The organism is Nocardioides eburneiflavus (genome assembly GCF_004785795.1).
Lineage (GTDB): Bacteria > Actinomycetota > Actinomycetes > Propionibacteriales > Nocardioidaceae > Nocardioides > Nocardioides eburneiflavus.
The window spans coordinates 2,605,930-2,661,963 of sequence record NZ_SRRO01000001.1; the positions used below are offsets into that span (position 1 = coordinate 2,605,930).

The window sequence follows — 56,034 nt, forward strand, 5'->3', positions numbered from 1 at the left end:
AGCAGACATGTTCGGACTCGGCAACCGGTGGGCCGGCCGTCACGGAGCCGCCGGCGGCGACCTCGAGAAGCGGGTCGCCGCGCTCGAGGAGGCGGTCCAGGAGAACCGTGCCCTCAACGTCCGCCTCGCCGAGCTCACCGACGTGGTGACCGAGCTGTTGCTGCCGGTCGCTGCGCGCGACGAGGAGAGGCTGGAGGAGCTGCTCGGGAAGTACCGCGGGGACTTCTCTTGAGCCCAGGCTCGCGGCACACCGGCGGGCCCCGCCGCGTGTTCCTCCACATCGGTCTGCCCAAGACCGGGACGACCTACCTCCAGCAGGTGGTGTGGAGCAACCGCGACCGGCTGCGCAAGGCCGGCCTGTTCGTGCCCGGCTTCGGTCACCGCGAGCACCTCTGGGCGGCACTCGACCTCCAGGAGCGGCCCCGCCTCGCCAAGCGCCACGCGGACGCCCCGGGCGCCTGGCAGCGGCTTGTCGACGAGGCGTCGGCGCAGTCGGGGGACGTGCTGATCACCCACGAGTTCCTCTGCGGCGCGTCCGCGGCGCAGGCCTCGCGAGCGATCGCCAGCTTCCCCGATGCCGACGTGCACCTGGTCGTCACCGCCCGCGACGCCGCCAGCGTCGTGTCGGCGGGCTGGCAGGAGTCGGTCAAGAACGGCGGCACCGTGGACCTCGACGCCGTCATGGCGGGCCGGCCGGCCGGCGGCCCGGAGTTCAGCATGCGCACCTGGGACCTCGCCGGCGTCCTCGAGCGCTGGACCCACGACCTGCCCGGCGAGCGGGTGCACGTCCTCGTGATGCCGGGTGCCGGCCAGGCCCGGGACCTGCACTGGCGCCACTTCGCCGAGGTGCTCGGCCTCGACCCCGACGCGTACGCCGCTCCCGAGGACGCGGTCAACCCGGCGCTCGGGATCGTCCAGATCGAGACCCTGCGGCTGGTCAACCAGCACCTGCCCCGCTACTCGGCGCAGGAGCGGGGCGTGTGGATCCGCGGCTACCTCGCCGAGGACCTGCTCGCACGGCAGCCGCGCGAGCGCGGCGGGATGCCCGAGCAGTACCTCGCCCGGTTCGCCGAGATGGACCGCGCGGCCGTCGCCCTGGTCGCCGAGCGCGGCTTCCACGTCCTCGGGGACCTGTCGGGCCTGACGGGGGAGGCGGCCGTACGGGGTGGCGGGCGCGAGCCCGACACGGTCACCCACGCCGAGCTTCTCGAATCGGCTGCCCGACTGGTCGCTGATATCGTGGCGGACGTCCGCGCGAGCACAGGTGATGTGCCGCCACGCCGTCGGGGGAATCTCTGATCCGGGCGCCGCCGGGTGCCACGTAGGAGTTGTTGTGCGTTCCAAGTCCATTGCCCTTCTCGCCGCCCTCGGGCTGGCCGCCTCGCTGGCTGCTCCGGCCGCGACCGCCTCCGTGTCGGGTGCCGCACCCGCCGCAGGCACGGCCACGACCACGTCGGCGGCTCCCGCGGTCGCGCTGTCCGCGCGCAAGCCCGGCAAGCCCAACAAGAAGTGGAAGGTCCCCGTCGGGCCGAAGTTCAACAACCCGATGGTCCCCAAGGACCGCTTCGTCATCGAGCGCCACGTCCTCCGGGCGATCCGCAACACGCCCAAGGGCGAGAAGATCACCATCTCCGCCTACTCGCTCGACCGGCAGGTCTTCGCCGACGAGCTGATCCGCGCCAAGCGCCGGGGCGTCAAGGTGCAGGTCCTGCTCAACGACCACCTCGTGCCCAACGCCCAGGTGCGCATCCAGCGCGTGCTCGGCCGCAAGGTCACCAAGAAGAGCTTCCTGCGCCGCTGCGTGTCGGGCTGCCGTGCCGACAAGAACGAGTACAACAACTTGCACAGCAAGTTCTACCTGTTCAGCCGCACCGGCCGGAACCGCAACGTCGTCATGCTGGGCTCCTACAACATGACCCTCAACGCTGTGCGCTGGCAGTGGAACGACCTGTGGACCACCGTGGGCAAGAAGACGCTCTACAACGAGTTCCAGACGCTCTTCCGGGACATGAAGCCCGACTGGGACAAGCGGCGCGCCACCTACAACTTCTGCGAGAACGGTCGCGACTGCCCCAACGGGGACATGCAGAAGTACCACACCATCGTCTTCCCCAAGTACACGACGCCCACCGACGACGCCGTCCTCGACATCCTCAACAACATCTCGTGCGTCTACACCGATGCGGCCGGGGTGACGCGGCGCACGCAGCTCGCCCTGTCGATGCACACCATGCGCGGCCGGCGCGGCGACTACATCTCCGACAAGCTGCGCGAGCTGTACGCCGCCGGCTGCAACCTGCGCGTCAACTACGGCCTGATGGGCTTCCACACCAAGCAGCGCATCGGCGCGCCCACGGCTCGCGGCCGCGTGCCGCTGCGCTCGACCGGGTTCAACCTCAAGGACGACGTCCCGACCGGCGACCCCGAGATCGACAACATGCCGGAGAACATCGAGCGCTACACCCACCACAAGTACTTCGTGCTGCGCGGCCTCTACAAGGGCGTCGACAGCCGCATGGTGTGGACCGGCTCGACCAACTGGTCCAGCCTCGGCACCCCGCAGGACGAGATCCTGTTCGCCATGCACGGCCGGGGCGTGGTCCGCGACTACATGAAGAACTTCAACCTGATGTGGCGCAAGCCCTACAGCCGTGACGCCTACACCACGACGTACTCGGAGTGGAAGATGGTCAACGGCCGTCGCGTCGGCACGGACCCGGTCGTGACGATCGAGCCCGACGGGCTCCGCGGCGCCGGCCCCACCTGGGAGGACGACTGAGCGCTCGCGCTCAGCCCTCCTGCTCGCCGGCGTCGTCAGCCGGCAGGAGGGACTCGGCGAGGCCGCGGACGGTCTCGAGGTCGGGACCCTGGAGCACGACGGTGCTCCCCTTGAGGTCGTAGGCCAGGACGGTCGCTCCCAGGTGGTCCCACGCTGACCACGCGCCGGTGCCCCAGTCGGAGAGGTCCACGTCGTCGACCGCGGTGAGGTCGGGCTGCTCCGCGAGGGCCTCGTCGGCGGTGCCCGGCAGCTGGTCGAGCACCACGTCGCCGCTCGGCGCGGTGAACTCCATGCGCCACCACTGGGGGTCGGGCCGGTAGCCGCCGCCGATGGTCGTCCAGCCGTCGGGCAGGACGCTCGGCACCATCGTGATCAGGTGCTGGCTGGTGGCGCGCAGCGCCGAGCGCTCGTACGACTTCTTGACGGCAGGCTCGTCCCCGAAGTCGACCGGCGGCACCGGCGGCGCGTCCGGGGTCTCCGAGGGTGTCTCCGAGCTCGACTCCCCGGACGGGTCGACACCGGTGTCCGGCGTGTCGGCGTCGTCCCCGCAGGCCGCGGCGAGCAGGACGAGGGAGGCTCCGAGGGCTGGTCCGATCGCACGGGTGAGTCGCATGCACTCCAGTCTCTCACGCAGGCGGCGCCGACCGGCGGTGCCGGCGGTGCCGGCGGTGCGCGTGTGACATCAGTCTCGGACGACGGCCCTGCCCAGGTGAACGTCCGATAACTAGACTCCGAGCGATCCAGCCGCGAGCGCCCAGGAGCCACCACATGCCCCGCCTCTGCCAGACCGACGGCCTCTCCGAGGACCAGACCGAGATCCTCAAGGCCGTGCGCCAGTTCGTGGACGAGCAGATCATCCCGGTCGCGCAGGAGCTCGAGCACGCCGACGAGTACCCGACCGAGATCATCGAGGGGCTCAAGGAGCTCGGCGTGTTCGGCCTGACGATCCCCGAGGAGTTCGGCGGGCTGGGGGAGTCGCTGCTGACGTACGCCCTGGTGGTCGAGGAGATCGCGCGGGGGTGGATGAGCGTCTCGGGCGTGATCAACACCCACTTCATCGTCGCCTACATGCTGGTCCAGCACGGCACGCAGGAGCAGAAGGAGAAGTACCTCCCGCGGATGGCGACCGGCGAGGTCCGCGGCGCGTTCTCGATGTCCGAGCCCGGCCTGGGCTCCGACGTGTCGGCGGTGTCGACCAAGGCCACGAAGGCCGACGACGGCAGCTACTCGATCACGGGTCAGAAGATGTGGCTGACCAACGGCGCCACCTCGACCCTCGTGGCGGTGCTGACGAAGACCGACGAGGGCGCTGACTCGGTCTACAAGAACATGACGACCTTCCTGGTGGAGAAGAAGGCCGGGTTCGGTGAGACCGCGCAGGGCGTCACCGTCCCGGGCAAGATCGACAAGATGGGCTACAAGGGCGTCGAGACGACCGAGCTCGTCCTCGAGGGCCACCAGATCGCCGCCGACCAGGTGCTCGGCGGCGAGCCCGGCAAGGGCTTCTTCCAGATGATGGACGGCGTCGAGGTCGGCCGGGTCAACGTCGCCGCACGTGCGTGCGGCCTGGCGTGGCGCGGCTTCGAGCTCGGCATCGCCTACGCGCAGCAGCGCAAGACCTTCGGCAAGGCCATCGCGGAGCACCAGGCGGTGCTGTTCCGGCTCGCCGAGATGGCCACCAAGGTCGAGGTCGCGCACACGATGATGGTCAAGGCCGCGCGTCTCAAGGACACCGGCCAGCGCATGGACGTCGAGGCCGGCATGGCCAAGATGGTCGCGTCCGAGTACGCCAACGAGGTCGTCGAGGACTCCTTCCGGATCCACGGTGGCTACGGCTACTCCAAGGAGTACGAGATCGAGCGCCTCATGCGCGAGGTGAAGTTCATGCTCATCGGCGAGGGCACCTCCGACATCCAGAAGATGATCATCGGCCGCAGCCTGCTCAAGGACTACAAGCTGCGCTGAGACGCCGCCGCCTCCGCGGCGGCATCGGCGGCGGCCAGCGCCTCGCTGGCGGCCTCCACGACCTCGGGGGACAGGACGTGCTCGATCGCGAGGGCGGAGGCGCCGAGCACCGCTGCCTCGCCGCCCGCACGTGAGGTGACGATGCGCAGGTGCTCGGTTGCCAGCGGCAGGGAGCGCTGGTAGACCGACTCGCGGATCCCGGCGAGCAGGTGCTCGCCCGCCCCGGCCACCTGCCCGCCGATCACCACGACCGACGGGTTGATCAGGTTGACCATCGTGGCGACGACCTCGCCGATGTCGCGTCCGGCCTGGCGCACGACCGCCATCGCCGGCTGGCTGCCCGCGCGCACGAGCTCGACCACGTCGCCGCCGGTCTCGGCGCTCTCGCCCTGGGCGCGCACCGCGGCCGCCAGCGCCGGTCCGGCGGCGACGGCCTCGAGGCAGCCGGTGTTGCCGCACCGGCACAGGATGTCGTCGGCCCCCGGCACCCGTACGTGCCCGAGGTCGCCCGCCGTGCCCTGGGCGCCGCGCTGGAGCACGCCCCCGGACACGATGCCCGCGCCGATGCCGGTGGCGACCTTGATCAGCACGAGGTCGTCGACGTCGCGCAGGTGCCCGCGCCGCTCGCCGAGGGCCATGATGTTGACGTCGTTGTCGACCAGCACCGGGACCGGGTACTGCTCCTGCAGGTAGGCCGGCACGTCGAAGCGGTCCCAGCCGGGCATGATCGGCGGGTTGATGGGACGACCGGTGGAGTGCTCCACGGGACCGGGCAGGCCGATGCCGATCGCGGCGAGGTCCTCGATCGGCCGCTCGCTCGCGGCGACGAGGTCGCGCACGGAGTCGACCACCCAGGACAGCACCGCCTCGGGGCCGTCGGCCACCGCGATGCGGGCGTCGGTCTCGCCGAGGATCGACCCGTTGAGGTCGGTCAGGGCGGCGGTCGCGTGGGTGGCGCCGATGTCGACGCCGACGACGAGCTTGGCGGTCGGGTTGAGGGCGAAGAGGGCGGGCGGACGACCGCCGGTCGAGCGGGCGCCGCCGAACGGCGCGACGAGCCCGAGCCGCATCAGGGTGTCGATCCGGGCCGTGATCGTGGAGCGGGCCAGGCCCGTCGCCTCGGCCAGCTGGGCACGGGTCCAGGGCCTTCCGTCACGGAGGAGATCGAAAAGCTCGCCGGTTCGCACGGGCGGAGTCAAGCACATGCACGACTTTGCACGCTAGGCCTAAGACTTTTGCGAGGTGCTCGACAAAAGCCGGTGACGCATGCCACAGTGACGCCGTGCCCCCGAACCACTCCACTGAGAACGCACTCGTCGCGACCGCGATGTCCAAGAGCTTCTTCGGCAACACCGTGCTGGACGGTCTCGACCTCACCCTGCGTGCGGGCGAGGTCCACGGGCTCGTCGGTGAGAACGGTGCCGGCAAGTCGACGCTGATGAAGATGCTCGCCGGCGTCTACACCCCCGACAGCGGCACGATCGTCGTCGGCGGCGAGCAGGTCTCCTTCAGCCACCCGGTGCAGGCGCAGCGCGCGGGCGTGTCCACCGTCTTCCAGGAGTTCAACCTGCTCCTCGAGCGCACCATCGCCGAGAACATCTGGCTCGGGCGCGAGCCACGCCGCTTCGGTCGGGTCGGGCCGGTCGACACCGCCAGGATGCGCCGCGACACCGACGAGCTCCTCGCGGGTCTCGGCGTCGCCGGTCTCAAGGCCGGCACGCTCGTGCGGAGCCTGTCGGTCGCCGAGCAGCAGATCGTCGAGATCGCCAAGGCGGTCAGCTTCGACGCCAAGGTGATCCAGATGGACGAGCCCACCGCGGCGCTCGCCGACCACGAGGTCGAGCTGCTCTACGCCATCATCCGGCGCCTCACCGACCGCGGCGTCGCGATCGTCTACGTCTCCCACCGGCTCAAGGAGATCTTCGACCTCTGCCAGACGATCACCGTCCTCAAGGACGGCCAGCACGTCGCGACCCGGCCGGCCGCCGAGCTCTCCGAGGCCGAGCTCGTGCGCCTCATGGTGGGCCGCCCACTGACCACGTACTTCCCCGAGAAGCCCGCCGACGTGAGCGTCGGCGACGTGCGACTCGCGCTGTCGGGGGTCGGCAACGGCTACGTCGACGGCGTGTCGCTCGAGGTGCGGGCCGGCGAGATCGTCGGCATCGCGGGACTCCAGGGCTCCGGTCGCACCGAGCTGCTCGAGACCGTCTTCGGCGTCCACCCCGTCGCGCGCGGCAGCATCACCCTCGACGGTGCGCCGCTGAAGGTCGGCAGCCCGCGCCAGGGCGTACGTGCCCGCCTGGCCTTCATCACCGAGGACCGCAAGGCCAAGGGCCTCGCCCTCAACCAGTCGATCCTCGACAACGCCCTGGGCGTCGTCCGGTCGGTCTTCCCGCGGCGCACCACCACGGCCCGCCGGGAGATGCCGGGAGTGCTGTCCGGCCTCGACGTCGCGGCCGCCAGCCTCGGCCAGGAGGTGCAGTTCCTCTCCGGCGGCAACCAGCAGAAGGTCGTGCTCGCCCGCTGGCTGAGCATCGACCCGCTGGTGGTGCTGATGGACGAGCCCACCCGCGGCATCGACGTCGGTGCCAAGCACCGCGTCTACGAGCTGATGCGCGAGCTGACCCGTGCGGGAGTCGCCGTCCTGATGGTCTCCAGCGAGCTCCCGGAGGTCATCGGCATGTCCGACCGCATCCTCGTGATGCGCGACGGGACCCTTGCCGGCGAGCTGTCGGCCGGGGCTACGGAGGAGGCCGTGCTCGCCATGGCCACCGGAGCGACGAGCGAGGAGGACGCGGCGTGAGCGCCACCACCGACCAGACCCCCGGGCCGCAGGAGTCCCCCCACGAGGTGGCCGAGCCCACGGAGGTCGTACGCCGCCGCCGCGCCGCGCGGGCCAAGGGTGCCAAGCGCCTCGACTCGACCGCGCTGATCTACCTCGTGCTGGTCGGCGTCATCGCGGCCTCCGTCGTGCTGACCGCCGTGGAGGGCCGCAACTTCTTCAGCCAGGGCAACGTCTGGGCGATCCTCACTGCGATGAGCGTGCTGGGCCTGATCGCCATCGGCCAGACGCTGGTGATCCTGGTCGGCAGCCTCGACCTGTCGGTGCCCTACGTCGTCAGCCTCGCCACGGTCATCGCTGCCGGCGGGATGAAAGGGCTCGACGGCAACATCGCGGCCGCGACCTTCAACACGCTGGCGCTGTGCGCCGCGATCGGCCTCGTGATGGGGCTCCTGGTCAGCCTCCTGCACGTGCACGGCTTCATCGCCAGCCTCGGCATCGGCCTGGTCGTGAGCGGCTACCTCGGCACCAACTACCAGGGCAGCCACGGCGCCGCCGCCCCCGACCTGAGGCTGCTCGGTCGCAGCGGCATCGGGGGGTGGATCCCCACCGCGTTCGTCATCCTGCTCGTCTGTGCGGTCCTGGTGACGCTCCTGCTCCGCTACACCCGGCTGGGGCATCACGTCTACGCCATCGGCGGCAACCGAGACGTGGCCCGCATGTCCGGCGTGCGCACCGCCCTACCGGTGGTCTCCGCGCACGTCCTCTGCTCGGTGCTGGCCGGCCTCGCCGCGCTGCTGCTGCTCTCCCGCACCGGCGTCGGGTCGCCGACGATCGGGTCGCAGGGACGCTACGACCTGCTCTCCATCGCGGCAGTCGTCCTCGGCGGCACCCTGCTCGCCGGCGGCAAGGGCAGCGTCGTGGGCACCATCGGCGGCGTCGCGATCTTCGCGGTCCTCGACAACGTCATGGGCGTGATGCAGGTCAACCCGTTCCTCAAGGACTTCGTCCGAGGCCTGGTGATCGTGCTCGCCGTCGCCGTCTACGCGCGGCGCAGCGTCGTACGCCGCCCTCCGCGCTTCGGCGCCTCCAGACCGGTCCTCCACGTCCCGTCCCCGACGGGCCCGTCCACGAAGGGGGAGTCGGCATGAGCGCCACCACCTCCGTCACCGGCTCCGGGGGCACGGCCGGCCGTACGCTCCCGCTCACCGAGGGCTCGGTGGTCCAGCGGCTGCTGCGCGGCGCCGTGACCCCGGGCGGCGCGGTGTTCATCCTCGCCGCGATCCTCTTCGTCGCCGTGGTCTCGGCGAACCCGTCCTTCGGCGAGCCGCCGCAGCTGATCCGATTCATCGGTCGCACGGCCCCGATCGCGATCGCCGCGATGGGCCAGTACTACGTGATCGTCTCCGGCGAGTTCGACCTCTCCATGGGCGCGGTGATCGCGACCCAGGTCGTCATCGCCGGCAACTACATCGGCGACGACGAGAGCCGGGTCCTCCCGGCACTCGCGCTGATGTTCGCGGTCGGCGCCGTGGTCGGCCTGGTCAACGGCCTCGGCACGACGCTGCTGCGGGTGCCGAGCTTCATCGTCACCCTGGGCACCATGCTGGCCCTGGGGGGTCTCGTCCGGTTCCTGACCGGCGGCGCCGCCACCGGCAACCCGGTCGACACCTTCCGCGAGATCGGTCGCGGCGGCATCCAGGACGTGCCCGTCCTCGAGGTGCTGCCCTACCCCGTGATCATCCTGGTGGTGATCATGGTCGGCGGCGTGTGGCTGATGCGCTCCCCGTTCGGCCGCACGATCATCGCCACCGGCGACAACCCGGACGCCGCCGGCCTGGCCGGGGCGCACGTGTGGTGGGTCAAGACCCGGGCCTTCATGCTCTCCTCGCTCTCGGCCACCGTCGCCGGCATCCTGCTGGTCGGCTACGCCGGCGTGCACCCCTCCGTGGGGGCCGGCTACGAGTTCCAGGCGATCACCGCCGTCGTGCTCGGCGGCGTGGTCCTCGGCGGCGGTCGGGGCTGGCTCCTGTCCGCCGCGGCGGGTGCCTTCGCGCTCGAGCTGCTCTTCTCGTTCCTCAACTTCCAGGAGATCGAGTCGACCTGGAGGCCGACGGTCCAGGGCGTGATCATCATCCTCGCCGTCGCCGCTGCCGGTCGCGCCTGGTCGCTGGGCCGGCGTCCCACGCGGACCTCACCACCCGCTCCACCTGCCGCACCACCTGCGTCACCCGCACCATCACCCACCACTGCCCGCTCGGGCACTGAAACAGGAGAAATCTGATGCGCCGAAAGATCCACCGCGCGCCGATGGCCGTGGCCTCGGCACTGCTGCTCGGGGTGTTCGCCACGTCCTGCAGCACCGAGGACCCGACGGACTCCGGTTCCGGGACCGACGACAGCTCGGAGACCTCGGAGTCGCCCGAGGCCTCGGAGAGCCCGGATGAAGGCGGTGAGCAGGAGTGGTTCGACCAGGCCGTCTACGACGAGCAGTTCGAGCAGCGCTCGGCCACGTTCGAGGGGGACCCCGAGACCCCGTGGCTGCAGTACATCGACGGTGAGATGACCGACACCGCCGACTACAAGTCCAACAAGGCGGGCAAGGCGTGCTTCGCCAACGCCTCGATCTCCAACCCGTGGCGCCAGACCGGCTGGATCACCATGAACCAGCAGCTCGAGGCCCTGCAGGAGAAGGGCGTCATCTCCGAGATGGAGACCCGTGACGCCGGCGACGACGACAACACGCAGATCGCCGACATCGACTACTTCATCTCCGAGGGCAACTGCGACGCCTTCATCATCTCGCCCAACTCCACCGCCGCCATGACCGACGCGGTCGAGCGGGCGTGCGAGACCGGCAAGCCCGTCGTGGTCTTCGACCGCGGCGTGGAGACCGACTGCGCCACCACCTTCATCCACCCGATCGGTGGCTTCGCGTGGGGCATCGACACCGCCGAGTTCCTCATCGACAACCTCGAGGAGGGCGACAAGGTCGTCGCGCTGCGCATCCTGCCCGGCGTCGACGTGCTCGAGCAGCGCTGGGCCGCGGCCCAGAAGCTCTTCGAGGAGAACGGCATCGAGGCGGTCGACTTCTTCACCGGCGCCGACCCGACCGAGATCAAGACCTTCATCACCGACGAGCTCAACAAGGGCGAGGTCCAGGGCGTCTGGATGGACGCCGGTGACGGTGCCGTCGCCGCCATCGAGGCCTTCGAGGACTTCGGCGCCGACCTCCCGGTCATGACCGGCGAGGACGAGATGAGCTTCCTGCGCAAGTGGGAGGAGACCGGCCTGAACGGCCTGGCGCCCGTCTACTCCAACTTCCAGTGGCGCACCCCGCTCCTCGCGCTCGAGAAGATCTGGGCCGGCGAGGAGGTCCCGAAGGAGTGGGTCCTGCCGCAGGTCCCGATCACCGAGGACGAGCGCGGCGACTACCTCGAGGCCAACGAGGGCATGCCCGACGGCCACTACGCCAAGTTCGGCGGCGAGGACCTGCCGGGCTACCCCGAGGTGTGGCAGGAGCGCCAGATCCCCTGATCCGGCACTGAACCACCGCTCGGTGGGCCGGGCTGCGCGAGCCCGGCCCACCGATCCCACCCCACCCTCCAGCGAGAAGGACACCGACAGCCATGCGAGAGATCGGCGTGAACACGTGGGTCTGGACCTCCCCGCTCACCGACGCGGGCGTGGCCGACCTGCTGCACCGGATCGCGGACATGGGCTTCGACGCCGTCGAGCTCCCCCTCGAGAACGCGGGCGACCTCGATGCCGCGGTCGTGACCGACGTGCTCGCCGAGACAGGGCTGACCCCGTGCGTCGTCGGGGCGATGGCGCCGGGACGAGACCTCGTGGACGCCGACTGCGTGGCCGCCACGCAGGACTACCTCCGTGCCTGCATCGACTTCGCCGCCGGCGTCGGGGCACGCTCGGTGTGCGGACCCTTCTACGCCGCCACCGGTCGCGTGTGGCGGATGGACGCCGCGCAGCGGCAGGCGGCGTACGACGACCTCCGCACCCACCTCGCGCCGGTCGTCGACCACGCGGTCGCGCAGGGCGTACGCCTCGGTGTCGAGCCGCTGAACCGCTACGAGACCTCGCTGGTCAACACCGTCGACCAGGCCCTTACCGCGCTCGAGCCGCTGCTCGGCGAGGGACTCGGCCTGGCGCTCGACAGCTATCACCTCAACATCGAGGAGCGCTCCAGCGCCGACGCGATCCGCGCCGCGGGGGAGCACCTGGCACACGTCCAGGTCTGCGGCAGCGACCGCGGTGCTCCCGGCGGCGACCAGACCGACTGGCCCGCCTTCGTGGCCGCGCTCGACGAGGTCGGCTACGACGGCCCGCTGGTCATCGAGAGCTTCACCGCCGACAACGCCTCCATCGCCACGGCCGCCTCCATCTGGCGACCGCTGGCACCCACCCAGGACGAGCTCGCCCGAGACGGCTTGTCCTTCCTCCGGTCGCTCGCCTGAGCCACCGCCACCGCACGTCAGGAGATCCACGTGACCAGCACACCCAGCGCCTCGGGCGCCGCCGGGTCCCCGGGAGTCGCCGTCATCGGCTACGCCTTCATGGGCAAGGCGCACTCCCACGCATGGCGCAACGTCGCCGCGCTCCGACCCGGTGCACCCGGCGTACGCCAGCAGGTCCTGGTCGGCCGCGACGCGGCCGCCGTCGGTGCCGCGGCCGAGCAGTACGGCTGGGCCGAGACCGCGACCGACTGGCACGAGGTGCTCGAGCGCGACGACATCGACATCGTCGACGTCTGCGTCCCCGGGCACCTGCACGCCGAGGTGGCGATCGCCGCCCTGGAGGCGGGCAAGCACGTGATCGCCGAGAAGCCGCTCGCCAACACCATGGCCGAGGCCGAGAAGATGGTCGCCACCGCCCGCGCCGCCCGCCAGCGCGGCGTCCACTCGATGGTCGGCTTCAACTACCGCCGCGTCCCCGCGCTGGCGCTCGCCCGCCGGCACCTGGCCGACGGTCGCATCGGCGAGGTGCGCCAGGTGCGCATCTCCTACCTGCAGGACTGGCTCGCCGACGAGGACGCGCCGATGACCTGGCGCCTGCGGCGCGAGCTCGCCGGGTCGGGCGCGCTGGGCGACCTCGCCTCGCACGCGGTCGACCAGGTCCGCTACCTGCTCGGCCAGGAGGTCACCGAGGTCAACGCCCTCACCCACACCTTCGTGCCACAGCGCACCGGCGACTCGGGCCTCGAGGACGTGACGGTCGACGACGCCGCCTGGAGCACCATGCGGACGAGTGGGGGCGCCGTGGTCAGCCTCGAGGTGACCCGCATGGCGACGGCCCGCAAGAACGCCCTCGGCATCGAGGTCTACGGCAGCGCCGGCGCCCTGCGCTTCGACCTCGAGTCGCTCAACCACCTCGACGAGTGCCTCGACGGGGGAGACAGCTTCGCCCGCCGGCTCGTGACCGAGCCGGGCGACCCCTACCTCGACGGCTGGTGGCCGCCGGGACACGTGCTGGGCTGGGACGCTACGTTCACCAACCAGGCCGCCGACTTCCTCACCGCGCTGGCCGCGGGGGAGGAGCCGACGCCGTCCTTCGAGGACGGGCTCGCCGTGCAGAGGGTGCTGGCCGCGATCGAGGCCAGCTCCGCGCAGGGCGGCAGCTGCACGCGCGTCGACACCGGACTCGGAATGGAGCACAGCTGATGGGCCGTCCGTTCACCCTGTTCACCGGCCAGTGGGTCGACCTGCCGCTCGAGGAGGTGGCGCGCCTCGCCGCCGAGTGGGGGTACGACGGCCTTGAGGTCGCCGTCTCCGGCGAGCACCTCGACGCCTGGCGCTGGGACGACGACGACTACGTCGCCGAGCGCCTCGGCATCCTCGACAAGCACGGCCTCCAGCTCCACGCCATCTCCAACCACCTCACCGGCCAGGCGATCTGCGACGACCCGATCGACTTCCGCCACCAGGCCATCGTGCGCGAGCGCGTGTGGGGCGACGGTGACGCCGAGGGCGTGCGCCAGCGCGCGGCCGAGGAGATGAAGCTGACCGCCAGGCTCGCGCAGAAGCTCGGCGTGAAGACGGTGGTCGGCTTCACCGGGTCCTCCATCTGGCAGTACGTCGCGATGTTCCCGCCGGTGCCCGCCGAGCGGATCGAGGCCGGCTACCAGGACTTCGCGGACCGCTGGAACCCGATCCTCGACGTCTTCGACGAGTGCGGCGTGCGCTTCGCCCACGAGGTCCACCCCTCCGAGATCGCCTACGACTACTGGACCACCCGGCGCGCGCTCGACGCCGTCGGCAACCGGCCCGCCTTCGGCATCAACTGGGACCCCAGCCACATGCTCTGGCAGGGCATCGACCCGGTCGCCTTCATCACCGACTTCGCCGACCGGATCTACCACGTCGACTGCAAGGACACCCGGATGAGGATGGGCGGCGGCCGCAACGGCATCCTCTCCTCGCACCTGCCCTGGGACGACCCCCGGCGCGGCTGGACCTTCGTGTCCACCGGGCACGGCGACATCCCCTGGGAGGACTGCTTCCGGACCCTCACCGCGATCGGCTACGACGGCCCGATCTCGGTCGAGTGGGAGGACGCCGGGATGGACCGGCTGCGCGGTGCCCCGGAGGCGCTGGCCCGGCTGCGGGCGCTGGACTTCGACCCGCCGGCCCAGTCGTTCGACGCGGCGTTCAGCAAGCAGTCCGAGGGCTGAGCCGCGGCGCCGGGAGCCCGCCCTGTGACTGAGCCCACGTGACAGCGGGGGTCCGGGCGGGGGCGGCTGCGGCACGATGTGCGGCATGAAGACGAACGCCGGCAACTTCTTCGAGGACTTCACGCTCGGGCAGGTCATCGAGCACGCCACCCCGCGCACGGTCACGGAGGGGGACCGGGCGCTCTACGGGGCGATCTACCCGACCCGCTTCGCGGTGCCGTCGTCGGCGGAGCTCGCCGCGTCCGTCGGCCTCGCGCCGCACCCGGTCGAGGAGCTCATCGGCTTCCACATCGCCTTCGGCAAGACCGTCCCCGACGTCTCGCTCAACGCCGTGGCCAACCTCGGCTACGCCGAGTGCCGCTTCCACGTGCCGGTCGCCCCGGGCGACACCCTGCGCACCCGGTCGGAGGTGATCGGCCTCAAGGAGAACTCCAACGGCCGGACGGGTGTCGTCTGGGTGCGCTCCACCGCGACCAACCAGCGCGGCGAGACCGCGATCGACTGGGCGCGCTGGGTGATGGTGCACAAGCGATCGGCCGACTCGCCCGCGCCCGACACCGTGGTGCCCGACCTCGCGCCGGCCGTCGAGGCCTCCGACCTCGTCGTGCCCGCGGGCCTCGACTTCTCGTCGTACGACGTGGTGGCGGCCGGCTCGCCGCACCTGCTCGGCGACTACGAGGTGGGGGAGCGGATCGACCATGTCGACGGCGTGACCCTCACCGACGCCGAGCACATGATGGCCACCCGGCTGTGGCAGAACACCGCCAAGGTGCACTTCAACACCGACGCCCGACCGGACGGCAGGCGGCTCGTCTACGGCGGGCACGTCATCTCGCTCGCCCGGGCGCTGTCGTTCAACGGCCTCGCGAACGCCCAGCTCGTCGCGGCGATCAACGCCGGGGCCCACGTCGCCCCGGCCTTCGCCGGCGACACCGTCCACGCGTGGTCCGAGGTGCTCGACACCGCCGAGCTCGACGCCCCGGCTGTCGGCGCGCTCCGCCTCCGGCTGGTCGCGACGAAGGGTCGGGACGAGTCGATGACCCTGCGCGGAGCGGACGGGAAGTACGCCGACGGGGTGCTGCTCGACCTCGACTACTGGGCGCTCGTGCCGCGCTGATCCCCCTGGGGGCCGGTCAGCGGTGGGTCAGGAGCTCGTCCGCGATCGCGGCGACCGCCCCGTCGAGGGTGGGTGTGTCCGCGAGGTCCAGCCTCGACAGCACCACCCGCGCCGCCGCGAGCAGCTCGTCGTCGGTGGCGTCGTCGGGCGTACGCCCCGTGCGCGGGTCGGCCGGCAGCAGGTCGTGGAGGTCGCCCACCACGTCGTACGCGCTGGCGCGGAGGTCGGCGACCGTCGCCTCGGAGCGGTCGCGGACCCAGTCGTGGTGCCGCTCCGGGAGCACGAAGGACTCCCGCTCCGCGGAGCCGGCCAGCGCCTCGGGGACGAACCTGCCCTTCACGTGGCGGGTCAGGGCAGGCGTACGCCGTGGGCGCGGCACCCGCTCGTTGATCCGCCGCAGCAGCTCGGCCTCGACCAGTCCGAGGGAGTCGTTGGGTGTGCGCGCGTCGGTGTCGAGGCCGGTCACGTCCAGGCCGAGCACGGCAGCGGTCCGCAGCCAGAGCTCGTCTCGCGGCGCCCCGGCGGGTGGGACGACGACGAGGTGGGCGCGGCCGGCCGGGAGGCCGTCGGACCAGAGGGCCAGGATGGCGGGCACGTCCTGGTAGCGCCAGAACTTCTGGTCGTCCTCCCCGCGCCGGACCGTCGCGAGGAAGCGGCGGTAGGGCTGGCGCGCCCCCATCTTGACCCGCTGCTGCCACGCCGAGGGCAGCACGCGGCCGAGGTCGCGGGCGGTCAGCACGACGTGCACCTCGTCGGCCGCGCCGGCCAGGTCGGCCAGCGCGGCGGCCGCGGCGGCGGGCGGGGAGTCGGAGAAGTGCTCGTTGGTGACGAGCGCGTCGCCGGACCACGCGCGGGTCTCCTCCACCAGTCGACCCCACGCGTCGCGCTCGCGGTTGCCGAGCGTCGCCACGACGTCGGTCATGCCCTTGACGACCGCCGCGGCCGCGAAGTGGTCACGCCGGCGGTCGCCGGGCAGCAGCAGGCCGCGCTCGCGCAGCTCGTCCCGCTGCTGCCACCACAGGTCCTGGAGGAAGGAGGTGCCGGACTTCGCCGTGCCGACGTGGAGGAACACCCGGCGAGCCATGGCGGTGACCCTACTGCGTGGCGGCAGACTCGTTCCGTGCCCTGGGACCCCGGCTTCTTCCACGACTCCTACCCGCGGCTCGAGGCCGCCTTCGGGGCGCGCCTCGACGAGAGCCTCGCCCCGCGCGACCCGTCCGTGCTGCTCCAGGTGGTGCGCGAGCTCGACCTGCGCCCCGACAGCCGGGCCGTCGACGTGGGGTGCGGGGAGGGGGCGTACGCCGTCCGGCTCGCGACGCACTTCGGGCTCCGCGTGCTCGGCATCGACCCGGTGCAGCGCCACCTCGACCTGGCCCGTGCGGCGCGGCGCGACCTGGTCCCGGACATCGCGTCACGCCTCGCCTTCGAGCGCGGCACCGCCACCCGGGTGCCGGTGGCCGACGCGTCGCTCGACCTGGTCTGGTGCCGGGACGTGATGCTGCACGTCGAGCACCCCCGCGAGGCGTACGCCGAGTTCGCCCGGGTGCTGCGTCGCGGCGGCCACGTCGTGGCCCACCAGGCGGTGACGACCGACCTGCTCGCCGAGGAGGAGGCGGACTGGCTCTTCGACGTGATGGGCGTGGTCCCCTCCTCGGCCGACCCTCGCGTGCTCGACGAGGGGATCGCCGGGTCCGGGCTCGAGGTGGTCGACACCCTCGACCTGGCCGGCGAGTGGGGCGAGTGGTCGCAGGAGCAGGAGGGCGCCGTCGGTCGCGCCCTGCTGCACCTCGCCCGTCTCCTGCGCGCGCCGGAGCGCTACCGCGCCGAGTTCGGCGACGCCGCGTACGACGTGATGCTGGGCGAGTGCCGGTGGCAGGTCTACGTGACGATGGGAAAGCTCGGCGGTCGCCTCGACGTGCTGCGCAGGCCCTGATATCCCCTCGACCCGACCGGCCGCGTTTGGCAGGGTGGGCCTCCGACCGTCATCGATCCAGGAGGACCTCATGGCTGATCAGGACCCCAACGCAGAGCTCAAGGCGAAGATGCGGGAGGCCCTCGATCGCAAGAAGGGCCACGACCACCCCGACGACCGGGCCGGTGCGCGCGAGAAGGCCCACGGCTCGGAGGTCAACGACAAGAACGTCGCCAAGCCGATGCACCGCCGCAAGGCCGGCGGCGGCGGCGTCTGAGCCGTCCGGCCCGACCGCACTACGCGTCGGCGGGCGCCCCCACGGCCGGGGCGTCGGCCGGCGCGAAGGCCCTCGCCAGCCAGAAGAGGGCCACCACCAGCACGAGCGGGACCGCGAAGCCGACCCGCAGCGAGCCCGACCCGACGGCACCCGTCATCACCGCGCCCAGCAGCGCGCCGACGTAGTTGAACTGGTTGAACCGGGCGACCACGGGATCGACCCGCGCCTGGCGGGTCGCCGGATCGGCGTCCCGCCCGGCGAGCGCGGCGGCCGCCGAGAAGCTCAGCGGCGCGACCACGGCCACGCCGCACCCGAGCAGGGTGAACCCGAGGACGGCGACGGGCCAGGTCGGCGCCGCGACGACGACCGTGAGGGCGACGAGCGCCACCGCCGCGCCCGCGCGCAGCAGGCGCACGGCTCCGACGTGCTCGGTGAGCCGGTCGCCGGCGAGGCGGACGACGCCGCTGGCGAGGAGGTAGGGGAGCGTGGCGAGCGCGACCAGCTCCTCCGGGGCGTCGAAGACGTCGTCGAGGTAGACCGGTCCCCACGTCGTCGCCGCCGTGTCGACGGTGTAGAAGACGACGAGCGCCAGGCCGACCACGACGATCGCCCGCCACGGGACGTCGGTCTCGGTCGAGGTCGCCGCCACGCCGTGGTCGCGGGGGAGGTACGGCGCGAGGGCCGCCGCCAGCGGGACCACCGCGACCAGCGCGATCGCCGACCAGGGCACGCCTCCGGTGGCCAGGGTGATGACGGCGCCGGCCACGCCGCCGAGGGTCCAGGCCCCGTGGCACGACGGCAGCACGACGCGACCCATCCGGTGCTCGAGCGCGACCGCCTGCATGTTGCCGGTGGCGTCGACGAGGCCGAGACCGGTCCCGTACGCCGCCAGGGCGAGCACGAAGACGCCGGTTGTCGGCGCCAGGACCGCCAGCGCGACGGACCCGGCGACGACGAGCAGGCCGGCGCGGAGGACGACCGCGCTGTCGAGGCGTGGGGCGAGCCGCTCGGCGACCAGCGAGCCGACACCGGCGAGCAGCACCATCATCAGCAGCAGGCCCGACAGCGCGAGCTCGCCGAGGTCCCAGCGGTCCTGGATCCGGGGCAGCCGGGTGGTCAGGCTGATGAAGACCAGCCCCTGGGTGAAGAAGGCAGCCGCGATGGCGAGCCGCGAGCTCCGCCACGCCCGCTCCCTGCCCGCACCCATGACGAGCATGGTGGCAGGACGCCCGACCGCTCGTGGGAGACTCGCTGCATGTCGTCGGTCCCGGGTCCCGAGCTGTGGGTCGTCCGTCACGGGGAGACCGAGTGGAGCCGCGACGGTCGGCACACCTCGATCACCGACCTCCCCCTCACCGAGGTCGGCGAGGCTGCGGCGCTCGAGCTCGCGCCCCGGCTGGCCGAGGTGGAGTTCGACCTCGTCCTCACCAGCCCGCGCCGGCGTGCGCGACGTACGGCCGAGCTGGCCGGCTTCGCCGACGCGGAGGTGGACGAGGACCTCGTCGAGTGGGCGTACGGGGACTACGAGGGCGTGACGACCGCCGAGATCCGCGAGAGCGTCCCGGGATGGACGGTCTGGACCCACCCGACCCCGGGTGGCGAGAGCGCCGACGAGGTCTCCACCCGGCTCGACCGCGTCGTCGCCCGCACCCGCGCGCACGGCCGCGCGCTGGTGTTCGCGCACGGGCACTCGCTGCGCGTCCTCACGGCGCGCTGGCTGGAGCAGACCGCCGCCGAGGGCCGCTTCTTCCGGCTCGACACCTCGACCGTCTCGGTGCTCGGCTTCGAGCGCGAGCACCCCGCGCTGCTCCGGTGGAACAGCTGACGTGCGCATCGACCTCCACACCCACTCCTCGGCCAGTGACGGCACGGACACCCCCGGCGACCTCGTGCGGGAGGCGGCCGCGGCCGGGCTCGACGTCGTCGCGCTGACCGACCACGACGCGATGTCGGGCTGGGACGAGGCGCAGCAGGCGGCGGACGAGGCCGGGATCACGCTGGTCCCGGGCCTCGAGATCAGCACGCGGTTCCACCACCGCGGCGTGCACCTGCTCGGCTACCTGCCCGACCCGACGCACCCGCCGCTGGTGCGGGAGCTGGATCGCATCCTCGAGGGCCGCACCGCACGCACGCCGGCCATCGTGGCCGCCCTGCGCGGGCACGGCATCGACATCAGCGAGGACGACGTACGCCGCGAGTCCGGCGGGTCGGTCGCCGCCGGACGCCCGCACGTGGCGGACGCCCTCGTGCGCCGTGGTGTCGTCGCCGACCGGACCGAGGCCTTCGCGACGCTCCTCAGCCCGGGGCAGCCGGGCTACGTCAACCGCTACGCGTCCGCGCTCGAGGAGATGATCCCCCTCGTCGCGGCGGCCGGTGGCGTCACCGTCCTCGCCCACCCCTGGGGGCGCGGCAGCCGGTCGGTCCTCGACGCAGGGGCGCTCGCGGCGCTCAAGGACCTCGGGCTCGCGGGCATCGAGGTGGACCACCAGGACCACTCACCGGTCGACCGCGCCGAGCTGCGCGCGCTCGCCCGCGACCTCGACCTCGTCGTCACGGGCAGCAGCGACCACCACGGTCTCGGCAAGGTCGACCACGACCTCGGGGTCAACACGACCGACCCCGAGCAGTACGAGCGGCTGTTGTCGCTGGTTCGTCCGTGACCCTGCCGGACCGCGTCCTCGTCTACGGCGTCACGGGGAGCGGCAAGAGCACGGCGGCGCTCGCGATCGGCGAGCGCACCGGCCACCCGGTGACCCTCGTCGACGAGCTGTCGTGGCTGCCGGGCTGGGTGCCGGTCGCGGAGGACCGCCAGCGCGAGCTGTTCGGCGAGATCGTCGCCGGGGAGCGGTGGCTGCTCGACTCCTCGTACGGCATCTGGCTCGACCTGGTGCTTCCGCGCACGCAGCTCGTCGTAGGGCTCGACTACCCGCGCTGGGTCTCCCTGGCCCGGCTGGTGCGACGGACCGTGTCCGGGGCGATCACCAAGGAACCGCGCTGCAACGGCAACGTCGAGACCTGGCGCAAGGTGTTCGACCGGTCGTCGATCATCCGCTGGCACTTCCAGTCCTTCTCCCGCAAGCGTGCCCGAATGCGCGCCTGGGCCGCCTCGCCCGACGGGCCGGAGGTGCTGCTGTTCCGGCGGCCGCGGGAGCTGGAGGCATGGATCGCGACGCTGGGGGAGTAGGTGACGCTGCCCTCCGGTGGTTGAGGTGCGAGCGCACCCTCATCGGTGGTCGAGGTGCGCCCTTCGATACATCCGCTCGTCCCTCGCGGCCACGCAGGAACCGCGGGGCGAGCCTCGAAACCGCGGTGCTCACGCGTGCGTAGGTCTGTTCGGAAATACTTCTCCACAGCCCCGTTCTCGCAGGTCCGGGTGTCGGTGGGCTCTGGGAGACTGGACCCATGTCCACCACCGCTCCGGCCCCCGCCACCAGCCCCGTGCTGGATCGTGCGGTGCTGGATCGTGCGGTGGCGGATCGGGTGCTGGATCGGGCGGCGGCGGCGATGACGGCGAAGCGTCGTGTCGAGGTCGAGGTGCTGGAGTCCGCGCTGGCGTGGGCGCACGCGCACACCGTGTCCGACGAGGAGGTCGCGGCGGGGTGGCGTTCGGAGACGATCCACACGCCGGGGTCGGCGGCGGCGTTGTTCGGGGAGCGTCCCCTGCCGATCGCCGGGGAGGGTGCCCCGCTGGTCGCGGAGTTCGCGGTGGTCGAGCTGTCGGGGGTGCTGGAGCAGTCCCACGAGGCCACGCTGGCGCTGCTCGGTGACGTGCTCGACCTGGCCCACCGCCTGCCACGACTGTGGACGCTCGTGCAGGACCTCACCGTGCCGGTGCGGCTGGGTCGGGAGGCCGCCCGGGTCTCGCGCGACCTCGACCCGGCCGCGGCCGGCCACGCGGACCGGCTGCTGGCGTGGCAGCCGCGCCGGCTCAACCCGCACCGCATCGGGGTCCTGGTCCACGAGGCCCGCCTGTACGCCGACCCGGACCGGGCGATCGCCGACCACGACCACGCGCTGGAGTCCCGGCGCGTCGAGGTGCACCACGAGCAGGGCGCACCGGGGGTGAGCGAGGTCTTCATGAGCCTCGACGTGGCTGATGCGGTCGCGTTCGACCACACCGTGTCGACCATGGCCACCACCATGCGAGCCCTGGGTCACCCCGGCGACCTCGGCGTCCGCCGCGCCCACGCGGTCGGGCTCCTCGCCGACCCGCAGCAGGCCCTCGACATCCTCGCCGCCGCGGACGTCGCGGACCCCGACCGTGACGTCGACCCCGACCGCGACGAGACCGTCTGCGTGGCCGAGGAAGCCGCCTACGCCACCCCGGACCCGTTCCGCCGACCCACCACCGACACCCCCACGGACCGGTCAGGCCGGGCGGGTCGGTCGGGTGAGGTGCGGCTGGTGCTCCACGTCACCGACCGCGACCTCCTCGCCGACCCCCACACCGTTGACCCGTACGGCGTCGACTCCCACACCGTCGACTCCCACACCGTCGACGCCCGTGGGGTGGCGCGCAGTGACGAGCTCGGGCCGATGCTGCTCGGCCGGCTCCAGACGTGGCTGCTCACCGCAGGCAAGGTCACCATCGCGCCGGTCCTCGATGTCGAGCACATGGCGCCTGTGGACGCGCACGACCCGCCCGCGCCGATGGCCGCCGCGGTCCGGCTCCGCGACGCCACCTGCGTGTTCCCCGGCTGCAGTCGTCCCTCCGGGCGGGCCGACCTCGACCACATCGTCGAGTACGTCCCCCTCGACGAGGGCGGACCACCCGGCCAGACCCACCCGGCCAACCTCGCGCCCCTGTGCCGCCGGCACCACCGCGCCAAGACCTTCGGCGCCTTCACCTACCACCGCCGACCCGACGGCGCGTACGAGTGGACCCTGCCCACCCGCAGGCGCATCCTCACCGACCCACCCCGCCCACGACCGAGACCAGGCCCAGGACCAGGCCCAGGACCCGAGCCACGGTCCAGACCCTGACCGCCCCGCCAGCCCGACACCACCGGTGATCGGGCCAGCGGCATGTCGTCCACCCGACCCGGTCGGCGTGTCGATGACCTGGTCGAGGAGGACGCGCACCCGCGGATCCTCGCAGGTGGTTGCGTCGCGGGCAGGTCATACTGGCGCGCGTGACGGACGAGCCCAGAGACCCTTGGACCTACGTGGTGACGGACGTCGAGCTGGACGGACCCTGGCCGGGCATCAACTCGATGCGGTCCTTCGCCTCGGTGGCGATCTCTGCCGACGGCACCGAGCAGGGGCGGTTCGAGGCCGTGCTCGAGCCGCTGCCCGGCACGGCGCCGGACGCGAAGACACTGGCCTGGTTCGCCGACCACCCTCAGGCATGGCACGCGGCCACCACGGACCCCGAGCCGGTGACGGCCGTGATGGAGCGGTACGTCGTCTGGCTGCGTGACCTGCCGTGGCCGCGGATGTTCGCGGCCTTCCCGCTCGCGCTGGACGGCATCTGGATCGACCACTACCTGCGTCGTTTCACCTCCTACGGCATCCGTCAGGGTCACCACGAGGAGGACCGGGTGTTCATCGGTCCCGGCTTGTGCATCCGCAGCTATGCAGCGGCGGTCACGGGCGAGTCGGCAGGAGTGGTCGACGTCGACACACTTCCCGCGGACTGGTTCGGCCACGTCGAGCACACCCACCGGGCCGTCGACGACACGGTGGGGTACGCGAACCTGCTCGTCGAGCTGTTCCGCAGGGCGAGGACGAGCCAGCCCGGCTAGCGCCGCACCATCCGCCGCTCCAGGCCGACGTCCTCGTGCTTGGTGACCCCGTCGAAGCCGAAGCCCTGCCGCTCGTAGAAGCGGATCGCCCGCTCGTTGCCGTCGAGGACCCAGACGTAGGCCGGCGCGGCGCCGAGGGCGGCCTCGCACAGGGCGTGCCCGACGCCGGTGCCATAGACGGACTCCCGGACGTAGAGCGCCATCAGCTCGAGCGGCGGCAGCCCCTCGGCGGGGTCGTCGCGACCGGGGCCGGTGCTCGAGAAGCCGAGCAGCCGCCCGTCGTCCGCCCACGCCAGGAGGTTGTCGCTCGGGCCCGCCGCGATGATGCCGTGCCAGCTCGCCACGCGCTCGGCGCGGCGCGCCCGGCGCTCGGCGAAGACCGACGCCGGCATGAGGCCGGCGTACGCCTCCTCCCACACGTCGAGGTGCAGGTCGGCGAGCGCCTCCGCATCGCCGACCCGGGCCGGTGCGATGCGCACCGTCAGCGACGCCCCACCGACTGCGTGAGCCGCAGCACCCGGTTGGGGATGGCGCGGGTGAGCGCGATGATCGTCTTGTACTGCGCACCGGGGATCGAGAAGGCCCGGCCCTTCTCGAAGTCCTCCAAGGACTTCCGCACGAGGAAGTCGACGTCGAGCCACATGAAGCCGTCTCCGCGCTTGACCTGCATCCGCTCGTGGAACTCGGTCTTGGTGAAGCCCGGGCAGAGCGCCATCACCGTCACGCCGCGAGACCTGTACTCCAGGTGGGCCCACTCGCTGAAGCTGTTGACCCACACCTTGGCGGCGGAGTAGGTGCCGCGGGGGAGGAAGGCGGCGACGCTGGAGACGTTGATGATGCCGCCGTGACCGCGCTCGGCCATCGGGCCGAGGGCGGCGTGGCTGAGCCGCAGCACCGCGGTCACCAGCACCTCCAGCATCGCGGTCTCGTCGTCGGCGGAGTTGTCGAGGAAGCGCTGCTTGAGCCCGAAGCCGGCGTTGTTGACGAGCAGGTCGACCGGCCGCGCGCGGTCGGCGAGGCGAGCCTCGACGGTGGCGAGCTGCTCGCGGTCGGTCAGGTCGGCGACGAGCACCTCGACCTCGACCTGGTGGGCGCGCCGCAGCTCCTCGGCGACCTCCTCGAGTCGGGCGGCGTCGCGCGCGACGAGGACGAGGTCGTCGCCGCGGGCGGCGAGCTGGACGGCGTACTCGTGGCCGATGCCGGCGGTCGCGCCGGTGATGAGCGAGGTGGTCTTCGGGGTGGGCATGCGCCCAGCATTTCAGGACACCTGCGGCGGATGCGACCCGGTCCGGCACAATGGCGGGCAATGAGCACCAAGAGCCGGGGAGCGGCCCCCGTCACGCTGGCCGTCGCCAACCAGAAGGGCGGGGTCGCCAAGACCACGTCCGTCGCCTCGATCGGTGCCGCGCTGGCCGAGCTCGGGCACCGGGTCCTGCTGGTCGACCTCGACCCGCAGGCCTGCCTGACCTTCTCGCTCGGGATCGACCCCGAGGACCTCGAGATCTCGGTGCACCACGTCCTCACCAAGGGCGTCGACGCCACCGAGGTCATCATCGAGACCGAGGACGGCGTCGACGTGCTGCCGGCCACGATCGAGCTGGCCCGGGCCGAGGCCGACCTGCTGACCCGCACCGGCCGCGAGCACGTCATCAAGGGCGCGCTCGAGCAGCTCGCCGAGGAGCTCGGCGACACCGAGGAGGGCCCGTACGACTGGGTGCTGCTCGACTGCCCGCCCTCGCTGGGCGTGCTGACGGTCGCCGCGCTGACCGCCGCGGACGGCGTGCTGGTGCCGCTGCAGTGCGAGACGCTGTCGCACCGCGGCGTCGGGCAGCTCCTCGACACCGTCCACGACGTACGCCGCTTCACCAATCGCGGACTGGAGTTGTGGGGCGTCCTGCCGACCCTCTACGACGGCCGCACCAACCACGCGCGCACGGTGCTGGAGACGATCAGCGAGACCTACGACCTCGAGGTCGTCGAGCCGCCGATCCCCAAGACCATCAAGTTCGCCGAGGCCCCGGCCGCCGGGCGGTCCATCCTCGCGACCAGCCGCAGCAGCAAGGGCGCGACGGCCTACCGAGAGGTCGCCGGCAACCTCGTCGAGCGCGCCTCCCGGCCGAAGGCGGCGAAGAAGAAGCCCGCGACCAGGAAGGCGTCGAAGAAGGGCTGATCAGCCCTTCGGCGTCTCGACCGACGCACCACCGCGCGTACGACGGCGGCTGCGGTTGCGGCGACGCGGGGCGTCACCGGACCTCTCCGACGAGCCCGACTCCGAGCGACCCGAGTCCGAGCGACCCGAGCCGGAGCGACCGCCGGACCGCTCGCGCGGCGCGCGCTCCTTCTTCTCGACCGGGGCGGGGTCGACGATGCGGCCCTTGGTGCCGGCCGGGATGCCCTGGTCGTGGAAGAGGTGCTCGGAGGTCGAGTAGGTCTCCTGCGGATCCGGGAAGGGCAGGTCGAGGGCCTTGTTGATCATCTTCCAGCGGTGCAGGTCGGCCCAGTCGACGAAGGTGATCGCGATGCCCGAGGCGCCCGCGCGACCGGTGCGGCCGATGCGGTGGACGTAGGTCTTGTCGTCCTCGGGGCAGGTGTAGTTGATGACGTGGGAGACGCCGCGCACGTCGATGCCGCGGGCGGCGACGTCGGTGGCGACGAGGACGCGGATCTTGTCCTCGCGGAACTTCGCCAGCGCCTTCTCGCGCGCGACCTGGGCCATGTCGCCGTGCAGCGGCGAGGCGCTGAACCCGCGCTCGGCGAGGTCGTCGGCCACCCGCTGCGCCTGGCGCTTGGTGCGGGTGAAGACGATGATCTTCTCGGCGTCCTCGGCCTGGAGGATCCGGCCGATGATCTCCGGCTTGTCGAGGTCGTGGGCCTGGTAGATGAACTGCGCGGTGGCCGGCACCATCGTGGTGTCGTAGGACGACTCGGCGCGGATGTTCATCGGGTGGCGCATGTGCGTGCGGGCCAGCGCGACGATCGCCGACGGCATGGTCGCCGAGAACAGCATCGTCTGGCGGGTCTCGGGCGTCTTCGACAGCAGCGTGATGACGTCGGGCAGGAAGCCGAGGTCGAGCATCTCGTCGGCCTCGTCGAGCACGAGCGCGTGGACGTGCGACAGGTCGAGGGCGCGACGGTTGGCCAGGTCGATGAGACGGCCGGGGGTGCCGACCACGATGTCGACACCCGACTCGAGGGCCTCGAGCTGGGCGTCGTAGCCGACGCCGCCGTAGACGGTGAGGACCCGCAGGCCCATGTCCTTGCTGGCGAGGTGCAGGTCGCTGGAGACCTGGAGCGCGAGCTCGCGGGTCGGGGCGACGATGAGCGCCTGCGGCTTGCCTTGCGGGAGGTCGGCGTACGCCGGGTTGCTCGGCGCGATCGAGCGCTGGATCACGGGGATGCCGAAAGCCAGCGTCTTGCCGGTGCCCGTGCGGGCCTGGCCGATGAGGTCGGTGCCGAGCAGGGCGACCGAGAGGGTCATCTCCTGGATGGCGAAGGGGGTGGTGATGCCGGCGCGGTCGAGCGCGTCGCAGATCTCGGGCAGCACGCCCAGTTCACGGAAGGTGGTCACGAATGGTGTCGCTCTCTGATGAGTCGGGTTGTCCCACGCGTATGCGGTCAGCCCACTCGCACGCCCTCAGAGGGGACAAGTGCCGACCGCGCACATACAGGCGGCCGCCGGTTGAGTCGGCGGCTCGGTCACCATCATGGTATCGCTACGCTGCGACCATGACGGAATCGCCCGATGAGGACTACCGCCGCGCCGCAGTCGACCTCCTCGGGGCCATCGCGTACGGGGAGCTGTCGGCCTTCGAGCGGCTCGTCGAGGACGCCAAGATGGCGCCCGGCATCGACGACAAGATCGCCATCGGCGCGATGGCCACGGCGGAGTTCGGCCACCTCCGCAAGCTCGTGGAGAGGCTCGAGCAGCTCGGCGCCGACCCCGCCGAGGCGATGCAGGCCTTCCGGCAGAGCTTCGACAGCTTCCACGCGCACACGGCGCCGTCGGACTACTACGAAGGACTGATCAAGGCCTACGTCGGCGACGGCCTCGCCGCGGACTTCTACCGCGAGATCGCGGCCTACCTCGACCCCGAGACCCGCGAGGTCATCATCAGCTCGCTGGAGGACACCGGACAGACGGCGTTCATCGTCGAGCGGGTCCGCGCCGGGATCGCCGAGGACCACCGGCTGGGCGGGCGCCTCGCCCTCTGGGGGCGCCGGCTGATGGGGGAGGCCCTGACCCAGGCGCAGCGCGTCGCGGGGGACCGTGACTCGCTCACGGCGCTGCTGGCCGGAGGTGTCGACCGGCCGGGGCTGGACCTCGCCGCGCTCGGGCGGATGTTCGCCCGGCTCACCGAGCTGCACGCCGCCAGGATGGCCGAGCTCGGCCTCGAGGCCTGACGCCCCGGGTCAGGCCTTGGGGGTGTGGCGACCCGTGAAGGTCGCGGCCACCACGACCAGCACCGCCGCGGCGCCGACCTGCCAGACGTGGCGCCAGATGTCGAGGCCGCGGCTCGTGTCGTACATGTCGCCGTTGGGGTAGTTGTCGGCGACGCCGAACAACCCGTAGTAGACGTAGCTGCCGACGAACGCGCCGACGATGCCGCACACGACGGTCAGCCACAGCGGGATGTTGTCGCGGTCCCCTGGGGCGATCGCCTTGCCGAGGAATCCGATGACCAGCCCGACCGCGATGGTGACGAGGATCGTCCAGAGCAGCCCCATGGCTGTCGTCCCGCGCGGGTCAGCGGAAGCCGACGGTGCTGGCGCTCGGGGAGCCGAGCTCGACGTACGCGATCTTGGACGCCGGCACGACGACCGCACGACCCTTGGTGTCCTTGAGGTGCAGCACGCCGTCGGCGGCGAGGGCCTCGCCGAGCAGCTTCTCGACGTCCTCGGGCGTGCTGTCGGTGTCGAGCACGAGCTCGCGCTGGGCGTGCTGCACGCCGATCTTGACCTCCACGGTGTTGCTCCTCAGCTCAGGGGTGTCGTACGTCGTGATGAATGATGCCGGGTCAGTGGTCGTCGGTCATCGGGTAGCCCCGGATGCCGCGCCAGGCCAGGCCCGCGATCAGGGCCGCGGCGTCGTCCTGCTTGATCTCGCCGCCGCCCGCCAGCCAGAACCTCGCGGACACCTGGGCCATTCCCACCAGCGACACCGCGAGGAGCTCCGAGGCCTCGTCGGGCAGGCCGGTGTCGGTGCGGATCACGTCGGCGATCATGGAGGCGCACTCGGTCGTCACCCGGTCCACCCGCTCGCGCACGTCGGGCTCGCTGGTGAGGTCGGACTCGAAGACCAGCCGGAACGCGCCCTCCTCGGACGCGACGTAGCTGTAGAAGACCTTCATCGTCGCCTCGACGCGGTCCTTGTTGTCCGTGGTGGAGGCGAGCGCCCCGCGGCAGTTGTCGATGATCAGGTCGCAGGAGGTGTCGAGCAGCGCGAGGTAGAGGTCGAGCTTGCCGGGGAAGTGCTGGTAGAGCACCGGCTTCGAGACGCCGGCGCGGTCGGCGATGTCGTCCATCGCGGCAGCGTGGTAGCCCTGGGCGACGAAGACCTCGAGGGCCGACTCGAGCAGCTGCGCGCGACGCTCGCGGCGCGGCATCCGGCCGCCGCGCGGTCGCGGCTGGGCGCCATCGAACGAGGTGTCGGTGCTGCCTGCGGTCACGTCGTACTCCTGAGTAGTGGGTCTGGCCGAGCCTAGCCGCCCGTGGGCCGCGAGCCTGCGTCCGTATCGCGGGACGCGGCACCGCGTGTTGGAAGTGCGCGGGGAACATGGAGGACGCCGGTGCTGTTGCACCGACACCCGAGTCAAGGAGAAGACGTGTCGTTCGAAGCACTGGTCGAGCCCGCCGCGGAGCTCACCGTCGACGAGGTGCGCCGCTACAGCCGCCACCTGATCATCCCCGACGTGGGCATGAGCGGGCAGAAGCGGCTGAAGAACGCCAAGGTGCTGGTCATCGGTGCCGGCGGCCTGGGCTCGCCCGCCCTGCTCTACCTCGCCGCGGCCGGTGTCGGCACGCTGGGCATCGCGGAGTTCGACGAGGTCGACGAGTCCAACCTGCAGCGCCAGATCATCCACGGCATGTCCGACATCGGCCGTCCGAAGGCGCTGTCGGCCAAGGAGTCGATCGCCGAGGTCAACCCGTACGTCGAGGTCGTCGTGCACGGCGAACGCCTCGACAACGACAACGTGCTGCAGGTCTTCGAGGGCTACGACCTCATCGTCGACGGCACCGACAACTTCGCCACCCGCTACATGGTCAACGACGCGGCCTACTTCCTCGGCATCCCCTACGTGTGGGGCTCGATCTACCGCTTCGACGGCCAGGCCTCGGTCTTCGCGCCGACGATGGCCGACGACGCCCCGTGCTACCGCTGCCTCTACCCCGAACCTCCGCCGCCGGGCATGGTCCCGAGCTGCGCCGAGGGCGGCGTGCTCGGCGTCCTCTGCGCGAGCATCGGCTCCATCCAGGTCAACGAGGCGATCAAGCTGCTGACCGGCATCGGCGACCCCGCGATCGGCAAGCTCGTCATCTACGACGCGCTCGAGCTCGAGTGGCGCAAGCTCAAGGTCCGCAAGGACCCCAACTGCGCGCTGTGCGGCGAGAACGCCACCGTCACCGGCCTCATCGACTACGACGCGTTCTGCGGCGCCGTGTCCGACGAGGCCGCCGAGGCGGCCGCCGGCTCGACCATCTCGGTCACCCAGCTCGAGGCGATGCTCAAGGAGCGCGAGGAGGGGACCCGCGACTTCGAGCTCATCGACGTGCGCGAGCCCAACGAGTTCGAGATCAACCAGATCCCGGGCGCCAGGCTGATCCCCAAGGGCGAGTTCCTCAACGGCAATGCCCTCGGCGACCTGCCGAGCGACAAGCCGATCGTGCTGCACTGCAAGTCGGGCGTCCGCTCGGCCGAGGTGCTCGCGATCGTCAAGGGCGCCGGCTACTCCGACGCCGTCCACGTCGGTGGCGGCGTGGTCGCCTGGGTCAGCCAGATCGATCCCAGCCAGCCGGCGTACTGACTCCGGCACGGGACGCGAAGACGCGAACGCGCGGGCGCGCGGGTGGTCAGGAATGACTACCCGCGCGTAACCCGTGTGAGCCATGCCTCGTTGAGGGGGCATGCGTACTCCCACGAAGCTCCTGACCCTCGCCGCTGCGGGCCTCGTCGCCGCAGCCGCGACCAGCGCCCCCGCGACCGCCGCGCCGAAGAAGCAAGTGCGGACCGCCTGGGCCCCCGCCGACACCGCCACCATCCACCCCGGCGTGCAGATGTACACCGAGGGTGCCCAGTGCACCGCCAACTTCGTCTACACCGACACCGCCGGCACGACGTACGTCGGCTACGCCGCGCACTGCGCCGGCACGGGTGAGGCCACCGACACCAACGGCTGCGATGCCGGCTCGCTGCCGCTCGGCACCCGGGTCGACTTCGTCGAGGGCGGCTCGCTCCTCGCCGAGGGCACCCGCGTGGGCGGCGGCACGCTCGTCTACTCCTCGTGGCTGGCGATGCAGCAGCGCGGCGAGACCGACGAGAACGCCTGCGCCTACAACGACCTCGCGCTGGTGAAGGTCGACGCCGCCGACGTCGCCGAGGTCAACCCGTCGGTCCCCTTCTGGGGCGGCCCGGTCGCCCTCAACACGACCGGCACCGCGCCCGGCGACACCGTGTACTCCTACGGCAACTCCAGCCTCCGCGCCGGCATCGAGGAGCTGTCGCCCAAGCAGGGCACCAGCGTCGGCACCGAGGGCGAGGGCTGGTCGCACCCCGTCTACACCGTGACGCCCGGCGTCCCGGGTGACTCCGGCTCGGCCTTCCTCGACGCCGAGGGCAACGCGCTCGGGACGCTGTCCACGCTCGCCATCGCCCCGCTCGCCGGGTCCAACGGCGTCGGCGACCTGGCCCACGAGCTCTCCTACGCGCAGGCCACCAGCGGCATCGCCGGCCTGCGACTGGTGCCCGGCACGGAGCCGTTCAGCCCGATCCTCTGACCCGACCCCCACAAGCGCCTGCCCCCACCAGGCGCGCCCCCCTCGCATGGCGCGACCCGTTCACCTGATATGTAGGTGCCTTCTGTCAAGGGGCATGGCGAGGCGCCCGTCCCCGTTGGTTGCGGGGCGGGCGCCTCTTGCTTCGTCGTCGTCCTCGCCTTGGCGAGCGTGTCTTCGCGACGCGCGGGTCAGACTGATATTCGCGGGTTGGGTACCGCAAGACGGGGTTTCGGCTGGAGCGTTTTCGCGTGTCTAGGGGCGAGCGTCGCCCGGCGTGCGCCGGACTGCTCATAGGTGAATCGCGGGTCGCTCCACGCGCTGCCACCAGGTGTGGTTGGCGACGAAGCAGATCGTGGGGTGTTAGTCCATGACGGCCAGGGACCAGCACCAGCCGGCCAGCTCGCGAGCGATGGCCACGTTGGCGACGTTGTGGGTCTTACGGCGGTCGATGAACTTCACCCACCGCTGGTGCAGACGACGGTTGCCCTCATCGCCGCGGACCCGTGCCTGGGCTGGGGCCAGGTCCCAGCGGTCGCGCAGAGCTTTCCCGACCAGGTAGCGGGCGCGGTGGTGCCAGGCGGCCTCGACCAGGAGCCGGCGCGCGTGGCCGTTGCCGGTCTTGGTGATCGACCCGCGGTTCTTCGACTCCCCCGAGGAGTGCTCGGTGGGGGTGAGACCGACGAAGGTGCCGATGGAGTTGCCGGTGAACCGGTGCCAGTCACCAATCTCGACCGCGAGCCCGAACCCGGTCAGGGTGCTGACCCCACGCAGACAGCCGAGCCGGCGCACGACGGGGGTGAACTCCGAGTCGGCGGCCATCTCCTCGATCGCGGCGTCGAGCCGGTTCCGTCGGGCCTTCACTGCGAGCACGGCCTCGTAGTCGTTGTCGAAGGTCAGCCGGGTCGCGGGCGCGGTCAGCTGGGGAAGCGCCTCGTGGCGCAGCCAGATGTCGTGCTTGCCGGTCCACGCCTGGCCGCCGTAGTAGACGATGCCGTGGCGCAGCAGCAGTTTCGAGAGCCGGTGCCGGGCCCGCATCAGATCGGCGCGGCAGTCCTCCCGGGCCCGGACCAGGTTGCGAGCGGCTTCCTGGTCCGGGGTCGGGATCGACACCGTCGTGATCTCGTCGAGGCGCAGGAGCTTGGCGAGATGGATGGCGTCCTTGGCGTCGGTCTTGACCCGATCACCCGCCGGTTTCTGCAGCTTCGACGGCGCGAGGACCTCGCACCGGATACCGGCAGCGGTCAGGTGCCGGTACAGCCCGAAACCGGTCGGCCCGGCCTCGTAGGCCACCGCCACCGATCCCGGCAAGCCGACCAGCCACGACTCGACATGCTCATAGGACGGGGTCAGCTTCGTCTGGAACAGCTCGCCCGTGACGCCATCGATCGCCGCTGCTGCGACAGATCGGGCGTGCACGTCGAGCCCAACACTCGTACGCTCGGTAAACACCGGGGCCTCCCACAATTGTCGGATAGGCCGAGCAGGCAGCCCCTGCTCGGTAACCCACGAATCTTGTGAGTGAGGCCCCGGCCCGCAACCCCATCACGCCGAAGGGGTCACGTCATACCGTCTAGGGTCGCGCCATGCGTGCTCTGGGGGACTGGCCGCCGGCTGTGCGTGCCGTCACCGCCGTCGCCGCCACCTGCCTGTTCGTGGTGCTCGTGGCGTGGGCGACGCTCCTCGGGCCCGACCAGGTGTTCACCGGGCCCGGGCCGCGGCCGGCCACGATCAGCGCGACCGAGTCGTGCACCCCCTTGCCCGTGCGGACCAACGCCGACGGCACCGTCGAGGTCGTCTACCCCGACGACTACGCGCTGGGCAGCGGCTACTGCGACCCGCCCTCGGTGGGTGACCGCGAGGAGGCCGAGGACCTCGTCGTGCAGAACCCGCCACCGTTCTGGCTCAAGGTACTCGTGTGGCTCGCCCTGGGGGCGCTCCTCGTCGGCGGTGCGGCGCTCGTGCTGTGGCTGCTGGTCGCGGTGGTGCGCCAGCTCAGGGCAGGCCGGGGCCGGCGCGAGCACCGTCCGGAGGTGGAGTTCTCGATCCTCGACGAGCCGGACCGCGTCGCCGAGCAGGTCGTCCGCGACGCCGACGAGCAGGACGCGCTGCTCCGTGGGGGCGACGCCCGCAACGCGATCGTCGAGACCTGGCACCGGTTCGAGGTGCAAGGCGAGCGGGCGGGCGTGCCGCGGCGGGGGTCGGAGACGTCGTCGGAGTACGCCCTGCGCATCCTCGACCTCGCCGACGCCGACAGCGGCCCCGTGAGCCGGCTCGCCGAGCTCTACCGCGAGGCCCGCTTCTCCGACCACGAGATCACCGAGCACCACCGCACGGAGGCGCTGGCTGCCCTGGCCGCCATCCGGCGCAGCCTGGGGGTGCGGTCGTGAGGAAGCAGCTGGCGCGCTGGCGCGGCCGCGTCGGGGGAGGGGGCGTCCTGGCCGGCATCGGCTACGCGATGGCCGTCTGGCTCGACTTCGAGCCCCGGCCGCTCCCGTACGCCGTCTGGGCGGTCGTCGTGCTCGCCATGACCTACCTCGTGGTCGACACCGTCGACGTCCCGGTGGCGCACTGGCGGCAGAGCCTGCCGACTCGGTCCGACCGGGTCGACGAGGCCACCTCCGACCTCCGGGTGCTGTCCAGCCACCAGCAGGCCGACCACCCCTCGGACGCGCTGGGGGTGCGCCTGGTGGAGCTCGCGCGGGGTCGCGACCCGGACCTCGCCGCGCAGGTCCAGCACGAGATCTCCGGCGTGCGCCGCATCGCACCTGCCGACATCGACCGCATCCTGACCCGAATAGAGGACACCCGTGACCGACGCTGACCCCCGCCCTTCCGCCGCCACCCCGGCCGCCGCCCTGGCCGCCCCCCTCGCGGTGGCCGAGTTCGCCGAGCGCGTGCTCGACGAGGTGGGACGTGCCGTCGTCGGCAAGCGCGAGGTGCTGGCGCTGGTGCTGGCCGGCATCCTCGCCAAGGGCCACGTGCTGCTCGAGGACTTCCCGGGGCTCGGCAAGACCCTGGCCGCACGGTCCTTCGCCGGGGCGCTGGGCCTGGAGTTCGCCCGGGCGCAGTTCACCCCCGACCTGCTGCCCGCCGACCTCACCGGCTCGTACGTCTACGACCAGCGGCGCGCCGAGTTCGACTTCCGGCCGGGCCCGATCTTCGCCGGCCTCCTGCTCGCCGACGAGATCAACCGCACCCCGCCCAAGACGCAGGCGGCACTGCTGGAGGCGATGCAGGAGGGCCAGGTCACCGTCGAGGGCCAGACCCACCCGCTGCCCCGGCCGTTCCACGTGCTGGCCACCGCGAACCCCGTCGAGTACGAGGGCACCTACCCGCTGCCGGAGGCGCAGCTCGACCGCTTCCTCATGCGCGTCGGCTTCGGCTACCCCAGCGCGGGAGAGGAGTACGACGTGCTCCGCCGGCGGCTGGATCGCCAGCGCGAGGAGGTCGACATCGTCCAGGTCACCGACGCCGCCGGGCTCGCGGCCGTGCAGGCGGCGGTGGAGCGGGTGGTCGTGGACGAGTCCGTCGCCCGTTACTGCGTGGCGCTCGTCGCGGCGACCCGCGGGCACTCCGACGTGCTGACCGGCGCCTCGCCCCGCGGGAGCCTCGGACTCGTGCTCACCGCGCGCGCCTGGGCGGCCATCCGGGGGCGCGACTTCGTCGTCCCCGAGGACGTCAAGGTCGTCGCCCGAGCCGTGCTCGCGCACCGGATCACCGTCAAGCCCGACCTCTGGATGACCCAGGCCTCCGGGGCCCGGGTCGTCGACGCGGTGCTGGGCTCCGTCGAGACGCCACGGACGCTGGAGTCGCGGTGACCTCCTGGCGGCCGACACCCGCGCTGGTGCGGGCGTGCCTGCTCGCGCTCGGCGGTGTCAGCGGCGGGGTCGTGCTCGGCCAGGAGGCGCTGGTGGTCCTCGCCGCCCCGTTCGTGCTCGTGGCGGCGATGGGCCTGGCCGCCCGGCCGCGGACCACGCCCCGGGTGTCGGCCCGCCTCGACCACCACCGCCTGCACGAGGGCCAGGGGTCGACCTCACGGCTCGACGTCGACGACCTCACCGGGGTCGAGCACGTCACTCGCGTGGCCGGGATCGCGCCGCACGTCGCCACCGTGCCGGTGCAGGGCGCTGTCGGCGGGCTGGTCGACGCGGGACTGCCGACGCTCGGCTTCAGTCCGCGACGCTGGGGACGCCGCGCGCTCGGGTCCGAGCGTGTGGCGCTGACGAGCGCCTGGGCGGGGTGGCGCTGGGGGCCGCTCGACCTGCCCGAGAACGGCCTGAGCGTGCTGCCGCAGACCGCGCCCTATGACAGTCGCGCGGAAGTGCCGCAACCAGACGGGCTGGTCGGCCGGCACCGCTCGCGACGGCTGGGCGGCGGCACCGAGTTCGAGGGCATCCGCGCCTTCGCCACCGGCGACCGGCTGAAGCGGATCACCTGGCCGGTGTCGCTGCGCACCGGTGAGCTGCACGTCATCACCACCCGCGCCGAGCAGGACGCCGGGGTGTGGCTGGTGGTCGACGGGTTGCGCGACATCGGGGTCTCCGGCGGGGTCGACGGCGCGGCGAGCACCCTCGACCTCACGGTGCGGGCGGCCGCCGCGCTGGCCGAGCACCACGTCCGCACGGGCGACCGGGTGGGCCTGCTGGTGGTGGCCGCCGACGGCACCCGCGTCCCCCTGGGCGCGGGGCCGCGCCACCTGAACCGGCTGCACGGCACGCTCGCGCGCGTACGGACCGAGGCTCGCAGCGTGCCGCCCGAGCGGCTCGACCTCGGCGCCGGCGCCGGCAGCGTCGTCTACGTGCTGTCGCCGATGCTCTTCACCCCGCTCGTCACGGCGACCGCGAGCCTCCAGCGCCGCGGCGGCTCGGCGATCGTGGTCGACACCCTCGGCGAAGCCCTGTCCGGCGGTGCCGACCGCCTCGCGCTCCCGTCCCTGGCCGCCCGGATGCAGCGCATCGAGCGCGACGACCGCCTCCAGCGCCTGGCCGGTCTCGGCACCCCCGTCGTGCCGTGGCGCGGGCCCGGCACGCTCGACACGGTCCTTCACCAGCTCGCGCGTCGCGCGCAGGTGCCGAAGGTGCGTGCCTGATGCGCCTCCTCCCCACCGGTGTCGCGCCCTCCGCCGTCCTGCTGCGGGCGCTGGTCCTCGCGCTGCCGTGCGTCGCCCTCGCGCTCGCGCTTCCGCAGGTGCCGCACTGGGCGGTGCTCTTCGGGGTGCCGGTGAGCGCCCTCGCGTGGGCGCGCTCGCCCGACCACGCCGTCGGAGTGGTGCCTCTCGTGCTCGCGGGCGGGTGGTGGGCGACCCACGGCGTGCTCGACTGGCGGGTGCTCCTCGTGGCGGTGCTGCTGGTCGGCGCCCACCTGGCGGCGACGCTCGCGGCCTACGGGCCCACGACGCTCGCCCTCGACCCGCGCCTGGCGCGCCTGTGGCTCGTGCGGGGGCTGCTCGCGCTCGTGCCCGTGCCCGTCGCGTGGCTCGCGGTGCGCGGCCTCGACCCGGCCTGGGCGCCACCCGGGACCTGGCTCGCCACCGGCGCCGCGGTCGTGGCGCTGCTGCTGGTGACCGCGCACCTGACCCGGTCGGAGGCACGGTGACCACGGAGGACGAGCGGGAGCTGTACGCCGAGCTGGTGCTGCGGTGTGCCGAGTCGGTCCCGCGCGGCCGGGTGACGACGTACGGCGCCATCGCCGACGTGGTCGGGGAGCGGCTCGGTCGTGGCGGGCCGCGCCTGGTGGGCAACGTGATGGCCACCCACGGTGGCGCGGTCCCGTGGTGGCGCGTCGTCCGCGCGGACGGGTCGCTACCGCCGTCGCACGACGAGGAGGCGAGGCAGGCCTACCTCGAGGAGGGCACGCCGCTGCGCCCGAGCGGGTCCGTGGATCTGACACGCGCCTTCGTCGCGCCGCGCCTCGGGGCAGAATGACGCCCATGCTCTACACGGTCGCGCACGGCGTCATCCCTCCGCTCGTCCGTGCCGTGTGGCGTCCGACGGTCGAGGGCCTGCACCACGTGCCCGCGACGGGACCCGTCATCGTGGCGAGCAACCACCTGTCATTCTTCGACAGCGTGGTCATCCCGGTGGTCGTGCCGCGCAAGGTCGTCTTCCTCGCCAAGTCCGACTACTTCACCGGGTCGGGGGTGAGGGGCGCGGCGCAGCGGGCCTGGTTCGAGGGGCTCGGCATGCTCCCCGTCGACCGCGACGACACGAAGGCCGCGATCGCGAGCCTCGACACCGCGCTCGAGGTGCTGCGGCGTGGGGAGGCGTTCGGCATCTACCCCGAGGGCACCCGCTCACGCGACGGCCGGCTCTACCGGGGCCGCACCGGCGTGGCCCACCTCGCGCTGACCGCGGGCTGCCCGGTCGTCCCGGTGGGGCTGCAGGGCACCGAGGACATCCAGCCCGTCGGCTCCAACCGCCCTCGGCTGCGCGGCGTCGACGTGACGGTGCGCGTCGGTGAGCCGATCACCGTCGCGGGCGAGTACGACGGCGTCGCCACCGGCCGCGCCCGCCGCGACCTCACCGACCGGATCATGACCGCGATCGCGGGACTGACCGGCCAGGAGCTGGCCGGCGCCTACAACGAGCGGCCGGCCTCCACCTCGGCCTGAGCCGACCGGGCCGCGAGCGCGGCGAGCGCCTTCGGGAAGATCTCCGCGGGCGGGGTGACGAGCCCGGCGCCGACCTGGCCGACGCCGGCGACCGCGCCGGCCATGCCGGTGTTGATCTGCGGCAGGATCCCCGTACGGCACACCTTGGTCACGTCGATGCCGGTGGGCGTGCCCTGGAACTCCAGCACGGGCACCGTCCAGCGCGGGTTCTCCGCGAGGGTGATCTCGTGCATCCGGCGCGTGGTGGCCAGCGCGTCGGGCACCGAGCCGCCGACGAGGCGGACGATCGCCGGCGCGGTCGCCATCGCGAAGCCGCCGATGCCAGCCGTCTCGGTGATCGCGGAGTCGCCGATGTCGGGGTTGGCGTCGTCGGGACCGAAGTCGCCGAGGAAGAGGCCCTCGGCGACCTGCGCCGGGCCGGTGAACCACTCGTCGCCCGTGCCGGAGACCTGGATGCCGAAGTCGGTGCCGTTGCGCGCCATCGCCACGACCATCGTCGACCCCGGCACGTCGCGACCTGCGTCGAGGGCGAGCTTGCACGCGGGCATGGCGAGGTTGAGGAAGAAGTGGTCGTTGCCGCCGACGAAGCGCAGCACGTCGGCGACGTCCGAGCTGTGGAAGCCGCCCTCCTCCGCACTGGTCACCATCGCGGGGGACAGGTCGCGCAACAGCATCAGCGTGCCGGCGCGGTTGCGGTTGTGGGCCTCGTCTCCCATCTGGAGCATCTGCGTGAGGATGCCGGTGACGTCGGTGGCCTCCGGGGTGCCGCGCACTGCCGCCTGGAGCAGGGGGCCGAGCACGTCGCCCATCCAGCGCAGGCGGGTCAGCACCTCGTCGTTGTAGGCGCCGTAGCGCAGCACCTTGCCGAGGCCCTCGTTGAGGGAGCAGTACGTCCGGCGGCCGGTCGCGCGGTCCTCGAGGACCCACATCCACATCGACGGCGTGACTACGCCCGCCATCGGGCCGACGGCGCTGCGGTGGTGGCACGGCTCGAGGCTGACGCTGCTGCCGGACTCGAAGAGCGCGACCGCGTCCTCGGGGTCGTCGACGAGGCCCTCGAGGGCGGCCCCGCCCATCAGGGCGCCGCGTAGGGGGCCGGAGGCACGCTCCCACTCGATCGGCGGGCCGGCGTGGAGGAACTGCCCCTGCTCGAGCCCGAGGACCTCGCTCGCCGGGGCGACGTCGACGAGGTGGGCGGTGACGCCGAGCATCGCCTCGACGGCCGTGCGGTTGGCCTCGACGCGGCGCGGGTCGGTGGCGACCGTCGCGAGGTCTGCCTCGGTGCCCGGCATCGGGGGACGCCAGTCGACGCGCTGGACGTCGACGGCCTGGCCGGCCACGGCGTCGGCGAACATGTCGGCGCCGCAGGTGACGACCGTGGGGGTGCTCATCAGGAGGCCTTCCCTTCGAAGTTGCTCAGCAGGTCGAGGGCGCGGCGGGTGGCGCTCGCGTTGGACAGGTGGACCTCGGCGCCGGCGGCGACGAGCGCGTCGCGCTGCGCGGAGAGGCCCTGGGGGTCGAGGTCGGTGCCGACGAGGCTGACGACGACCGGGATCGGCCGCTCCGCGCGAGCTGCCTCGATGGCGGGGGCGAGGAGGGAGGCCGGGTCGGGCTCGGCGCCGTGGCCGAGCACGAGGTCGAGGAGGATCACGCCGGTCGAGGGGTCGGCGGCGGCGCGGGAGATCTGCTCGTTGCGCAGGGTCGGGTCGATCATCGGGTGCGCGCGGCCCTGGGTCAGGGCGTCGTCGCCGAAGTCGACGAACGTGTGGGTGTCCGCGATCAGCTCGCCCGGGTCGAGGGCGAGGTCGTCGGAGAGCGGGATGTTGCTGCGCACGGGGCCGAGCGCCTCGGTCGCGAGCAGCATCGACTCGTCGCACAGGGTCCCGCCGACGAAGAGGCCGCGCAGGAGCGGTCCGGTCGCGGCGGCCGACTCGTCGGCGCCCTGCACGGGCCAGTCGGGGGCGTCGTGGCCGAGGCGCGCGAGCACGGCCTCGGCGACGGCGGTGAGGTCGCGCTGGCCGCGACCGAGCAGGCCGAGCTCGACCGGGGTCGCCAGCGCGTCGGTGTCACGGGCGAGGGCCTCGGCGACCTCGGGGGCGGGGGGCTTGGAGACCACGACGACCAGGTCGACGTCCGGGTCGGCGTCGAGGCGGCGCAGCGCCTCGCGCGTGGCGAGCCCGCCGACCGCGGCCGACAGGTCACGGCCACCCACGCCGAGCGCGTGGCGTACGCCGACCCCGTCGGTGCCCTGCGCGGCGAGGTGCTCGCCCGCGTGGTGCAGCAGCGCGAGCAGCTGCTGGCAGCCGGTGCCGGAGGCGGCGACGAGCCCGATCCGGCCGGGGCGCACCGTGTTGGCGAAGCCCAGTCCGACGCCGTCGATGACCGCGGTACCGCAGTCGGGGCCCATCACGAGGGCGCCGCGGGAGGAGGCGTACGTCTTGAGCGCGACCTCCTCGGCGAGCGGCACGTTGTCGCTGAAGACCATCACGTCGTGGCCGGACTCGAGCGCGTCCATCGCCTCGACGGTGGCGCTGGCGCCCGGCACCGAGACCAGGGCGACGGCGCCGCCGGGACCCGTACGCCGCAGTGCGCTGCCGGTGGTGCGGGGCGGGGCCTCGGTGGTGTCGCCGGTGGTGGGGCGGGTCGGGGTGAGGGCGGTGTCGACGGCCTGCAGTGCCTGCGCGACGTCGGCGTCGGCGTCGAGGCGCAGCGCCACGACCATGTCGTTGCCGGAGGCGGGTGGAACGGCAAAGCCCATCGCCTCGAGCACCTCGAGGTTGAGCCCGGTGGCCATCGCGACCTGCGCGGCGACGACGCCGGGCGTGGCCTGGACGGCACGGCTGACCTGGAGGAGGGTCACCGAGTCGGCGTACGCGCCGCTGCGGAGCTCGACGTGGTCCACGTGGTCCACGTGGTCCTTGGTGGTGGTGGTGCTCATGCTGCCCTCCCGGGGCGGTCGGCGGGGTGGTCGTGGGGGCTGTCCTGATCGGGCATCGAGGCCAGCGCGAGGCGCGCGCCGGTGAGGAGGCCGGCTCCCGAGGTGGCGCCGACGGCGAGGAGCGCGTCGGTCGCCCCGTTCGAGGGGGAGGTGAGCCAGTCCGCGAGCTGGGGCAGCACCTCGCCGCGCAGGGCGCAGTCGAGCAGGGTCGCGGACAGCAGCGTCGTGACGCCCAGCCGGCGGCGTACGGCCGAGGCCAGCACGGGGTCCGGCCGGCCCGCGGCGGCGCGGGTGGCCAGCCAGCCGGCCAGCACGTCGTCGCCGAGCGGGGTCAGGCCCGGCCCGCGGCCGAGCAGGGCGTCGAGGTGCGCGGGGACCAGTCGGCCGTCGGCGGGCAGGGCGAGCCCGGAGGTCGCCGGGTGCGGCGCGAGGGTCTGGCCGGCGCGTCGCGGAGCGGGCGCAGTGACGTCGACGACGCGTCCGATGCGGGTCTGGCGTCCGCCGAGGACGAGCGTGCCGCCCCGTACCTCGACGTGGGGGGCGCCGCGGTGCTGCCCGAGGCCGATGACCTCGGTGAGGTCCGGCAGCGCCGACCAGAGGGCGCACGGCACCCGGGTCGCCGTCGCGGAGACGAGGCCGAGGCACCAGCCGTCGAGGTCGACGTAGATCGCCGAGCTGCTGGCGTGGAGGACCTGCCGGGGACCGTCAGCGGCGGTGAGGAGCCGCCGGCGCGCCCGCTGTGGTGCCGCAACGGGAAGTGGTCCGGACATCACTCCCCAGACGCTAGCGGGCCGTGGGAGACTCGCGAATGTGAGAACTTGTCGGAGCAAGGGGCTGATGTGCGCCAAGACTTGATAAGCGACCCCGAGGCGGTTGCTGCGCTGGAGCGGGCGGACGCCCTGCACACCGCGCTGACGCACATCGTCCTCGAGGGCGGGGACCTGGCTGCGATCGCGGAGGCGGTGGGTGCGGCGATGGGCTGCGGCGTCGTCTTCACCTCGACCGACGGCCGTGAGCGCGCGGCCCACCTCGACGAGAACCAGCGCGAGTCGCTGGCCGCCGCCGACCTGCTCGACCCGAGTGGCCGGGTGCGTGTCGAGCGGATCGACGCCGACGGCACCGCCGTGGGTGAGGGCGAGGCGCTCGTACGCCGTGTGGTGGCTGCGGGCGTCGACCTCGCGCGGCTCGTGGCTCTGCGCCCGGACGGGAAGATCCACTCCTCCGACGTGCACGCGCTGGAGCGCGCCGCCATCGTCGCGGCTTTGCTCGTCACGCGCGTCGAGGCGATCACCGCCGTGGAGAACAAGTACCGCGGCGACTTCCTCCGCGACGTCTTCCTCGGCCGCGCCGGGGAGGAGGAGTACGTCGCCGAGCACGCGCAGGCCTTCGGCTGGCACCTCGACCGGCCGGTGATGGTGGTGGTCGCGGTGCTCGACCCGGACGCGATGGCAGCGCTGGGCCCCGACCCCGAGGACCGGCGTGCGTGGCAGGACCGCTTCGCCCACGCGTGGCGGCAGGTCTCGGCGACGGTCGACCCGAGCATCGCCTCGGTCGCCTTCAGCCGCGAGGTCGTCACGCTCGTGCCCGTCGACCTCGAGGCCGGCGCCGCCGACGCGCACGTCGCCGTCGACCGGATCATCGCGGCGGTTCGGGGTGACCGCGGTGGCGGCCGGATCGCGTTCTCCGCCGGCGTGAGCCGCGTGTCCCACGGCCTCGGTGACCTGCCGGAGGCGTTCCGCCAGGCCCAGCGGGCCGTCGAGATCGGCCGCCGGGTGCACGGCGGCGGCTCGGTCACCCGCTTCGACCAGCTCGGCCTGCACCGGCTGCTCGCCCTCGTGCCCGACGGGTCCGAGCTGACGGCGTTCGCGGCCGACGTCCTCGGCCCGCTCGCCGAGCGCACCCCCGAGGCCGCCGACCTGCGCGAGACGCTCCAGGTGCTGCTCGACACCAACTTCAACGTGGCCGAGGCGGCGCGCGCCCAGTTCTTCCACTACAACACGATGCGCTACCGCGTCGGCAAGCTGCAGCGGATCCTCGGGCCCGTCGCCACCGACCCGCACCTGCGGCTCGACGTGGCGGTCGCGCTGCGGGCGCTGGAGATCGTCGGCTGATCCGCTTGACCTTGTCCCCGCGGGAGGGCCCACGGTCGTCGGACCGGTGACAGCCACCGGAGAGGATGGCGACGATGACCAGCACCCGTGACCTGATGACCATCGGCGACTTCGCCCGCGCGGCGGGCCTGACGCCGAAGGCGTTGCGGCTCTACGACGAGCTCGGGCTGCTGCGTCCGGTCGAGGTCGACGAGCACTCGGGCTACCGCCGGTACGCCCCCGCCCAGCTCGAGCGTGCCCGCCTGGTGGCGACGCTCCGGCTGGTGGGCATGCCGCTGGCCCGGATCGAGCAGGTGCTGGACGGCTCCCGCGCCGACATGGCGCAGGCCGTCTCGGCGTACTGGGTCCAGGTCGAGGCAGACACCGCGACCCGCCGCGACATCGTCGCCACCCTCGTCCACCACCTGAGGAACGAGGAACCCGACATGACCCTCTCCACCCACACCCTGCACGCGACGTTCGGCACCAGCCACCTCCGGGGCGGCCGCGACCGCCAGCAGGACGCGTACGTCGCGACGCCCGAGCTGGTGGCGGTCGCCGACGGCTTCGGTGACCGCGACGACCTCGCCGCCATGGCGCTGGCGGCGTTCGGGACCGGCGGCCTCGACGGCGCCGTGGCCGAGGTCGCGGCCGACATCACGGCGGGCCTGCCCGATGCGCCGACCTCGGGCACCACCCTCACCGCGGTCGTCCTCGAAGGAGGAACCGCGCGCATCACGCACGTCGGCGACGCGCGGGTGTGGCTGGTGCGCGACGGTGCGCTGCGGCAGCTCACCCACGACCACACGGTCGTCGCCGCGCTGATCGACGCTGGTCAGCTCACCGTCGACGAGGCGCGCTCGCACGAGCACCGCAACCTGCTCAACCGCGCCCTGGCCCCGGGCGTCGTGGCCGACGAGGCCGCGGTCGACCTCCGGCCGGGCGACCGGCTGGCGCTCACGACCGACGGCGTCCACTCGTACGTCGACGACCTCGCCCCGCTGCTCCTCGCCGACGGCGAGCCGCAGGACGTCGCGGACTCCGTGGCGGCGGCCGTCGTCGCCGCCGGCGAGCCGGACAACCACACCGTCGTGGTGGTCGACCTGTCCTGAGGCCGGCACGCAGCCGACACGGTCGGTTGCGCCTCCCGTCACCGTGCGTTGGCCTCGGGCGCGCACGGTGGGCGGGAGCGCCCGGCCGACCGGCTGGGCCCGACACTCCTCGGGAGAACACCAGATGCGCCGTACGACGCGACTCCTCGCAGCACCCGTCCTCGCCCTCGCCCTGCTGGGCTCGGTGGGCACCCTCTCCGCACCGGGCGCCTCGGCAGCCCCGGCGCCCGCGATCAAGGTGACCGCTCACCGCGGCTCGTCCGGAGCGGCTCCGGAGAACACGCTCGCCGCGGTCCGGCTCGCCCTCGCGCAGAAGTCCGACGTGGTCGAGAACGACATCCAGCGCACCCTCGACGGCGAGCTGGTGATCATGCACGACGTCACCCTCGCGCGGACGACCGACGTCGAGCAGGTCTTCCCGGACCGCGCCCCCTGGAACGTCCGCGACTTCACGCTCGCCGAGATCAAGCAGCTCGACGCCGGCTCGTGGTTCGCCCCGGAGTTCGCGGGGGAGCGGGTGCCGACCTTGGCCGAGTGGGTCGGCGCGGTCGGCGATCGGGCCGGCATGCTGCTCGAGCCCAAGGCGCCCGAGCTCTACCCCGGCATCGAGGTCGACCTCGACAAGGAGCTGCGTTCGCTCCCTGCGTTCACCCGGGCGCTCCAGCGCGACCGGGTCGTCGTGCAGTCCTTCAACCACCCCTGGCTGCGCGCGTACAAGGACCTGGCTCCCGACGTCACCGTCGGGCTGCTCTACGGGAGCAGGCCGACCCCGGCGGACATCGCCGCCGCCGCGACCTGGGCGCAGCAGGTGAACCCCGCGCTCGGCGCGATCGACGAGGCCACCGTCGACCAGATCCACGCCCAGGGCATGGAGGCGCACGTGTGGACCGTGAACGCCGGCCAGGACATGCGCCGGGCGATCAGGTGGGACGTCGACGGCATCATCACCAACTACCCGCAGGTGCTGCGCGACATCCTGCGCCGGGGCTGACAGCCGGCTCGGGTCCTGGTCACGGTCGCCCTTGCCAGTGAGATCGGGGCGCGCCTGGTCGAAGGTGTCTACGCGGTCCGCGCGGATGCCGGCCACCAGACGCCTGCTGACATCAACCAGCCCGGCGTGCGGATCGGGGTCAAGCGCGGCTCCGCGTACGACCTCCACCTCACCCGGACCCTCCAGCACGCGACCGTGGTGCGAGGCGAGGAGGGCGTCGACGTCTTCCTCGACGACGGGCTGGACGCCGCGGCGGGAATCCGCCAACCGATGACCGCCTTCGTCCAGGGGCGAGCGGACATGCGCCTGATCGACCAGCGATTCATGCAGATCCAGCAGGCAGTGGGCACCGCGAAGGGGCGGCACCCGGACACCGTGGCGTTCCTGCGCGCAGCAGTCGAGGACCTCAAAGCCAGCGGATTCGTGTCCGAGGCACTCCGGATGTCGGGGCAGGCTGACGCGGTGGTCGCACCTCCCGGGTGACTCCCGCAGCCGCGCCGCGGACCTGGGCGTGCCGCTGGCCCGATCACCGGTGGTGTCGGGCTGGCGGGGCGGTCAGGGTCTGGAGCGTGGCTGTGGTCCTGGGCCTGGTCTCGGTCGTGGGCGGGGTGGGTCGGTGACGATGCGCCTGCCGGAGGGCAGGGTCCACTCGTACGCGCCGTCGGGTCGGCGGTGGTAGGTGAAGGCGCCGAACGTCTTGGCCCGGTGGTGTCGCCGGCACAGGGGCGCGAGGTTGGCCGGGTGGGTCTGGCCGGGTGGCCCGCCCTCGTCGAGGGGGACGTACTCGACGATGTGGTCGAGGTCGGCCCGCCCGGAGGGACGGCTGCAGCCGGGGAACACGCAGGTGGCGTCCCGGAGCCGGACTGCGGCGGCCATCGGCGCGGGCGGGTCGTGCTGGTCGACCGCGGGCATCGGGCTCGTTGCCGGGTCGAGGTCGAGGACGGGCTGGATGGTCACTGTGCCGGCGGTGAGCAGCCACGTCTGGAGCCGGCCCAGCAGCATCGGGCCGAGCTCGTCACTGCGCGCCACCCCACAGGCATCAACGGTCTGGGAGTCAATGCCGTGGGCGAGGAGGTCGCGGTCGGTGAGGTGCAGCACCAGCCGCACCTCACCCGCCCGACCCGCCCGGCCTGACATCTTCGAGGGGGTGTCGGTGGTGGGTCGGCGGAACGGGTCCGGGGTCGCGTAGGCGGCTTCCTCGGCCACGCACACCGACTCGTCGACGGCGGGGTCGACCGGCCGGTCGGGGTCCGCGACATCCGCGACAGCCAGGATGTCGAGCGCCCGCTGCGGGTCCGCGAGCAGCCCCACCGCGTGGGCGCGGCGGACGCCGAGGTCGCCGGGGTGACCCAGGGCTCGCATGGTGGTGGCCATCGTCGACACGGTGTGGTCGAACGCGACCGCATCAGCCACGTCGAGGCTCATGAACACCTCGCTCACCCCCGGTGCGCCCTGCTCGTGGCGCACCTCCACCCGCCGGGACTCCAGCGCGTGGTCGTGGTCGGCGATCGCCCGGTCCGGGTCCGCGTACAGGCGGGCCTCGTGGACCAGGACCCCGATGCGGTGCGGGTTCAACCGGCGCGGCTGCCACACCAGCAGCCGGTCCGCGTGGCCGGCCGCGACCGGGTCGAGGTCGCGCGAGACCCGCGCCGCCTCCCGCGCCAGCCGCACCGGCACGCCCAGCGACCGCACCAGCGTCCACAGCCGTGGCAGGCGGTGGGCCAGGTCGAGCACGTCACCCAGCAGCGCCAGCGTGGCCTCGTGGGACTGCTCCAACACCCCCGACAGCTCGACCACCGCGAACTCCGCGACCAGCGGGGCACCCTCCCCGGCGATCGGCAGGGGACGCTCCCCGAACAACGCCGCCGCCGACCCCGGCGCGTGGATCGTCTCCGAACGCCACCCCGCCGCCACCTCCTCGTCGGACACGACGTGCGCCTGCGCCCACGCCAGCGCGGACTCCAGCACCTCGACCTCCACGCGACGCTTCGCCGTCATCGCCGCCACCGCCCGATCCAGCACCCGATCCGACACCGCACGATCCAGCACCGCACGATCCAGCACGGGGCTGGTGGCGGGGGCCGGAGCAGTGGTGGACATGGGTCCAGTCTCCCAGAGCCCACCGACACTGCGACCTGTGAGAACGCGACTGTGGAGAAGTATTTCCGAACAGGTCTGCGCACCGGGTCAGGGGTCTCGTGACGGTCGCTGCGCGACCTCCTCGACCAGCGAACGGTCGCCCGGGTCTCGATACACCGGGGCTCGTTCCTCGCCGGCTACTCGACCAGCGATGGCTGACAGGCTGGTCGACCACCGATGGGGAGATCGGTCAGAGCCGCTTCTCGTAGAACACCCGCGTGAACCCGTGCTCGGTGGTGCGGGCGGTCTCGACGTAGCCTGTCCGCTCGTACAGCGCCTGGTTCTCGATCATCGTCACGTGGGTGTAGAGCCGGAGGCGGTCGTGCCCCAGCTCGGCAGTCCGGTGCTCGGCCAGCTCCAGGAGCCGGCGCCCGATGCCGCGGCCGTGGTGCTCCGGCAGGACCGCGACGTTCTCGAGGAGCAGGCACCCGTCCTCCTCGACGAGGAGCACGAAGCCGACGACGGCGCCACCGGACACGGCGACCCAGGCCTCGGTGTCCGCGACCGCAGCGGCGTAGTCGGTGTCCATCGGGCCGGGCCGCAGGCCGTCCAAGCGCTCGAGGTAGGGGGAGTACGCCGCTGCGGCGATGGCGGCCATGGGTCGTGCGTCGGCCTCGGTCGCGCGGCGCAGCTCCATCCCCGAAGCGTACGAGTGCGCGAGGTGACAGGCGGGAACGTGCACGTCATGGTCGACATCTGCCCGACCCACCCGAGAACTTGTCAGCGACTGCGGCGTTCCTTCGGCAGATGTCGCCAGTGAGGGTGTGAGATGGGCCGCACTAGTTTGTGGCTTCTCGGGTACACACCCCTGCGAATCTGGAGGCCTGCACATGTCGATGTTCAAGTGGGACGTGGTCGATCCCGCACCCGGTCAGGCGGTGCTGCCGATGCAGCGGCTGCCGTGGGGCAAGACGATCGGGCTCGGCGCCCAGCACGTGGTCGCCATGTTCGGCGCCACCTTCGTGTTCCCCCTGGTGATGGGGCTCGACGCCAACCTCGCCATCATGTTCTCGGGCTTCTGCACGATCCTGTTCCTGCTGATCGTCCAGAACCGCGTGCCGAGCTACCTCGGCACCAGCGCCTCGTTCGTGGCGTCGGTCGCGGCGATCCGCGCTCTCGACGAGGGCAACGACTCGTCGTACGTCACCGGCGCGATCCTCGTCGGCGGCCTCGTGCTCGCGGCCGTGGGTGTGCTCATCCACTTCGCCGGCGCCGAGCTCATCCACCGGATCCTGCCGCCCGCAGTCACCGGCGCCGTCGTCATGCTCATCGGCTTCAACCTCGCACCCGTCGTGGCCGGCATCTACTGGCCACAGGACCAGTGGATCGCCCTGCTGACGGCGGCGTTCATGGTGTTCGCCGCCGTGGCCCTGCCCGGCTTCTGGTCGCGCATCGCGGTCTTCCTGGCACTGATCTTCGGCTACCTGCTGTCGTGGCTCGCCGACGTCGTCATCGGCCCGATCACCTCCGTGACACCGGTGAGCAACGGTGAGGCGGTCGAGCACGACCGCGTCTCCTGGGCTGCCGTCCAGGCCGCCGACTGGATCGGACTGCCCAGCGGCACCCTGGCTGACGGCGTCTCCGTCGTCCACGGCCCGTCGTTCTCGCTGACCGCGATCCTGCTCGTCCTGCCCGGCGTCATCGCGCTCGTCGCGGAGAACACCGGCCACGTCAAGGCCGTCGCCGAGATGACCGGCGAGGACCTCGACCCCTACATGGGCCGCGCCATCGGCGCCGACGGCATCGCGACCGCCTTCGCCAGCGCGTTCGGCGGCTCGCCGACCACGACGTACGCCGAGAACATCGGCGTCATGGGCGCCACGCGGGTCTACTCCTCGGCCGCCTACTACGTCGCCGCGCTCGTGGCGATCCTGCTCGGCCTCTGCCCGAAGTTCGGTGCGGTCGTCAACGCCACCCCGGGCGGAGTCCTGGGCGGCATCACGGTCGTGCTCTACGGAATGATCGGACTGGTGGGCGCGAAGATCTGGGTCGAGAACAACATCGACTTCGGCAACCCCGTCAACATGGTCGGCCTGGCCGCTGGCATCATCGCCGGCATTGGCGGCGTGACCCTCACCTTCGGCGACGACTTCGAGCTCGGCGGCATCGCCCTCGGCACGATCCTGGTCATCGTCTTCTTCCACATGGTCAAGGGCCGTGGCGGGGACGGCGCCGGCACCGTCACCCGCAACCTCAGCCACCCCGGCTACGACGGCGGCGTCGACGACGCAGCCTCCGGAGGCGCGCACAACCGATGAAGCCCGCACCCTTCGCCTACCTGCGCCCGGCCACCCTCGAGGAAGCCCTCGCGGCGCTCGCGGGGCAGCAGGGGGCGAAGGTGCTGGCCGGCGGCCAGTCGCTCGTCCCGCTCCTCTCGATGCGTCTGGCCGCACCCTCGATGCTCGTCGACATCAACGCCCTGCCCGACCTCGGCCACGTCACCGTCTCTCCGGGCGGGGCCGGGGACGGGGCCGGGGAGGGCGTACGGATCGGCGCCCTCGCCCGCCACGCCGACGTGCTCGCCTCGGCCGAGGCGACCGCGAGCCAGCCGCTCCTCGCGATGGCGCTCAGCCACGTCGCGCACCCCACGATCCGCAACCGCGGCACGACGGTGGGCTCACTGGTCCACGCCGACGCCGCGGCCGAGATGCCGATGGTCCTGCGGCTGCTGGACGGATCGGTCGACGTCGCGTCGGTGCGCGGGCGCCGTACGATCCCCGCCGCCGAGCTCTTCGCGGGGCCGCTGGAGTCGACGCTGGCCCACGACGAGATCGCCGTCGAGGCGTTCTTCCCGGCCCTCGGGCCGGGGGCGGGCGTCGCGTTCCAGGAGATCGCCCGTCGCCACGGCGACTACGCGCTGGTCGGGGTCGCCGCGCACGTCGAGACCGCCGGGGGAGAGGTCACCCGCGCGCGGGTCGGCTTCGTGTCGGTGAGCGACGTGCCCGTCGTTGTAGACGTCACCGATGCCCTCGACGACCCCGCCGGTGCGGCGCTGGCCGAGCTCGAGCCGGCCGACGACATCCACGCCACCGCCGCCTACCGCGCCCACCTGGTCAAGGTGCTGACGCCGCGGGTCCTGGCGGACGCCATCCACCACGCCCGCCAGACGACGACACAGGGGAGGAGCGCATGAGCATCCCGGGCGCCGAGCAGCTCCACGACGTACGACTGCACGTCAACGGATCCGTCCACGAGGTGCAGGTCCCGGCCCGTCGGCTGCTGTCCGACGCGCTGCGCCACGACTGCGGCCTCACCGGCACCCACGTCGGCTGCGAGCACGGCGTCTGCGGCGCCTGCACGATCCTCGTCGACGGCAGGCCGGTGCGCTCGTGCCTGATGCTCGCCGTGTCGGCCGTCGACGCCGAGATCACCACCGTCGAGGGACTGACCGAGGACGACGGGTCGCTCAGCCCGGTGCAGCAGGCATTCTCCGACTGCCACGGCCTCCAGTGCGGCTTCTGCACGCCCGGCTTCCTCACCACGATCACCGCCGGCCTCGCCGACAACCCCGACCCGAGCGAGGAGGAGGCCCGCGAGATGATCGCCGGCAACCTCTGCCGCTGCACCGGCTACCAGAACATCGTGAAGTCGGTGCTGCGCGCGGCCGAGCTGGGCAAGGGGGACGAGTGACCACCAAGCTCTTCGGCGCCAAGGTGCCGCGCGTGGAGGACCAGCGCTTCCTGCGCGGACAGGGCCGCTACGTCGACGACCTCCTCACCGACGACCCGCGGCTGCTGCACGCGGCCGTCCTCCGCTCGCCCCACGCCCACGCCCGCATCGTCGACATCGACGTCTCCGACGTGCTCGATCTCGACGGCGTGGTCGCGGTGTGGACCTGGGAGGACCTCACCGGCCCGATGGCCGAGCCGCTGCCGCTGCTCATCCCGCACCCGACGCTCACCCACGGCCGCACCCAGTACGCGCTGGCGCGCGAGGAGGTCAACTACGTCGGCGAGGCGATCGCCTTCGTGGTCGCCGTCGACCGCTACGTCGCCGAGGACGCCGTCGCCCGCATCCGCGTCGACTACGAGCACCTCCAGCCGGTGGTCGGCATCGCCGCCGCCCGCGCGGCGGAGCGTACGGTCCACGACGACGTGCCCGACAACGTCGGCGCCCGGATGGAGCAGGAGAACGGCGACGCCCGCGCCGCGATCGCCGCTGCTCCGCACACGCTCACCCTCGACCTCGACATCGAGCGCTCGGCCTGTACGCCCATGGAGGGCCGCGGCACCGTCGCCCGGTGGGACCCCGACACCTCGCGGCTGACCGTGTGGTCGTCCACCCAGACGTCGACCGGCGTGCGTGGCTGCGTGGCCGCCAAGCTCGGCCTCGACCTCGCCAAGGTCGACGTGATCACCCCCGACGTCGGCGGCGGGTTCGGCGTCAAGGTGGTGCACCCGTGGCCCGAGGAGCTGCTGGTCCCGCTGGCGGCGAAGACGCTCGGCCGGCCGGTCAAGTACACCGAGGACCGGCGTGAGCACTTCATCTCGTCCGCGCACGAGCGCGCCCAGGAGCACCACGTCGAGGTCGGCTTCGACGACGAGGGCCGGGTGCTCGGGCTCGACGTCGAGTTCTGGCACGACCACGGCGCCTACACGCCCTACGGGCTCATCGTCCCGATCATCACGTCCACGCAGCTGCTCGGGCCCTACAAGCCGCAGAACTACCGCGTCGTGTTCGAGTCGCTCTACACCAACACCGTCATCGTCACGCCCTACCGCGGTGCCGGCCGGCCGCAGGGCTGCTTCGTGATGGAGCGGACGATGGACGCGATCGCGGCCTACCTCGGCAAGGACCGCACCGAGGTGCGCTCCGCCAACTTCATCCAGCCCGACGAGTTCCCCTACGAGCACGGGCTGATCTTCCAGGACGGTCGCGAGCTGACCTACGACTCGGGCGACTACCCGGCGTCGCTGGCCAAGCTCAAGGAGCTCGTCGGCTGGGACGAGTTCGAGGACTTCCGAGCCGAGATGGCCGCCCAGGGCCGCCGGGTCGGCATCGGGCTGGCCTGCTACGTCGAGGGCACCGGCGTCGGTCCCTACGAGGGGGCCCACGTCCACATCGAGACCTCCGGCAAGGTCAAGGTCGCCACCGGCCTCACCACCCAGGGCCAGGGCCACCAGACCGCGTTCGCGCAGATCGTCGCCGACACCCTCGGCGTCCGGTTCGAGGACGTCGAGGTCACCACCGGCGACACCCGCAAGATGCCGTACGCCGTCGGCACCTTCGCCTCCCGTGCCGCGGTGATGAGCGGCTCGGCGATCCACCTCGCGGCGCTGCGTGCCAAGGAGAAGGCGCTGCGCATCGCCGCGGAGGCGCTCGAGGCGTCCGAGGAGGACCTCGAGATCGCCGACGGCGTGGTGAGCGTCAAGGGCACCGACGCGAGCATCGACCTCGGCACCGTCGCCGTGCTGTCCAACCCGCTGCGCTACGCCTTCGACGAGGCGTCCAAGGCCGCCACCCAGTTCTCCGTCGGCGACCCCGGCAAGCCGCCGGTCGCCGAGGGCGACGAGCCGGGGCTCGAGGGCAAGGACTTCTACTCCCCGCCGCGCTCGACCTTCGCCAACGGCATGCACGCCGTGATCGTCGAGACCGACCCAGACACCGCCGAGATCACGATCCTCAAGTACGCCGTGGTGCACGACTGCGGCCACCTGATCAACCCGATGATCGTCGAGGGCCAGATCCACGGCGGCGTCGCGCAGGGCGTGGGCGGCGCGCTCTACGAGCGGATGGCCTACGACGAGTCCGGGCAGCTGCTCAACGCCTCGTTCATGGACTTCCTCATGCCCTACGTCACCGAGGTCCCGACGTCGATCGACATCGACCACCTCGAGACGCCGTCCCCGCTCAACCCGCTCGGCATCAAGGGCGCGGGCGAGGCCGGCGTCATCCCGTCGGCCGCGGTCTTCGCCGCCGCCATCGAGGATGCGGAGGGCTTCCCCATCACGGCGATGCCCATCTCGCCGTCCGAGCTCTTCGAGCTGCGCCTCGCGCACGCCGACGAACCCGACCCCACCGAAGCCCCCACCAGGAGCACCCCATGAAGTTCACCGGAGAGAACACGCTCGCCGCGCCCGTCGCGCAGGCGTGGGACGCGCTGCTCGACCCGGCCGTCCTCGTCCGCACGATCCCCGGCTGCGAGCGCCTCGAGGCGACCGGCGAGAACGCGTACGCCATGACGGTCACCGCGGGCGTCGCGTCGATCAAGGGGACGTACGCCGGCTCCTGCGTGCTCACCGACCTCGTCGAGCACGAGTCGCTCGTGATGAAGCTCGACGGCGCGGGCGCGCCGGGCACCATCGGGGCCACGGTCAACGTGCGGTTCGCTCCCGAGGGCTCCTCGACACGCATCTCCTACGACGCCGACGCCGTCGTCGGCGGGATGATCGGCGGGGTCGGCCAGCGCATGCTGACGAGCGTGTCGCGGCGGATGGCCGGGGAGTTCTTCGGCAACGTCGACGGCGTGCTGGCCGGCGGGGGAGCGGCTCCCGTCGAGGCAGCCGCCGCTGCAGGTGCGCCGGCTGCGGCGCCCGGAGGCGCGGTCAGCGCCGGCCAGGTCTTCACGGCGCCGGCTCCGGCGCCGGCGGCCGCCTCGCGGCAGGACTTCCTCACCGGCGTCGCCGTCGGCGCCGGCCTCGTGGTGCTCGGCGTGGTCGTCGGCGGGATCTTCGGTCGGCGGCGCTGACGCGATGACCGACGTCACCGTCGACTCCACCGCCCGGGACCAGGCCGCCGCCGTACGTGCCGGCGAGATCTCGGCGACCGAGCTCCTCGAGCTGCACCTCGACCGGATCGAGGAGCGCAACCCCGAGCTCAACGCGATCGTCTCCCTCGACGCCGAGCGCGCGCGGGCGTGGGCGGCCGTCGCCGACCAGGCGTACGCCTCCGGCGAGGAGGTCGGCCCGCTGCACGGCCTGCCGTTCGCGGTCAAGGACACCCACGCGCTCAAGGGGTGGCGCACGACGTACGGCTCGCCGATCTTCGCCGACGCGGTAGCCGACCACGACGACCTCCTCGTCGAGCGGGTCCGCGCGGCCGGCGCCGTGTTCGTCGGCAAGACCAACGTGCCGGAGTTCGCAGCCGGCTCGCACACCTTCAACACCGTCTTCGGCGTCACCCGCAACCCGGTCGATCCCTCGCGCTCGGCGGGCGGGTCCAGCGGGGGAGCGGCGTGCGCGCTGGCCTCCGGGATGGTGCCGCTGGCCGACGGCTCCGACATGGGCGGCTCGCTGCGCAACCCCGCGTCCTTCTGCGGGGTCGTCGGGATGCGACCGTCGCTGGGGCGGGTGCCGGAGTGGCCGCTCTACAACCAGTGGGAGTCCACCTCGGTCGGCGGCCCGATGGCGCGCAACGTCGGCGACCTCGCGCTCCTGCTGTCCGTGATCGCCGGGCCCGACCCGCGCGCCCCCCAGGCGCTGGGCGACCCGGGCACCTCGTTCGCACCTCCGCTGGTGCCGGCCCCACTCACCGGACTGCGGGTGGCGACGACGGTGGACCTCGGCGGCGCGCTCGTCGTCGACCACGAGGTCGCGAGCGTCGTGCGCGCCACCGCGACCCGCCTGTCCGACGCCGGTGCCGCCGTGACCGACGCCCACCCCGACCTCACGCTGGCCGACGACACCTTCCGCACGCTCCGGGCGTGGCACTTCCAGGCCAAGCTCGGCCGCCTCCTCGCCAAGCACCCGACGTCGTTCAAGCCCTCCCTCGAGGCCAACATCCGTGCCGGCGAGCCGCTGACGGGCGCCGACGTCGCGCGGGCGTACACGCAGCGCACCTCGCTGTCGGAGACGATGCGGCTGTTCTTCGGCGACCACGACGTCCTGCTGCTGCCGACCTCGCAGGTGCCGCCGTTCCCGGTGGAGCAGGAGTTCCCCGAGGCGATCAACGGCCAGGAGATGCCCGACTACCTCGCCTGGATGCGCTCGGCCTACTTCATCACCGTGACCGGCTGTCCCGCGATCTCGGTCCCGGCCGGACGTACGCGGGACGGGCTGCCGGTCGGCGTCCAGCTCGTCGCCCGACACGGCGCCGACCGTCAGCTTCTCGAGGTCGCCACCGCGGTGGAGGAGCTGCTCGCCGCCTGACACCTGTGCACACAGCTGTGGACAGACCTGTGCAGGAACCCGCCAGGCTGGGGATGGAAGGCGCTCCCCTGTGCACGACACGCCGACGGCGCCACACCCGGGCAAACCAGTGCCGAAGGTCCCTTGCGGACGGAGTGGCGCAGGGCGTAGAACTGGTCTCACGCAGCCCCGCAAGGGGAGGCGGGATGGCTCCGACAATGGAGGGTCCGCACGACGCGAACCGGTACGCCGGGGGTCGTCGCAGGCACCGGGTGATGAGGTGGCTGGGGCTCCGAAGGACGGAGCGATCGACCGGGAGCATCACCGCGAACGGTCACCCCGAGGATCCGGACGCCACGGCGACCGACCTCAACCAGAAGGGCCCTTGGCGCTCATACCGCCGAGGGCCCTTCGCTCGTTCCAGGGCCAGGCAGATCTTGCCGAGGGATCGCCGATTCGTCGGCAAGCCCTGCCGTGGCCGCCGCGGTGGCCTCCTCGGTTGAATCCTCCCCATGAGCAATCGGCGGATCAGGATCGGGATCGACACCGGCGGCACGTTCACCGACGTCGTGGCCTTCGACGAGGACTCGGGCGAGCTGGTCACCACCAAGACCCCCAGCACGCCGGGCAACCCCGCCGACGGCTTCATCGCCGGCATCGAGAAGATCCTCGGCGTCGTCGGCGCCGAGGGCAGTGACATCACCGCCGTCTCGCACGGCACGACGGTGGCGACCAACAAGCTCCTCGAGGGCAAGGTCGAGGCACTCGGCTTCATCACGACCGAGGGCTACGAGTTCATGCTCGAGATCGCCCGCCAGTCCGTTCCCGACGGCTA

The 56,034-nt window shown here is 72.4% G+C and carries 57 protein-coding genes (1 of these 57 only partly in view); 41 read left to right on the forward strand and 16 right to left on the reverse strand.

What is annotated here, in order from left to right; translation table 11 throughout:
* Nucleotides 1–7: 7 nt before the first annotated feature.
* From EXE59_RS12215 to EXE59_RS12225, 3 genes are read left to right on the forward strand one after another with little or no spacing between them, the layout of a single operon-like run.
* Nucleotides 8–232: a DUF6752 domain-containing protein gene (locus EXE59_RS12215; RefSeq protein WP_135839151.1), complete on the forward strand. Its 225-nt coding sequence runs from the start codon at nt 8–10 to the stop codon at nt 230–232.
* 35 nt (nt 233–267) lie between these two features.
* The gene (locus tag EXE59_RS12220) at nt 268–1,299 is read left to right on the forward strand and encodes a hypothetical protein (RefSeq protein WP_135839152.1); all 1,032 of its coding nucleotides are present in this window, start codon (nt 268–270) and stop codon (nt 1,297–1,299) included.
* Nucleotides 1,300–1,333: 34 nt separating this feature from the next.
* On the forward strand, nt 1,334–2,779 hold the full coding sequence (locus EXE59_RS12225; protein ID WP_135839153.1) for a phospholipase D-like domain-containing protein: 1,446 nt from the start codon (nt 1,334–1,336) through the stop codon (nt 2,777–2,779).
* Nucleotides 2,780–2,789: 10 nt separating this feature from the next.
* Here the strand turns inward: EXE59_RS12225 and EXE59_RS12230 are convergent, their stop codons facing one another.
* Nucleotides 2,790–3,392 (reverse strand): hypothetical protein, encoded by a 603-nt coding sequence (locus EXE59_RS12230; protein WP_135839154.1) that lies wholly within the window; start codon nt 3,390–3,392, stop codon nt 2,790–2,792.
* 155 nt (nt 3,393–3,547) lie between these two features.
* Between EXE59_RS12230 and EXE59_RS12235 the strand changes: the two genes are divergently transcribed.
* Entirely contained in the window at nt 3,548–4,744 is a 1,197-nt protein-coding gene (locus EXE59_RS12235) for an acyl-CoA dehydrogenase family protein (protein ID WP_135839155.1), read from the forward strand.
* Here EXE59_RS12235 and EXE59_RS12240 read toward each other — a convergent pair.
* Nucleotides 4,729–5,931 (reverse strand): ROK family transcriptional regulator, encoded by a 1,203-nt coding sequence (locus EXE59_RS12240; RefSeq protein WP_246056754.1) that lies wholly within the window; start codon nt 5,929–5,931, stop codon nt 4,729–4,731. The two genes, EXE59_RS12235 and EXE59_RS12240, sit on opposite strands and share 16 nt — an antisense overlap.
* 95 nt (nt 5,932–6,026) lie before the next feature.
* Here EXE59_RS12240 and EXE59_RS12245 point away from each other — a divergent pair, with 95 nt between their 5' ends.
* The 8 genes from EXE59_RS12245 (at nt 6,027) to EXE59_RS12280 (ending at nt 15,328) form a co-directional block, all read left to right on the forward strand.
* Nucleotides 6,027–7,547, forward strand: coding sequence for a sugar ABC transporter ATP-binding protein (locus EXE59_RS12245; RefSeq protein WP_210428972.1), 1,521 nt, complete (start codon nt 6,027–6,029; stop codon nt 7,545–7,547).
* Nucleotides 7,544–8,677: an ABC transporter permease gene (locus tag EXE59_RS12250; protein WP_210428973.1), complete on the forward strand. Its 1,134-nt coding sequence runs from the start codon at nt 7,544–7,546 to the stop codon at nt 8,675–8,677. Before EXE59_RS12245 ends, EXE59_RS12250 begins: the two co-directional genes overlap by 4 nt.
* Entirely contained in the window at nt 8,674–9,810 is a 1,137-nt protein-coding gene (locus EXE59_RS12255) for an ABC transporter permease (RefSeq protein WP_135839157.1), read from the forward strand. Before EXE59_RS12250 ends, EXE59_RS12255 begins: the two co-directional genes overlap by 4 nt.
* Nucleotides 9,810–11,063 carry a substrate-binding domain-containing protein gene (locus EXE59_RS12260; protein WP_135839158.1) on the forward strand — a complete coding sequence of 418 codons (1,254 nt, stop codon included), beginning with the start codon at nt 9,810–9,812 and terminating at the stop codon, nt 11,061–11,063. Before EXE59_RS12255 ends, EXE59_RS12260 begins: the two co-directional genes overlap by 1 nt.
* A gap of 92 nt (nt 11,064–11,155) precedes the next feature.
* Nucleotides 11,156–11,998, forward strand: a complete 843-nt coding sequence (locus EXE59_RS12265; RefSeq protein ID WP_135839159.1) for a sugar phosphate isomerase/epimerase family protein — start codon at nt 11,156–11,158, stop codon at nt 11,996–11,998.
* Between the two features lie 30 nt (nt 11,999–12,028).
* Entirely contained in the window at nt 12,029–13,201 is a 1,173-nt protein-coding gene (locus EXE59_RS12270; RefSeq protein WP_135839160.1) for a Gfo/Idh/MocA family protein, read from the forward strand.
* Entirely contained in the window at nt 13,201–14,211 is a 1,011-nt protein-coding gene (locus EXE59_RS12275) for a sugar phosphate isomerase/epimerase family protein (RefSeq protein ID WP_135839161.1), read from the forward strand. The genes EXE59_RS12270 and EXE59_RS12275 overlap by 1 nt, the downstream gene beginning before the upstream one ends.
* 85 nt (nt 14,212–14,296) lie before the next feature.
* Nucleotides 14,297–15,328, forward strand: coding sequence for a MaoC family dehydratase (locus tag EXE59_RS12280; RefSeq protein ID WP_135839162.1), 1,032 nt, complete (start codon nt 14,297–14,299; stop codon nt 15,326–15,328).
* A 16-nt stretch (nt 15,329–15,344) separates the two neighbouring features.
* On the opposite strand, the gene EXE59_RS12285 is transcribed toward EXE59_RS12280, so the two are convergent.
* The gene (locus EXE59_RS12285; protein WP_168218496.1) at nt 15,345–16,412 is read right to left on the reverse strand and encodes a hypothetical protein; all 1,068 of its coding nucleotides are present in this window, start codon (nt 16,410–16,412) and stop codon (nt 15,345–15,347) included.
* 36 nt (nt 16,413–16,448) lie between these two features.
* Here EXE59_RS12285 and EXE59_RS12290 point away from each other — a divergent pair, with 36 nt between their 5' ends.
* Complete coding sequence (locus EXE59_RS12290; RefSeq protein WP_168218497.1) at nt 16,449–17,261, forward strand: class I SAM-dependent methyltransferase; 813 nt, start codon at nt 16,449–16,451, stop codon at nt 17,259–17,261.
* 70 nt (nt 17,262–17,331) lie between these two features.
* Nucleotides 17,332–17,517: a DUF5302 family protein gene (locus EXE59_RS12295; RefSeq protein WP_135839165.1), complete on the forward strand. Its 186-nt coding sequence runs from the start codon at nt 17,332–17,334 to the stop codon at nt 17,515–17,517.
* 19 nt (nt 17,518–17,536) lie between these two features.
* Here the strand turns inward: EXE59_RS12295 and EXE59_RS12300 are convergent, their stop codons facing one another.
* Nucleotides 17,537–18,724, reverse strand: a complete 1,188-nt coding sequence (locus tag EXE59_RS12300; protein ID WP_135839166.1) for an MFS transporter — start codon at nt 18,722–18,724, stop codon at nt 17,537–17,539.
* A gap of 48 nt (nt 18,725–18,772) precedes the next feature.
* Between EXE59_RS12300 and EXE59_RS12305 the strand changes: the two genes are divergently transcribed.
* The 5 genes from EXE59_RS12305 (at nt 18,773) to EXE59_RS12325 (ending at nt 23,261) form a co-directional block, all read left to right on the forward strand.
* Entirely contained in the window at nt 18,773–19,342 is a 570-nt protein-coding gene (locus EXE59_RS12305; protein WP_135839167.1) for a histidine phosphatase family protein, read from the forward strand.
* Nucleotide 19,343: 1 nt separating this feature from the next.
* Complete coding sequence (locus EXE59_RS12310; protein ID WP_135839168.1) at nt 19,344–20,177, forward strand: PHP domain-containing protein; 834 nt, start codon at nt 19,344–19,346, stop codon at nt 20,175–20,177.
* Nucleotides 20,174–20,701 (forward strand): P-loop NTPase family protein, encoded by a 528-nt coding sequence (locus tag EXE59_RS12315; RefSeq protein ID WP_135839169.1) that lies wholly within the window; start codon nt 20,174–20,176, stop codon nt 20,699–20,701. Before EXE59_RS12310 ends, EXE59_RS12315 begins: the two co-directional genes overlap by 4 nt.
* A 218-nt stretch (nt 20,702–20,919) precedes the next feature.
* Nucleotides 20,920–22,500 (forward strand): HNH endonuclease signature motif containing protein, encoded by a 1,581-nt coding sequence (locus EXE59_RS23770; protein WP_168218498.1) that lies wholly within the window; start codon nt 20,920–20,922, stop codon nt 22,498–22,500.
* Between the two features lie 149 nt (nt 22,501–22,649).
* Entirely contained in the window at nt 22,650–23,261 is a 612-nt protein-coding gene (locus EXE59_RS12325; RefSeq protein WP_135839170.1) for a hypothetical protein, read from the forward strand.
* On the opposite strand, the gene EXE59_RS12330 is transcribed toward EXE59_RS12325, so the two are convergent.
* Nucleotides 23,258–23,740 carry a GNAT family N-acetyltransferase gene (locus EXE59_RS12330; protein ID WP_135839171.1) on the reverse strand — a complete coding sequence of 161 codons (483 nt, stop codon included), beginning with the start codon at nt 23,738–23,740 and terminating at the stop codon, nt 23,258–23,260. The genes EXE59_RS12325 and EXE59_RS12330 overlap by 4 nt on opposite strands.
* 2 nt (nt 23,741–23,742) lie before the next feature.
* Nucleotides 23,743–24,507 carry an SDR family NAD(P)-dependent oxidoreductase gene (locus tag EXE59_RS12335; protein ID WP_135839172.1) on the reverse strand — a complete coding sequence of 255 codons (765 nt, stop codon included), beginning with the start codon at nt 24,505–24,507 and terminating at the stop codon, nt 23,743–23,745.
* A 60-nt stretch (nt 24,508–24,567) separates the two neighbouring features.
* On the opposite strand from EXE59_RS12335, the gene EXE59_RS12340 reads away from it, so the two are divergent.
* Nucleotides 24,568–25,431 (forward strand): ParA family protein, encoded by an 864-nt coding sequence (locus EXE59_RS12340; protein ID WP_135839173.1) that lies wholly within the window; start codon nt 24,568–24,570, stop codon nt 25,429–25,431.
* On the opposite strand, the gene EXE59_RS12345 is transcribed toward EXE59_RS12340, so the two are convergent.
* The gene (locus tag EXE59_RS12345; protein ID WP_425464537.1) at nt 25,432–26,880 is read right to left on the reverse strand and encodes a DEAD/DEAH box helicase; all 1,449 of its coding nucleotides are present in this window, start codon (nt 26,878–26,880) and stop codon (nt 25,432–25,434) included.
* Between the two features lie 107 nt (nt 26,881–26,987).
* Here EXE59_RS12345 and EXE59_RS12350 point away from each other — a divergent pair, with 107 nt between their 5' ends.
* Entirely contained in the window at nt 26,988–27,662 is a 675-nt protein-coding gene (locus tag EXE59_RS12350; RefSeq protein ID WP_135839174.1) for a ferritin-like fold-containing protein, read from the forward strand.
* Nucleotides 27,663–27,671: 9 nt separating this feature from the next.
* On the opposite strand, the gene EXE59_RS12355 is transcribed toward EXE59_RS12350, so the two are convergent.
* The 3 genes from EXE59_RS12355 to EXE59_RS12365 are packed head-to-tail and all read right to left on the reverse strand — an operon-like array spanning nt 27,672 to nt 28,864.
* Nucleotides 27,672–27,986 (reverse strand): GlsB/YeaQ/YmgE family stress response membrane protein, encoded by a 315-nt coding sequence (locus tag EXE59_RS12355; protein ID WP_135839175.1) that lies wholly within the window; start codon nt 27,984–27,986, stop codon nt 27,672–27,674.
* 19 nt (nt 27,987–28,005) lie between these two features.
* Nucleotides 28,006–28,224, reverse strand: a complete 219-nt coding sequence (locus EXE59_RS12360) for a DUF3107 domain-containing protein (RefSeq protein WP_135839176.1) — start codon at nt 28,222–28,224, stop codon at nt 28,006–28,008.
* A gap of 52 nt (nt 28,225–28,276) precedes the next feature.
* A complete protein-coding gene (locus EXE59_RS12365) occupies nt 28,277–28,864 on the reverse strand; it encodes a TetR/AcrR family transcriptional regulator (protein ID WP_135841271.1) in 588 nt (195 codons plus the stop codon).
* Nucleotides 28,865–29,083: 219 nt separating this feature from the next.
* Here EXE59_RS12365 and moeZ point away from each other — a divergent pair, with 219 nt between their 5' ends.
* Nucleotides 29,084–30,283 carry an adenylyltransferase/sulfurtransferase MoeZ gene (gene moeZ / locus EXE59_RS12370; RefSeq protein ID WP_135839177.1) on the forward strand — a complete coding sequence of 400 codons (1,200 nt, stop codon included), beginning with the start codon at nt 29,084–29,086 and terminating at the stop codon, nt 30,281–30,283.
* Nucleotides 30,284–30,383: 100 nt separating this feature from the next.
* Complete coding sequence (locus EXE59_RS12375) at nt 30,384–31,253, forward strand: trypsin-like peptidase domain-containing protein (RefSeq protein WP_135839178.1); 870 nt, start codon at nt 30,384–30,386, stop codon at nt 31,251–31,253.
* Between the two features lie 360 nt (nt 31,254–31,613).
* On the opposite strand, the gene EXE59_RS12380 is transcribed toward EXE59_RS12375, so the two are convergent.
* Complete coding sequence (locus EXE59_RS12380) at nt 31,614–32,702, reverse strand: IS110 family RNA-guided transposase (protein ID WP_135837073.1); 1,089 nt, start codon at nt 32,700–32,702, stop codon at nt 31,614–31,616.
* A gap of 134 nt (nt 32,703–32,836) precedes the next feature.
* Between EXE59_RS12380 and EXE59_RS12385 the strand changes: the two genes are divergently transcribed.
* The 7 genes from EXE59_RS12385 to EXE59_RS12415 are packed head-to-tail and all read left to right on the forward strand — an operon-like array spanning nt 32,837 to nt 37,863.
* Nucleotides 32,837–33,640, forward strand: coding sequence for a DUF4129 domain-containing protein (locus EXE59_RS12385; RefSeq protein WP_135839179.1), 804 nt, complete (start codon nt 32,837–32,839; stop codon nt 33,638–33,640).
* Complete coding sequence (locus EXE59_RS12390; protein ID WP_135839180.1) at nt 33,637–34,074, forward strand: hypothetical protein; 438 nt, start codon at nt 33,637–33,639, stop codon at nt 34,072–34,074. The genes EXE59_RS12385 and EXE59_RS12390 overlap by 4 nt, the downstream gene beginning before the upstream one ends.
* 34 nt (nt 34,075–34,108) lie before the next feature.
* Nucleotides 34,109–35,071: an AAA family ATPase gene (locus tag EXE59_RS12395; RefSeq protein ID WP_135841272.1), complete on the forward strand. Its 963-nt coding sequence runs from the start codon at nt 34,109–34,111 to the stop codon at nt 35,069–35,071.
* Nucleotides 35,068–36,342 carry a DUF58 domain-containing protein gene (locus EXE59_RS12400; protein ID WP_135839181.1) on the forward strand — a complete coding sequence of 425 codons (1,275 nt, stop codon included), beginning with the start codon at nt 35,068–35,070 and terminating at the stop codon, nt 36,340–36,342. Before EXE59_RS12395 ends, EXE59_RS12400 begins: the two co-directional genes overlap by 4 nt.
* Nucleotides 36,342–36,848, forward strand: a complete 507-nt coding sequence (locus tag EXE59_RS12405; protein WP_135839182.1) for a hypothetical protein — start codon at nt 36,342–36,344, stop codon at nt 36,846–36,848. The genes EXE59_RS12400 and EXE59_RS12405 overlap by 1 nt, the downstream gene beginning before the upstream one ends.
* A complete protein-coding gene (locus EXE59_RS12410; protein WP_210428976.1) occupies nt 36,845–37,177 on the forward strand; it encodes an MGMT family protein in 333 nt (110 codons plus the stop codon). The genes EXE59_RS12405 and EXE59_RS12410 overlap by 4 nt, the downstream gene beginning before the upstream one ends.
* A gap of 5 nt (nt 37,178–37,182) precedes the next feature.
* The gene (locus EXE59_RS12415) at nt 37,183–37,863 is read left to right on the forward strand and encodes a lysophospholipid acyltransferase family protein (protein WP_135839183.1); all 681 of its coding nucleotides are present in this window, start codon (nt 37,183–37,185) and stop codon (nt 37,861–37,863) included.
* Here the strand turns inward: EXE59_RS12415 and EXE59_RS12420 are convergent.
* From EXE59_RS12420 to EXE59_RS12430, 3 genes are read right to left on the reverse strand one after another with little or no spacing between them, the layout of a single operon-like run.
* Complete coding sequence (locus EXE59_RS12420; RefSeq protein WP_135839184.1) at nt 37,830–39,254, reverse strand: YlbE family protein; 1,425 nt, start codon at nt 39,252–39,254, stop codon at nt 37,830–37,832. The two genes, EXE59_RS12415 and EXE59_RS12420, sit on opposite strands and share 34 nt — an antisense overlap.
* Nucleotides 39,254–40,801: an AllF/FdrA family protein gene (locus tag EXE59_RS12425; RefSeq protein ID WP_135839185.1), complete on the reverse strand. Its 1,548-nt coding sequence runs from the start codon at nt 40,799–40,801 to the stop codon at nt 39,254–39,256. Before EXE59_RS12425 ends, EXE59_RS12420 begins: the two co-directional genes overlap by 1 nt.
* Complete coding sequence (locus EXE59_RS12430) at nt 40,798–41,571, reverse strand: oxamate carbamoyltransferase subunit AllH family protein (protein WP_135839186.1); 774 nt, start codon at nt 41,569–41,571, stop codon at nt 40,798–40,800. Before EXE59_RS12430 ends, EXE59_RS12425 begins: the two co-directional genes overlap by 4 nt.
* A gap of 81 nt (nt 41,572–41,652) precedes the next feature.
* Between EXE59_RS12430 and EXE59_RS12435 the strand changes: the two genes are divergently transcribed.
* From EXE59_RS12435 to EXE59_RS23775, 4 genes are all read left to right on the forward strand, one after another.
* Nucleotides 41,653–42,912: a PucR family transcriptional regulator gene (locus tag EXE59_RS12435; protein ID WP_135839187.1), complete on the forward strand. Its 1,260-nt coding sequence runs from the start codon at nt 41,653–41,655 to the stop codon at nt 42,910–42,912.
* A gap of 74 nt (nt 42,913–42,986) precedes the next feature.
* Nucleotides 42,987–44,003: a MerR family transcriptional regulator gene (locus tag EXE59_RS12440; protein WP_135839188.1), complete on the forward strand. Its 1,017-nt coding sequence runs from the start codon at nt 42,987–42,989 to the stop codon at nt 44,001–44,003.
* Between the two features lie 124 nt (nt 44,004–44,127).
* Nucleotides 44,128–44,994 carry a glycerophosphodiester phosphodiesterase gene (locus tag EXE59_RS12445; protein ID WP_135839189.1) on the forward strand — a complete coding sequence of 289 codons (867 nt, stop codon included), beginning with the start codon at nt 44,128–44,130 and terminating at the stop codon, nt 44,992–44,994.
* A gap of 126 nt (nt 44,995–45,120) precedes the next feature.
* On the forward strand, nt 45,121–45,477 hold the full coding sequence (locus EXE59_RS23775) for a type 2 periplasmic-binding domain-containing protein (protein ID WP_168218499.1): 357 nt from the start codon (nt 45,121–45,123) through the stop codon (nt 45,475–45,477).
* A 72-nt stretch (nt 45,478–45,549) separates the two neighbouring features.
* On the opposite strand, the gene EXE59_RS12455 is transcribed toward EXE59_RS23775, so the two are convergent.
* Entirely contained in the window at nt 45,550–47,094 is a 1,545-nt protein-coding gene (locus EXE59_RS12455; protein ID WP_135839190.1) for an HNH endonuclease signature motif containing protein, read from the reverse strand.
* 229 nt (nt 47,095–47,323) lie between these two features.
* On the reverse strand, nt 47,324–47,770 hold the full coding sequence (locus tag EXE59_RS12460) for a GNAT family N-acetyltransferase (protein ID WP_135839191.1): 447 nt from the start codon (nt 47,768–47,770) through the stop codon (nt 47,324–47,326).
* A gap of 193 nt (nt 47,771–47,963) precedes the next feature.
* On the opposite strand from EXE59_RS12460, the gene EXE59_RS12465 reads away from it, so the two are divergent.
* From EXE59_RS12465 to EXE59_RS12495, 7 genes are all read left to right on the forward strand, one after another.
* Entirely contained in the window at nt 47,964–49,391 is a 1,428-nt protein-coding gene (locus EXE59_RS12465) for a uracil-xanthine permease family protein (protein WP_210428977.1), read from the forward strand.
* Nucleotides 49,388–50,266 (forward strand): FAD binding domain-containing protein, encoded by an 879-nt coding sequence (locus tag EXE59_RS12470; RefSeq protein ID WP_135839192.1) that lies wholly within the window; start codon nt 49,388–49,390, stop codon nt 50,264–50,266. Before EXE59_RS12465 ends, EXE59_RS12470 begins: the two co-directional genes overlap by 4 nt.
* The gene (locus EXE59_RS12475) at nt 50,263–50,763 is read left to right on the forward strand and encodes a (2Fe-2S)-binding protein (RefSeq protein ID WP_135839193.1); all 501 of its coding nucleotides are present in this window, start codon (nt 50,263–50,265) and stop codon (nt 50,761–50,763) included. The genes EXE59_RS12470 and EXE59_RS12475 overlap by 4 nt, the downstream gene beginning before the upstream one ends.
* Entirely contained in the window at nt 50,760–53,180 is a 2,421-nt protein-coding gene (gene cutA, locus EXE59_RS12480) for an aerobic carbon-monoxide dehydrogenase large subunit (protein WP_135839194.1), read from the forward strand. Before EXE59_RS12475 ends, cutA begins: the two co-directional genes overlap by 4 nt.
* The gene (locus EXE59_RS12485) at nt 53,177–53,821 is read left to right on the forward strand and encodes an SRPBCC family protein (RefSeq protein WP_135839195.1); all 645 of its coding nucleotides are present in this window, start codon (nt 53,177–53,179) and stop codon (nt 53,819–53,821) included. The genes cutA and EXE59_RS12485 overlap by 4 nt, the downstream gene beginning before the upstream one ends.
* A gap of 4 nt (nt 53,822–53,825) precedes the next feature.
* Nucleotides 53,826–55,220, forward strand: coding sequence for an amidase (locus EXE59_RS12490; protein WP_135839196.1), 1,395 nt, complete (start codon nt 53,826–53,828; stop codon nt 55,218–55,220).
* Nucleotides 55,221–55,711: 491 nt separating this feature from the next.
* A protein-coding gene (locus EXE59_RS12495; RefSeq protein ID WP_135839197.1) for a hydantoinase/oxoprolinase family protein crosses the window boundary here: on the forward strand, nt 55,712–56,034 show its 5' portion. It continues 1,768 nt past the right edge of the window; the window shows 323 of its 2,091 coding nt (coding positions 1–323); its start codon is at nt 55,712–55,714; its stop codon lies off the right edge, out of view.

Coding starts and splice junctions, on each gene's coding strand:
- EXE59_RS12445 (WP_135839189.1), top strand. CDS start 44,128: ATGCGCCGTACGACGCGACTCCTCGCAGCACCCGTCCTCGCCCTCGCC.
- EXE59_RS12455 (WP_135839190.1), bottom strand. CDS start 47,094: ATGTCCACCACTGCTCCGGCCCCCGCCACCAGCCCCGTGCTGGATCGT.
- EXE59_RS12300 (WP_135839166.1), bottom strand. CDS start 18,724: ATGGGTGCGGGCAGGGAGCGGGCGTGGCGGAGCTCGCGGCTCGCCATC.
- EXE59_RS12440 (WP_135839188.1), top strand. CDS start 42,987: ATGACCAGCACCCGTGACCTGATGACCATCGGCGACTTCGCCCGCGCG.
- EXE59_RS12490 (WP_135839196.1), top strand. CDS start 53,826: ATGACCGACGTCACCGTCGACTCCACCGCCCGGGACCAGGCCGCCGCC.
- EXE59_RS12280 (WP_135839162.1), top strand. CDS start 14,297: ATGAAGACGAACGCCGGCAACTTCTTCGAGGACTTCACGCTCGGGCAG.
- EXE59_RS12350 (WP_135839174.1), top strand. CDS start 26,988: ATGACGGAATCGCCCGATGAGGACTACCGCCGCGCCGCAGTCGACCTC.
- EXE59_RS12470 (WP_135839192.1), top strand. CDS start 49,388: ATGAAGCCCGCACCCTTCGCCTACCTGCGCCCGGCCACCCTCGAGGAA.
- EXE59_RS12430 (WP_135839186.1), bottom strand. CDS start 41,571: ATGTCCGGACCACTTCCCGTTGCGGCACCACAGCGGGCGCGCCGGCGG.
- EXE59_RS12295 (WP_135839165.1), top strand. CDS start 17,332: ATGGCTGATCAGGACCCCAACGCAGAGCTCAAGGCGAAGATGCGGGAG.
- EXE59_RS12415 (WP_135839183.1), top strand. CDS start 37,183: ATGCTCTACACGGTCGCGCACGGCGTCATCCCTCCGCTCGTCCGTGCC.
- EXE59_RS12460 (WP_135839191.1), bottom strand. CDS start 47,770: ATGGAGCTGCGCCGCGCGACCGAGGCCGACGCACGACCCATGGCCGCC.
- EXE59_RS12260 (WP_135839158.1), top strand. CDS start 9,810: ATGCGCCGAAAGATCCACCGCGCGCCGATGGCCGTGGCCTCGGCACTG.
- EXE59_RS12305 (WP_135839167.1), top strand. CDS start 18,773: ATGTCGTCGGTCCCGGGTCCCGAGCTGTGGGTCGTCCGTCACGGGGAG.
- EXE59_RS12215 (WP_135839151.1), top strand. CDS start 8: ATGTTCGGACTCGGCAACCGGTGGGCCGGCCGTCACGGAGCCGCCGGC.
- EXE59_RS12475 (WP_135839193.1), top strand. CDS start 50,263: ATGAGCATCCCGGGCGCCGAGCAGCTCCACGACGTACGACTGCACGTC.
- EXE59_RS12335 (WP_135839172.1), bottom strand. CDS start 24,507: ATGCCCACCCCGAAGACCACCTCGCTCATCACCGGCGCGACCGCCGGC.
- EXE59_RS12405 (WP_135839182.1), top strand. CDS start 36,342: ATGCGCCTCCTCCCCACCGGTGTCGCGCCCTCCGCCGTCCTGCTGCGG.
- EXE59_RS23770 (WP_168218498.1), top strand. CDS start 20,920: ATGTCCACCACCGCTCCGGCCCCCGCCACCAGCCCCGTGCTGGATCGT.
- EXE59_RS12255 (WP_135839157.1), top strand. CDS start 8,674: ATGAGCGCCACCACCTCCGTCACCGGCTCCGGGGGCACGGCCGGCCGT.
- EXE59_RS12485 (WP_135839195.1), top strand. CDS start 53,177: ATGAAGTTCACCGGAGAGAACACGCTCGCCGCGCCCGTCGCGCAGGCG.
- EXE59_RS12355 (WP_135839175.1), bottom strand. CDS start 27,986: ATGGGGCTGCTCTGGACGATCCTCGTCACCATCGCGGTCGGGCTGGTC.
- EXE59_RS12425 (WP_135839185.1), bottom strand. CDS start 40,801: ATGAGCACCACCACCACCAAGGACCACGTGGACCACGTGGACCACGTC.
- EXE59_RS12265 (WP_135839159.1), top strand. CDS start 11,156: ATGCGAGAGATCGGCGTGAACACGTGGGTCTGGACCTCCCCGCTCACC.
- EXE59_RS12365 (WP_135841271.1), bottom strand. CDS start 28,864: ATGCCGCGCCGCGAGCGTCGCGCGCAGCTGCTCGAGTCGGCCCTCGAG.
- EXE59_RS12420 (WP_135839184.1), bottom strand. CDS start 39,254: ATGAGCACCCCCACGGTCGTCACCTGCGGCGCCGACATGTTCGCCGAC.
- EXE59_RS12340 (WP_135839173.1), top strand. CDS start 24,568: ATGAGCACCAAGAGCCGGGGAGCGGCCCCCGTCACGCTGGCCGTCGCC.
- EXE59_RS12465 (WP_210428977.1), top strand. CDS start 47,964: ATGTCGATGTTCAAGTGGGACGTGGTCGATCCCGCACCCGGTCAGGCG.
- EXE59_RS12275 (WP_135839161.1), top strand. CDS start 13,201: ATGGGCCGTCCGTTCACCCTGTTCACCGGCCAGTGGGTCGACCTGCCG.
- EXE59_RS12385 (WP_135839179.1), top strand. CDS start 32,837: ATGCGTGCTCTGGGGGACTGGCCGCCGGCTGTGCGTGCCGTCACCGCC.
- EXE59_RS12375 (WP_135839178.1), top strand. CDS start 30,384: ATGCGTACTCCCACGAAGCTCCTGACCCTCGCCGCTGCGGGCCTCGTC.
- EXE59_RS12235 (WP_135839155.1), top strand. CDS start 3,548: ATGCCCCGCCTCTGCCAGACCGACGGCCTCTCCGAGGACCAGACCGAG.
- EXE59_RS12285 (WP_168218496.1), bottom strand. CDS start 16,412: ATGGCTCGCCGGGTGTTCCTCCACGTCGGCACGGCGAAGTCCGGCACC.
- EXE59_RS12230 (WP_135839154.1), bottom strand. CDS start 3,392: ATGCGACTCACCCGTGCGATCGGACCAGCCCTCGGAGCCTCCCTCGTC.